Source organism: Kitasatospora sp. NPDC023176 (genome assembly GCF_055560495.1).
In genome coordinates, this window is sequence record NZ_JBVHIP010000001.1 from 612,276 (window position 1) to 668,460 (window position 56,185).

Sequence of the window (56,185 nt, forward strand, 5' to 3'; positions counted from 1 at the left end):
CATATCCGAACCCCGAGTGGCTGACTGGACTGCAGACGTCTCCACTTCCGCTCCGTCGTGGCGCCGCCGCCGAGCAGGCTCCGCCCCCAACCCGCCGCCCCGGCCCCACCGCCCCGAATGCGGTGCTACACCGGGTCGGCGGCGATCCCGCGGTAGGCGGCGCGCAGTTCGGCGAGCAGCGGGTGGCCGGGGTCGAAGGCGGTGCCGTCGACGGCGGCCAGCGGGCGCAGCCCGACGCCCGCGTTCACCGCGAAGGCCGCGTCGAAGCGCCCCGACTCGGCGGCGTGGACCGGCTCGCGGGACTGCGGGCCGCCGTACGCGCCGGCCAGCAGCGCCGCGGTGACGCCGGGCAGGCTGGGGCCCTCCGGCCACACCAGGCGGCGCCCGGTAAGGAAGCCGACGTTCCAGGTCGCGCCCTCCAGCACCAGGCCATCGTCGTCGGTGAGCAACACGTCGTCGTACCCCGCGAGTTGGGCTGCGCGGCGGTGGTGGACCAGCCCGAACAGGCCGACGTGCTTCACCTCCGGCAGCTCCCGCCGGTGGGCGACCGTCCGGACCCTCAGCGGGGCGGGCTCGGCGCTCCCGGCCGGGCGGGTGGTCACCAGCAGGACGGGGGCGGCCGGGGCGGCGGGGCGTTCCAGGCCGAGCGCGGGGGCATAGCCGGTGACCCGGACGATCACCGGCGCGCCGTCGGCCGGCAGCACCGCGCGGATCCGCTCCCGGACCACCGCCCGGTCCGGCTCGACGCCGAACAGCGCCCGGCCGTCCCGTACCAGCCGGTCCAGGTGCAGCGCCAGACCGCGGACGCCGCCCGCCTCGACCCGCAGGGTGGTGAAGTGCCCGTAGTTGAGCAGCCCCAGGGCGGCGAGCCGCGCCGGGTCGGCGGGCGCGCCGTCAATCTCGATCTCAGCCATTCCCCGAGTCTGCCAGCAGCGGGGACACCCGCGGAGTCGACTCCGGCAACGTCGACTCCGGCAACGTCGACTCCGGCGGCGTTGACTCCGGCAGCGCCACCGGGCGCCGCGGACCGGCCGCCGGGCGGCCCACCGTCCGGGCGGCCCGCTCGAACTCCTCGATCCTGACCGCCAGTCCCTCAGGCTCCCCCGCCTCCGCCCAGCGCCACGCCTCCGCCCACCACTGCGGGCCGCGCACCAGCGGACGGCCCGCCAGGGCCAGGTACAGCGCCAGCGTCGAACGGGCGTACTCGTGCACCCAGCCGTCGCAGCCCCGGTAGTGCGCCGTCTCGTCCAGCCGCAGCCAGCGGCCCTCCTGCCCGGCGGCCAGTATCGGCACCCAGCCGCACTGCCGGTCGGCGACCAGCAGGAGCAGCCGCCCGTCCTCCTCCCGCACCCGGTGGAGCGGCAGTTGGGGCATCCGGGCGAACGACAGCGAACGCTTCCAGCCCACCACCCACAGCCCGCGGCGCAGGTAGTAGCGGACGGCCGACTGCCACGCCCAGTGCGCCTCCAGCCGGAAGCCCGGCAGGCCCTCGGCGGTGGCCGCCGCGTACACCTCGTCCAGCGCCCCGGCGGCCAGCCCGCGCCCGCGCGCCCCGGGCCGGACGTAGAGGGAGGAGACGGCGAGCTGGCTCGGGCCCTTGGTCCAGTTGTCCACCGCGACCGTCCCGACGACGGCGCCCGACTCGTCCCGGATCCAGTACCGGCGCCGGTACAGTTCCCCGCCCGGCCACTCCCGGCCGCTCTCCCCCAGCCGCTCCCGCCAGTCGCGCTCGGCACCCGGATCCAGCGCGTCCGGATCCACCACCTCGCCCAGCTCGCCCTCCACCAGGGACGCCAAGTCCCAGAGGGCGAACCGCCGTTCCTCCCCCTCGACGGCCGCCCGCAACCGCACCCCCGCCGCCAACCGGTCCTGCGCCCGCTCGACCGCCGCATCCCACGACCTCACCACGGGGCCACCCTAGCGGCCCTCCGGGCACGACCCGTAATCCACCGGACACCGAACGTCAGGCCGGTAACCGAACGTCAGACCGGCCGGCGGGAAGGCGGCCGGTCATCCCCCCGCTCCGCCCCGTCCCGGAGAGCCCACCGGCCGGCGTTCGCTCGGGGCGGCCGCGGACGGGGTCCCGGGCGGGGTCCCGGGCGGGCGGGTCAGGGCGACGGCGGCGATGACCAGGATGCCGCCGGCCAGGGCGTTCCAGCCGACGGGTTCGGCGAGGAGGGCGGCGCCCAGGGCGGTGGACCACAGCGGCATGACGTAGGTGACGGCCGAGGCGACGGCGGTGCCGGCGGCGCGGACCAGGCCGAGGTTGAGCAGGTAGGCGAAGCCGGTGCCGAGGGCGCCGAGCACCAGCAGGGCGGCGGCGGCCGGGCCGCCCGGCCAGTGCGGGGCGCCGCCGGCGGCCGGGGCGATCAGGGCCAACTCGGCGGTGGCGCAGGTGATCTGGAGCGCGGAGAGGGTGGTGACGGTCTCCGGGCGGCCGGACAGGAAGCGGCGCAGGTAGGCGAAGCCCGCGCCGTAGCAGCAGGCGGCGGCCAGGCAGGCGAGGGCGCCGGCCAGCGCACCCGGGCCGAGGCCGCGCCAGACCCCGAGCACGGTGAGCACGCCGACGAAGCCGAGCGCGAGGCCCGCGAGCCGGCGGGCGCCCGGGCGGCGCTCCTGGGGGACGGTCAGCACCGCGAACAGCAGGGTGAACAGCGGGGTGGTCGCGTTCATCACCCCGGCGAGCACCGAGCTGATCCTGGTCTCGCCGAACGAGAACAGGGTGAACGGCACGGTGTTGAGCAGCACCGCGACCACCGCCGAGTGCCCCCACAGCGCCCGGTCCCTCGGGGCCCGGCCGCCGCGCAGCAGCAGGACGGCCCACAGCGTGGTGGCGCCCAGCAGGCTGCGCCACAGCGCCACCCAGACCGGCGGCACCCCCGCGTCGACCGCCACCTTGATCAGGGCGAAGCTGGCGCCCCAGATCGCCGACAGTGCCACGAAGCCCGGCCACCAGCGCCGCACCCCGACCACCTCCCTCTCCGTCCGGTGTCGTTGGACAGAGGGTGGCCCGGCGGCGGACCATGAGTCCAACAAGTGGTGGTGCGGAGAGGATGAGGAAGTCTCATGACCCAGGACGTCAACCTGGCCCAGCTCAGGGCCCTGGTCGCGGTCGCCGACACCGGCGGCTTCGGCGCGGCCGCCGACGAACTGGGCATCAGCCAGTCCGCCGTCTCGCACGCCGTCGCCGCACTGGAGCGCTCGCTCGGCGCGCCCGTGCTGCGGCGTGGCACCCCATGCCGCCCCACCCCGCTCGGCGAGCAGGTCCTGCCGCACGCCCGGACCGCCGTCGCCTCCGCCGCCGCCGTGCGCACCATCGCCACCCGGCACTCCGGCGGCCCCACCGGCACGGTGCGGCTGGCCGCCCCGACCACCGTCTGCCAGGCGCTGCTGCCCGGACTGCTGCGGGCCTGGAAGGAGGCGTACCCGCAGGTCACCGTGCGGGTCTTCGAGGGCGAGGACGCCGAGCTGCCCACCTGGCTGGAGGCCGGCACGGTGGACGCCGCCGTCCTGGTCGACGCCGGCCCGCTGCCGCCCGGGGCGGTCGCGCTCGGCGCCGACTCCATGCACGCGCTGCTGCGCCGCGACCATCCGCTCGCCGGCCAGGAGGCCGTCCACGTGGGCGAGTTGGCGGACGACGACTTCCTGCTCTCCGAGGGCGGCTGCGAACGCCACGTCCGCGAGGCCTACCGGCGGGCCGGCACCCGCTTCGCCCCCAGGCACCGCATCCGCGACCTCAACACGCTGATCGGCATGGTGCACGCGGGTGTCGGGGTCTCGGTGATGCCGGCGCTGGCGCTGACCATGCTGCCGCCGGACTGCGCCCTGGTACCGATCCGGCCGGCCGTGCACCGCACGCTGACGCTCACCGGGCCCACCGGCCGGCCCTGGTCCCCGGCGGTCGCCGGACTGCTCGCGGGGGTGGGGGTGACCGTCCCGGTCTGACGGCCCCGACCCCTCCGCCTCCCGAGCCGCCCGGCCGCGCACCGCCGGGCGGCTTGACCTTTTTGGGGTTGACCGCCATTCCCCGACAGGTCTATACCAGTGATGACCTTCGGCAACTACCCGCCGCCGCCGGTCCATTCGGCCGTCCCGCCACCCCCACACCCGGCGCGACCAGGCCCGCCGCCCCCACCGCCGTTTCCTGGAAAGGCTTCCGATGGAGCGCGCTCTTCCCCCACAGCACCGCACCACCGCACCGGACTCCCGCAGATCCCGCGCCGCCCTCGCCGTGGCCGGCGTGCTCGGCCTGGTCGCCGGCGGCTTCGCCGCACTGGCCGGCACCGGCGCGGCCTCCGCCTCCACCACCACCGGCGCCGACACCGGCACCGGCCTGGGCAGCAACTGGTACGCCTCCGCGCCGTACCTGATGCCCGAGGACAACAGCCCGCCGGACGCCGCCGCCGTGATGGACGCGACCGGCCAGAAGGCCTTCCAGCTGGCCTTCATCCTCGCCCAGGGCAACAGCTGTTCGCCCGCCTGGGGCGGCACCTCCCCGATCGGCTCGGACACCGCCATGCCCGGCGTCATCCAGACCATCCGCGGCAAGGGCGGGGACGTCTCGGTGTCGGTCGGCGGGTACGGCGGCACCAAGCTGGGCCAGGTCTGCGGCACCCCGGAGGCGACCGCCGCCGGCTACCAGCAGGTGATCACCAAGTACGGCCTCAAGGCGATCGACTTCGACCTGGAGGAGCCGGAGTACGAGAACACCGCCGCCATCCACAACGAGATCGGCGCGGCCCGCATCCTCCAGCAGAACAACCCCGGCCTGTACATCTCGATCACCACCGCCGGGACCAACGCCGGCACCGGCTGGTTCGGCACCCAGATGCTGGGCGAGGCCAAGTCGCAGGGCTTCACGCCGAACAACTACTCGATCATGCCGTTCGACGGCGGCTTCAACGGCTCCGCCGCGCAGACCGACGCACTGGTGAAGTTCAACCAGATCCTCCAGACCACCTTCGGCTGGAACGAGGCCACCGCGTACGCCCACGAGGGCGTGTCGATGATGAACGGCCGCACCGACGCCGCCGAGTACTTCCGCCAGGCCGACTTCCAGAGCGTGCTGGACTTCGCCACCGCGCACGGCCTGGCCCGCTACACCTTCTGGTCGGTCAACCGGGACCGCCAGTGCGCGGGCAACGTCGACCCGGGCCTGTCCGGCTCCTGCTCCAGCGTGGCGCAGGGGGACTGGGACTTCACCAAGTACACGGTGAAGTTCGCCGGGGCGACCCCGCCCACCACCCCGCCGACCACGCCCCCGACCACCCCGCCGACCGGCAGCCCGACCGGCAACCCGGGGACGTGCACCGCACCGGCGTGGAGCGCGAGCACCACGTACACCGCGGGCGCCAAGGTCTCGTACAACGGGCACGCCTACCACGCCAAGTGGTGGACGCTGAACGAGGTGCCGAGCGCCAGCGGCCAGTGGGGCGTCTGGGGCGACGACGGCCCCTGCTGACCCGCAGGACGGCACGACACGGGGCGGGCGTCCACGACGCCCGCCCCGCGCGGGTTCCCGGCGCGGGGCCAACCCCCGACCCGCGCCGCTCAGTTGCCCGCGAACCGCTCCCGCAGCCCGGCCAGCACCCGGGCCGCCTCGTCCAGCCCGGCCGCCTCGCAGCGGGCGATCCCGGCGGTCAGCCGGGTCACCGCCGCCCGGGGGCGGTCGAGGTCGCCCTCGATCAGCGCGGCCAGCCGGACGGCCTCCGCCCGCAGCGACTCCGGCTGCGCCGAGCCGGCCGGCTCCCCGGTCCGCTCGTACACCGCGATCGCCCGCTCCACCTCGGCGAGCGCCTCCTCGTGCCGGTCCGCGACGGCCAGGCAGCGGGCCCGCTCGTAGTGCGAACCGCCGCGCAGGTACCAGCCGTTGTACTCCTGGCCGAGCCGTTCGGCGGTTTCGCCGAGGGCGTCCGCATCGGCCAGCAGGGCGAGCGCGGCGTCCAACTGCTCAGCACCGCGGTTGCACATCATCAGCTGGGCCAGCTCCCGCATGGTGGCGGCCAGTTGGTCCACCTGCGGGGCCTTGCCGTGCGCCTCCCGGGCCCGCCCGAGGGCGGCCTCGGCGGCGTCCCAGCGGTCCGCCCGGGCGAGGGCCAGGGTGGCCTCGCAGGCGACCATGGTGTGGGTCTGCTGGTCCTCCCAGTCGGCGACCAGCTCGGCCAGCCGCAGGTACTCCTCGGCCGCGTCCCGGTGCTCCTCCAGGTCGACCAGGCCCCGGGCGAGGTCCAGCCGGGCCTGGGCGAGCATCCGGACGTCCAGTTCGGCGGCGGCCGCGGCGTCCAGCACCGACTCCAGCACGGCCACCGCGTCGGCCGCCCGGCCGGTGCCGCGCAGCACGTCGGCCAGTTGCAGCCGCACCTGGGCCGCCTCCTCGACGGCCTCGGCGCCCTGCCGGTCGTAGCGCGCGGCGGCCTCCGAGAGCGCCCGCACCGCCCCGCCGAGGTCGTCGGTCCGCAGGCTCGCGTGCCCGAGCATCATGTACGTCGGCGCGTACGGGTAGCCGTCCTCGCCCCAGCGCACGGCCTCGGCCAGCGCCCGGTGGAACACCTCGACGGCCTGGCCGGCCTCGCCCTGCTGCAGCAGCACCTGACCGAGCAGGCCGAGCACCCGCGGGGTGTGCCAGGGCAGTTCGGCGGCATCCAACTGGGCCAGCACCTCACGCAGTTCGGTGACGGCCTCGGTGAACCGCCCCTGCCGGGCGGCGACGTCGGCGGTGTACTGGCGGGAGGTCGCGGACCGGCGGGCGGAGCCGAGTTCGACGGCGGTGCCCCGGTAGGCGCCGACGGCCGCCTCGAAGCGCTCGGCCGTCCCGGCGGCGGGTTCGGGCAGTTCCTCGACCAGGTCGTGGTGGGCGGCGTAGGCGCGCGCCTGGAGGACGATCAGGTAGTCGTCGTCGGGCATCGCGCCGTCGGCGCGCAGCTCCTCGGCCCGGGCCAGTGCGGCGTCCAGCGCCGTCCAGTCGGACACCACGCCCTCGACGTCGCCGAGTTCGACGATCAGCGCCCGGGTGCGGGCCATCAGTGCCGGGCCGGGCAGCCCGGCCCGTTCGTACAGCTCCGCGGCCTCCAGCAGGCCCGCCGTGCCCTCGGCGTAGTCGTCGCGCTGGACGGCCTCATGGGCGCGCTGTTCGGCGAGTTCGGCGCTCAGCAACTCGGGGCCGCCGAGGTCGGTACCCGCCGGGAGGACGAAGCCCTCGGCGCCGACCCGTTCGGCGATCCGCTTCCACAGCCGGTCGGCGTCCGGGTGGCCGAGGACCTCCAGTTCGCGGGCCCGCAGCACCAGCGCGGTGAAGTCCTCCGGCTCGGCCTCGACGGCGCGCCGCGGCGCCGGGGCGACGGCGGGGGCCGTCGCGGCCAGCTCGGGCGCGACGGCGGCCCGCACGCCCAGGGCCAGCGGCTCGGCCAGCAGCGGTGCCACCGCCAGCCGGGCGCGGCGGGCGGCGCCGACCGCGTCGGTGCCGTTGCGGGCGTCGAAGCGGGCGGCCAGCGCGTCGGCCTCGCCGCGCAGGTGGGCGAGCAGGGTGTCGACCGTCCAGGCGGTGCCGGCCGGGCCGCTGACCGCGAGTCCGCCGTGGCCGGCCGCGGCCAGGGCGGCGACCAGCACCTCGACGCCGGTCAGGAACTCCAGCCGGGCCGCGGGCTCGCCGGTCACCGTGAACAACTCGCGGTTCTCGGCGAGCAGTTCCAGGCCGCGCGGCTCGTTGCCGGACAGCGCGCAGAACTCGATGTGCCGGCCGATCGCCGCCAGCATCGCGGCCTTGCCGCGGGCGTAGCGGTAGCCGGTCAGGTGTGCGGAGCGGGCCTCGTCGGTGCGGCCCCGGCGCAGCAGCGGCAGCAGGGCGGTGGCCTGGCTGAGGTAGGGCTCCTGCTCGCAGCCGGAGCGGCCGTCCAGCACCGGGGCGAGGATCTCCAGGGCGCGGGCGTCGTCCCCGGCGGCGACGAAGTGCTGGGCCCGGGCGCGGGTCTCGCAGGCGTGGCAGTCGCTGAGTTCGGTGCGCGGGCGGGCCGCCCACAGCTCGTAGGCGTCCTGGACGTCGACGCCGGTCTGCGCGGCCAGGTGGTAGCGCTGGGCGTAGTACGGCTGGAGGTCGTAGCCGGCCGCGCGGTAGCGGTCGCGCAGTTCGGTGTGCCAGCGCCGGATGGCGGCCAGCGGGACGTCGGGGGTGTCCAGGAGTGCGGTGGCCACCCACTTGAAGCGCCAGAACACCTGGTTCCGGGCCCAGTCGCCGAAGCCGTCCCGGTCCTGGTCCCAGAGCTTGAGCACCCGGGCGAAGACCACCGGGCTCTTGCTGCGCTCGCCGTCGTACTCGTAGGCCTCCATGAGTTCGAGCAGGGCCATCGCGCGGACCCCGGTGTCCTCGAACTGCTCGGCGGCGTCGACGAGTTCCTCGGCCGTGACGGTGCGGGTACGGCCGTAGGGGCGGGCGTCGTTCTCGCGCAGCGCGGCCATCACCGCGTCGGGGGTGTCCAGCATCACGCCTCCTTCGGGCCGTGGTGATCCGGGCCGGCCGCCTCGTGGCCGAGCATGGCGTGGTCGAGCAGGCTGATGAACGAACGGTTCAGCAGCGCGGATTCGCTGGCCTTGAGCGGGCGGCGGGTCATCAGCACGGCCTGCCCGTACAGCGCCTCGACGGCGGTGACGGTCAGGTCCCGGTCGGTGACGGTGGCGGCGCGGCGCACCAGCGGGTTGAGGTGGTTCAGCACCAGCTGGGCGCGGGGCACCTCGGCGCGCAGCGAGCCCAGAATGTCCGCCCACAACCCGTCGGCCTCGTCGGCGAGTTGGGCCCGGGTGCGCTCGTGCCGGGCCTCCCGGTTGTCGAGCAGCAGGGCGGGCGCGTTGGTCGGGTGGAAGCTGCGCAGGGCGACGTCGCAGTCGAACCGGCCGACCACCTCGCGGGCGATCGCCAGGAAGGCGCCGGCCGCCAGCTCGGCCGCCGGGTCGACGGTGTCCAGGTGCGCGGTGACGGTGCCCGGGTCGAGGTCGGCGACCGAGACGCCGGGGCGGATCTCGGGCAGCCGGTGCACCAGGTCCCGGTCGTAGGTGTAGCCACCGTTGACGACGCCGAGCCCGGCCGCGCCGGCGATCGGGGCGACCTGCCGGAACTCCTCGACCGTACGGGTCACCAGCACCACCGGGTGGCTGCGGGCGAACTCGTCCAGGGTGACATTGCCGTCGGTGGTCTCGAAGGGCAGCCAGGGCAGCATCATCCGCAGCAACTCGTCGTCGTAGCGGGCGAGTTCCTTGACGGCCAGGTGGTGCACGGAGAGGAAGCGGTGCAGCAGCGCCGGGTCGCTCGCGGACAGGCCGGTGAGCCAGTCGCGGATCCGGGCGCCGAGCGCGTCGCGGACAGCGGCCAGCGTCTCGTCGGCGTACAGGCCCTCGCGCGAGGCGGTGGGGCGCAGCCCGTCGGTGTCCACCACGCAGCGGACGAAGAACGCCCAGTCCGGCAGCAGTTCGTCGGCCTGGTCGGAGAGCAGCATCCCCTTGAGGTGCACCCGGTGGCCGTGCCGGCGCGAGGGCGGCGCGGCGTCGGGCAGGACGTAGGCGACGCCGCGCAGGCCGACCAGCGGGAGGTCCAGCTCGATGGTGTCGAGCGGGACGAAGTCGAAGGTGGCGCGGCAGTACTCGGCGAGCGCGTCGCGCCGGGCGAGCGGGGAACCGTGCCGCTCGGCCCACGGCGCGGTGCGGTTGACCTGGTGCGCGGTGCCGTTGGCGTCGACCACGGTGACGTCGTGGCGCAGCAGGCTGCCGAAGTCCCGGGCGAGCGAGAGCACCCGGGCGGAGCGGGTCCACTCGGCGGCGTCGGCGCGCGGGGCGAGGGTGACGGTGGTGCCGGGCTCGGGCTTGGCCGAGGCCGGCAGGGTGCGGATGGTGTAGCTGCCGTCCGACAGGCCGCGCCACTCGATCACCGGCGCGTCCGCACTGCCCGCGTGCCGGGTGACCACGGTGATCTCGTCGGCGACCACGAAGCAGGCGAGCAGGCCGATGCCGAACTGGCCGATGAAGTCGCCGCGGGCCTTGGCCAGGCCGTCCCCGTCCAGGCGGCCGTCGGCGTCGCGCTTGGAGCTGCGGCCGATGGTGGCGAGGAAGGTGTGGACGTCCTGCTCGGTCAGGCCGATGCCGGTGTCGGTGACGGACAGCTCGTCGTCGGCCCGGACGGTGATGGCGGCCGGCGCCTCGGGGTCGAGGGCGCGGCGGGCGGAGATCGCGTCCACCGCGTTCTGCAGCAGCTCGCGCAGGTAGACCCGCGGGCTGGAGTAGAGGTGGTGGGAGAGCAGGTCCACCAGGCCGCGCAGGTCCACCTGGAAGGTGTGCGCACTCGTCGGGTTGTCGGTTGGGGACACCGGAGGCTCTTTCGGTCGCGGAAGTGGGTGTCGGGGTTCTGGGGCCGGGGCGGCGTCAGTACCCGGCGCAGCGGTCGCGGTGGGCGCGGAAGGCCTTGACCGGATCGCCGGACAGGTAGTGCCACGGCGACTCGGTGACCAGGCCGTCCAGCGCGTCGAACAGCAGCCGGGCGGTCTTCGGCTGATCGGCCAGCGAGAAGGCCATCGCGAAGCTGTTGAAGCTCCCCTGCCAGCCGCGGACCGGTACGAAGTCCGGGTGCAGGACGGAGCGGAACGCCGCCTCCTGCAGCTCGGCCACCACCGCGGGGCTGGTCAGGTAGGCGTGGTCCTCGCCGTCCGGAAGGTCCAGCCAGCGCTCCAGGTGGGCGAGCGCCACCAGCTCGCCGAGCGGGCTGCCCTCGGGGGCGGCCAGCATCGAGGAGCGGGCGAACTCGTGCATGGCCTCGTGCGAGCCGCCCCACTTGGCGCACAGCTGCTGCAACCGCTGGCGGTGCGAGCCGACGTGCCCGGGGACACGGCGCACCGCGGCCTCGAAGCGGGCGGTGGCGACGTCCGGGCCGAGCGAGGCGCCGCGCGCGCTGATCTGCAGGAAGTACCAGGGGGCGAGCCAGGACGGCTCCCGCTCGGCGACCTCCAGCAACTGCTCCTCGGCGACGTCCAGCCGCTGGTGGAACAGCTTCCACTGCTCCTCGGTGACGTGCTGGGCCCGGGCGCCGCTGCGTGCCTCCCAGGCCCAGGTGACGTGCCGGGCGCCGGACAGCAGCAGCGGCAGCGCGTCGTCCGGGGCGTCCGCGACCGCGCGGGCCGTCCACTCCTCGGCCCCGGCGACGTCGGCGACGGCCGTGGCGAGGAAGGCCAGCTCACCGCCGTCCGCGGCGGCCAGCGCCGGGCGCAACGCCGTCCAGTCCCCCGCGGCGGCCTGGGCCAGCACCAGCCGGAGGGACTCGTCGCCGAAGGCCGGATCGAGCCTCGGCGCGGCACCCTGGGCGGCGGGCGCCTCGGCGGCCCGTCTGCCGAACCCGAACCCGAACCGGCCGGCCCGGTCCTGCGCGCCCTCCCCGCCCGTCCGGCGTCGGAACAGCGGCATGTGTGGCCCCCTCGAACGTCATCGGCATCAATCGCATGGCCGCACAGTGGCCACCCCAGAGGAGTACATATCACGCCCGGCCGACAACCGTTTCCCCAGCCCAGCGCCGTCCCGGGCCGGTGGGTCCGCCACCCGGGACGGGTGACATCTTGCTGCCTGACAGTTTTCTGACACCGCGCAGGTGGCCGCCCGGGCCGACGATCGGTCAGGCTGTCTCCCGTGCACGCCATTCGCTTCCACCTCCGCGCCCCGGAGCACCCCGCCGGCCCCCCGACGGCCCCGCACCCACCCTCCCCGGAGGCCGTCCGGGACGGGCTGGCGCGCGGGCTGCCCGCCCCGGCACGGATCGAGCACGCCCGGATCCTGGTCGGGCCGGCCGCGGTGGACGGCGTGGCCTTCGTCCTCGCCGACGGCCTGCTCGCCGCCGAGGCCGCCCTCACCGCCGCCTGCGCCGCCCTCACCGACCAGGCCGGCCTGCTGCCCGGCTGGCGGGTGCCGCACTGCGCGCTGGACACCCTGCTGGCCCTGGGGCTGCACGAGCTGCCGGCCTTCCCGTAAGCCCCGTCAGGCCGCGCCGAGCCCGGCGTCCGGCACCTTGCCGGCCTGCGCCTGCTCGATCCGGTTCACCAGCATCACGGCGAACCGCCGGGCCGCCGCCGGATCCACCGGCCCGCCCTCGGTGGTCACACTCGCCACCACGGTGCCCGAGCGCACCACGATGCTCACCCCGTCGCCATCGGCCAGCGGCCCCACGAACGCCTGGCTCTCGCTGCCCAGCGCCGGAGCCTCGACCTTCTTGAACGGCCCGACCGGATAGGACGCGTACGTCTCCTTCGCCCGGCTCCTCGCGGCGTCCCGGCTGGGCAGCGTCTCCACCAGGAACCGGGTGACCAGGTCACCCGAGGAGAACCGCACCGACCCACTGAGCGGCTTGCCGGCACAAGGAGCCGCCGCCGTACAGGTGACGCTGTGGTCGGCCGTGTCGACCTTCCGCTTCTCCTCCTGCCACCCGGCCATCGCCCTGGCGTCCGGCAACACCTGCCCGACCACCTTGTCGTCCAGCAACGCCGTCTCCAGATCCGCACTGGGCACCGCGGCCACCGGCGGCGCCGCACTGCCCGTGACACCCGCACCCCCCGCGGGCACGGACGCCGCAGCCGACCCCGCCGGGGAAGCGGCCCCGGCGGCCGACGCAGCCGCCGTACCACCCGCCGTCGCACCCCCCGTCACCGCCGAACTCGACGCCCCCACACCCCCCTTGGCATCCTCCGACCCACCCGACGAACACCCCGCCAGCACACCCGCCAGCACCCCGACCGCCACCACGACGGTGAACCGCCGACCACCCATCCCCATGCGCCCACTCCCTTACGCCTGTCCGTGACCCCTCAAGATAGCGAGCACCCCGCATACGAACCGCCCCACCCCCTCCCCTCCCCCCCCACACCCCACACCCCTCCACCCACCTCCCCCACCCACCCACCCCCTCCTCACCAGGCGAGAGGGACGCGCTGCGGGAGGGGGCGGTGGAGGGGGTGGGTGCGGAGAGGGGCGTGACGGGTGATTTTCAGACTGCCAACGGCGCCCAGCCCCCCACCCACAGAGTCGGCAGTCGGAAAATCACCCAGCCCCCGGAGCGCCCACCCCCGGAACCGCCCCCGGCCCCCCACCCTCCCGAAAGCCCACCCCCACGAACACACCCCCGCGCAGCGGAAAACGCCGGTGGGGCGGCGACCAAAAAGGTCACCGCCCCACCGGGAACAGCCCCACCGGGAACAGCCCAACCGAAGGATCAGACCGCCGGCACCGGAAACGTCGGGTACTCGACGCCCGAGATGTACTGCACGACCCGCACCACCTGGCACGAGTAGCCGAACTCGTTGTCGTACCACAGGTAGAGGATCGCGTTGTCACCGTCGACCTTGGTCGCACCGGCGTCCACGATCGACGCGTGCCGCGACCCGATGAAGTCACTCGACACCGCGTCCGGCGAGTCCGTGAAGTCGATCTGGCGCTTCAGCGGCGAGGTCAGCGAGATGTTCCGCAGGTAGTCGAGGACCTCCTCGCGGTTGGTCTCGCGCTTCAGCTGCAGGTTGAGGATCGCGATGGAGACGTCCGGCACCGGCACCCGGATCGAGCTGCCGGTGATCTTCGCCTTGAGGTCCGGCAGGGCCTTGGCGACGGCCGAGGCGGCACCGGTCTCGGTGATCACCATGTTCAGCGGCGCCGAGCGGCCGCGACGGTCGGCCTTGTGGTAGTTGTCCAGCAGGTTCTGGTCGTTGGTGAACGAGTGGACGGTCTCCACGTGACCGCGCACCACGCCGTACTCGTCCTCCATCGCCTTCAGCGGCGGGACGATCGCGTTGGTGGTGCAGGAGGCGCAGGAGATGATCTGCTCGTCCGGCTTGATCATGTCGTGGTTGACGCCGTGCACGATGTTCGGCACGTCGCCCTTGCCCGGGGCGGTCAGCACGACCTTGGCGATGCCGGGGCGCAGGTGCTTGGACAGGCCCTCGCGGTCGCGCCACTTGCCGGTGTTGTCGATCAGGATCGCGTCCTTGATCCCGTACTCCGTGTAGTCGACCTTGGTCGGGTCGTCGGAGTAGATCACCGCGATCTCGTTGCCGTTGACGACGAGCTTGCTGTTCGCCTCGTCGACGGTGATGGTGCCCTGGAACTGGCCGTGGATCGAGTCCCGGCGCAGCAGCGAGGCGCGCTTGACCAGGTCGTCGTCGCCACCACCGCGCACGACGACGGCCTTCAGCCGCAGGCCGTTGCCGGAGGCCTTCTCGATCAGCAGACGGGCGACCAGCCGGCCGATGCGGCCGAACCCGTACAGCACGACGTCCTGCGCGGACCGGCGCTCCAGCTTGTTCTCACCGGTGGCGCCGGCGACGGCCTGGGCGGTGAACTCCGCCACCGACAGGCCGTGGTCGTCCGCCCGGTAGGCCGAGGCGAGCATCGCGAGGTCGATCTGCGAGGGGCCGAGGTCCAGGGTGGTCAGCGCCTGCAGGAACGGCATGGTCTCGGTGACCGAGAGCTCCTCGCCGGCTATCTGCCGGGCGAAGCGGTGCGTCTTGAGGATGCTGACCACCGACTTGTTCACCAGGGAACGGCTGTGGAGCAGGACGGTGACGTCCTTCTCCCGGTGCAGCCGCCCGATGATCGGGATCATCGACTCCGCGATCTCCTCGCGGTTCTTCCAGTCCGTGAACACGTCGTCGTTGACAGTCACAAGTCCATCTTTCGAGCTGAGGGTGTTGCGCACATGGTAGCTTCGCCCGCCCGCGCCCCGGCGGCCGGTCCCTCCCCCACCGCTCCGGCCCGAGCCTCCCACCTGCGTTTTCCCTCACCGCCCCGAGCCCAAAGGTGATCACCGCCACCCCCGAGCCCCCCGCCGCCCCGGCCGGAGCGGCAGCCGTCCGCACCCGGCGCGAGTGATCATCGGGGCCAGTACAGTGAGCCCACCGGACCGAGGCGTGAGGGGGCCCGCGTGGCGACGCTGGGGATGCACCGGGACTTCCTGATGGAGTTCGCGGCGCTGGAGAAGTCGGTGCAGCGGCGGGTCTTCGAGACCTTCGAGAAGTTCACCGGGGCGACCCACGCCGGCACCCACCTGGAGAAGCTCACCAACCAGCGGGACCCGCGGATCCGGACCATACGGATCACCGACTTCTGGCGCGGGGTCGTCCTCAAGGCCGACCGGGGCGACGGCTACCTGCTGCTGAAGGTGCTCCCCCACGACAAGGCCAACGACTGGGCCGTCAAGCACCGGGCCTCGGTCAACGCCGCCACCCAGGGCGTCGAGATCCGCAACGACGTCGCCCTGGAACGCGCCTCCGCGTCACTGCGGGCCCTGGGCTCCGACGAACCCGAGCGGCTCTTCGCCGACCGCTCGGACAAGGTCCTGCGCAGCCTGGGCATCGACGAGGAGATCCTGCCGATCATCCGGCTGCTGCCCGACGAGGCGCACCTGGAGGCGCTTCACCGGGTCCTGCCGGAGCAGCAGTTCGACGTGCTGATCGGGCTCGCCAGCGGGATGGAGCCGGCCGAGATCGACCGCGAGATCGTCCAGGCGTACGCGCGGGCGGCGGCCCCGGTGAGCACCGCGCGGCCCGGGGACGAACTGGTCTCGGCGATGGCCCACGCGCGCGGCCGGGTCGCCCTGGTGTCCGGGCCGGAGGAACTGCAGGAGATCCTGGAGCGCCCGTTCGACTCCTGGCGGATCTTCCTGCACCCGGCGCAGTACCGGGTCGCCTACCGGGGCTCGTACAACGGGCCGGCCCGGGTCACCGGCGGCCCCGGGACGGGCAAGACGGTGGTGGCCCTGCACCGGGCCTACCACCTGGCCCGCCGGCTGCCGCCGGACGCCCCGGACGGGTCGGTGCTGCTCACCACCTTCACCACGGACCTCGCCGCGGAGCTGGAACGCTGCCTGACCCTCCTCGTCACGGACCAGCGGATCAGGGCGAAGGTCCGGGTGGTCACCGTGGACGCGCTGGCGAACGAGGTGCTGCGCCGGGCGCGCCGCGGCGCCCCACTGAAGGTCGTCTCCAACCAGCGTGCGGTGCTGGCTCGTTGGGGCCGGACCGCACGCCGGATCGGCGTCGACTTCACCGATGTCTTCCTGGACCAGGAGTGGCGCCAGGTCGTCCTGGCCCAGGCGATCGAGAGCCCCGAGCAGTACCTGAAGGCCCCGCGGTCCGGCCGGGGCACCGCACTGGGCCCCCTGCAACGGGCCCAGCTCTGGCGCGCGGTGGCCGCGTTCGAGGAGGACCTGCGGCAGGCCGGGGAGGTCACGTTCCTCCAGGTCTGCGCGCGGGCCGCGCGGGCCCTCGACGAGAAGGACGACCGCCCGTTCCGGCACGTGGTCGTCGACGAGTCGCAGGACCTGCACCCGGCGCAGTGGCGCTTCCTGCGCGCGCTGGTCGCGCCCGGACCGGACGACCTGTTCCTGGCCGGCGACCCCCACCAGCGGATCTACGGGCGCCAGGTCTCGCTGCGCTCGCTCGGGATCCAGGTGGTCGGACGGTCCGCCCGGCTGCGGATCAACTACCGGACCACCCAGGAGATCCTCAGCTGGTCCGCGTCGCTGCTCACCGGTGAACGCCCGGACGACCCGGACGGCGGCGAGGACTCCCTGGTCGGCTACCACTCGACCCTGCACGGCGCCCACCCCGAGGCGCGCGGCCACGCCGACCGGGACGCGGAGATCCGGGCCCTCGTCGCCCGCGTCGCGGAGTGGACCGCCGCCGGGATCGGCCCGGAGGACATCGGAGTCGCCGCCCGCACCGCCCAGTTCGGCCGCGACATCGCCAAAGCCCTGGAGCGGTCCGGGACTTCGGCCTATCTGCTGGGCGACGTGCCCTCCCCCGGGGTGCGGATCGGCACCATGCACCGGATGAAGGGCCTGGAGTTCCGCTGCGTCGCCGTGGTCGGCGTCAGCGACGGCCTGGTGCCCATGCGCGCCGCGCTCACCCCGGAGTCCACCGACCCGCAACAGCACCGCGAGGACCTCAGCGGCGAGCTCAACCTGCTCTTCGTGGCCTGCACCCGGGCCCGGGAGGCCCTCGCCGTGTCCTGGCACGGCACCCCCAGTCCCTTCCTCGAACCCGTCGTCCCGGCGGCGCTGCCGGGGCGGGTCTGAGGATTCCCCCGGAGGATTCCCGCCGAGGATTTGCCGGGGGTTCGGCGGGGTGGGGTAATGAGAGGCGACCGGTGTGTGGGCGTTCCCTCAGAGACCCGGGAGCTTGCGATGAGCGGTGGGCCGGAACCGATCAGTACCGAGGGGCTGCGTGCCGTGCGGGAGGAGCTGGCGCAGCTGCGGGTGGAGCGGGGGGAGGTGGCCGCGACGCTCAGCGGGGAGGAACCGGTGGGTGACCGGGCGGATGCGGCGGACGAGTTGCAGCGGGCGTCGGAGGTGGCCCGGCTGGACCGGCGGATCGCCGAGCTGGAGGAACGGCTGCGGGAGGCCGAGCGGGCCGGGGCGCCGTCCACGGACGTGATCGGGGTGGGTTCGACCGTCACCGTGCGGTTCGCGGACGGCGAGGAGGAGGTCGTCGAGATCTCCGAGGTGGCCGAGGAACGGGAGCTGACCCTGGTGACGTACGACAGTCCGCTCGGGAAGGCGCTGTTGGGCCGGCACGCCGGGGAGACGGTGAACTACGAGACGCCGGGCGGCGCGACGAGCGCGGAGGTGCTGGCGGTCGGCGGCACGGCGTAGCCGGGCGGCAGCCCTGCCACCACCCGGCCGAGGCGCGCGGCGGGGCCAGGAGGGAGGATGCATCCGTACCGACCTGGCCGACCCCGAGGAGCCGACGACCATGGGCCGAGTGACCGTACCGCGCAGGGTGCTGCGGCTGCGCGGGGGTGTGCCCTCGCACCGACCCGACACCCTGGCCGCCGAGGAGCCGATGGAGATCCGGGTCGGCGGCCGTGCGCTGACGGTGACCATGCGCACCCCGGGCAGCGACTTCGACCTCGCGGCCGGCTTCCTGGTCAGCGAGGGCGTGCTGCACGCCGCCGACCACCTGGCCGGGATCCGCTACTGCGCCGGGGCCACCGCCGACGGCGGCAACACCTACAACGTGGTCGACGTGGCGCTCGCCGCCGGGGTGCCGGCCCCGGACGCCTCGCTGGAACGTAACTTCTACACCACCTCCTCCTGCGGCCTGTGCGGCAAGGCCAGCCTGGACGCGGTGCGCACCACCGCGCCGTGGAGCGTCGCCGGGGACGGCCTGCGGGTCACCCCCGGGCTGCTCTCCGCGCTGCCCGACCGGCTGCGGGCCGCCCAGAAGGTCTTCGACAGCACCGGCGGCCTGCACGCGGCCGGGCTGTTCGACGCCGCCGGGCGGCTGCTCTGCCTGCGCGAGGACGTGGGCCGGCACAACGCGGTGGACAAGGTGGTGGGCCACGCGCTGCGCGATGGCCTGCTGCCGGCCCGCGGCACGGTGCTGATGGTCAGCGGCCGGGCCTCCTTCGAGCTGGTCCAGAAGGCCGTGATGGCCGGCATCCCGATGCTGGCCGCGGTCTCCGCGCCGTCCTCGCTGGCGGTGGACCTGGCCGAGGAGAGCGGGCTGACCCTGGTCGGCTTCCTGCGCGGCGACTCGATGAACGTCTACACCCGTACGGACCGGATCGACACCGCCCGGCCCGACGCCCAGCCCGACGCCCAGGCGGGCGCCCAGGCCCCGGCCGCTCGACGCGCGGGGCCCGACGGCCCGGCGTAGCGTCGACCCGGACGCCGAAGTCCGGGGGGACCAGCCGCCGCACGGAAGGCCAGTGCCGTGACCACCTCCGACGACGAAGCGACCGCCACCCCGCAGGAGCCGGCGGAGGCGGGCCCCTCCCCCGCCGGGCCGCCGCGGTTCGCGCCCTACCGCCACCCCGCCGCCGGCTGGGGCGCCGCGAAGAGCGTCACCCGCTTCCTGGCGCGCGAGGGCGCGTACCTGGACGGGCCGCGGGCCGTCATGCGGATGAACGACCGAGAACGGCGGCTTCGACTGCCCGGGGTGCGCCTGGCCGGACGACACCAAGGGCCCAGCACGCCCGGGACGGTTCCACCCGCTCGGTGCACGGCTACCTGGCCGTCCCGTACGACATCCCGCGCGGCTGCGCGGCCGGGTACATGCCGGAACTGAACGTGCTGTGCGCGATCGGGGACTTCAGCACCCAGAGCGACCAGCCGATCATGAAGCACCTGAAGGTGACCGTGACGAAGGGTCAGTCGGAGGGTCAGTCGGAGGGTTAGTCGGAGGGCTGGGGCGTCCAGCGGTGCAGGCCCTTGCGGTCGTAGTAGCGGGTCATCCCGAAGCCGAAGGCCAGGGCGAGCACCACCCCGACGGCGATCATGGTCCAGCCGCGGGCCAGTCCGGCGTCCGAGCGCGCGTCGAAGAAGAGGATCGCCCGGATGCCGTCGCTGAGCTGCCGCATCGGTTCGAAGACGCCCAGGAAGCGGTAGAAGCCGGGCACCGCCTGCAGCGGGACGGTCGCCCCGGAGGACGGCAGGGCCAGCGCGATGAAGACGAACATGGACACCAGCTGTCCGATCCCGCCGAACGCGGCGTTGATCGCCTGCACCCCGAGGCCGACGGCGAGGCTGGCGCAGTAGGCGAACACCCACAGCAGGGCCTGGTGCGGGGCGTCCATGCCGAGGACGCCGGCCGTGCAGAGCAGCACCAGGGAGGTGGTGACCAGCATCATCCCGGCGGTCATCACCATCTTGAGCAGCAGGGTCTGGGTGCGGCTGATCGGGACGGTCGGGCGCCGGGTGTGCCAGGGGCCGATCTCGCTGTCGCTGTAGCCGAGCGCGCCGTCGACGCCGTTGTGGATGATGTTGCCGCCGATGAAGCCGGTCAGCACGGCGAGCAGGGTGAAGTAGAAGGCGCTCAGGCCGAGTCCGCTGTGGCTGCCGATCGGGTGGCCGACCTGGGTGGTGACGGCGAACGGGTCGGCGAGCAGCAGCCGGGCGGTGGCTCCGGTGTCCGGGCCCCGGGCGCCCGAGGCCGGTACGGCGGCCAGCAGTTGCTTTCCGGCCGCGGCCGAGGCCTGGTGGGCGGCGTTCTGGGCGATCTGCGCGGCGATCGAGGAGCCGAGGCTGCCCAGTCCGGGATTGGTGAGGACGGTGAGGGTGGGCCGCTCGGTGGCCCCGCCGGTGGTGAGCCGGGTGACGCTCGCGGTGAAGTCGGCGGGGACGAGCAGCACGCCGTAGACCTTGCCGGAGGCGAGCAGGTCGCGGGCGCCGGCGTCGTCGGTCTGCCGCCAGTGGACGGTGTCGCCCGGGGTGCCGGCGATCACCGCGCGGGTGAGCTGGGTGCCGAGGTTGACCGGCTGGCCGGGCGGTGGCGGGGCCTGGTCGGCGTTGACCAGGGCGATCGGCAGCCGGTGCAGGTGTCCCATCGGGTTGACGATGCCGCCCAGGTAGAGCAGCGAGAGCAGCACGGCCACCAGGGCGCACAGGATGCTCGGGAAGAGCCAGAGCCTGGGGTTCCGGACGAGGGTCAACGCCCTGGCCTGCCGGGGAGCCCCCTGGGAGCCTTCGGTCGCCATGCCACCCCTCGGGTTCGGGCACGGGCGGACGCCGTGCGCTACTGGGACGGCGGACGCCGCGCCGCTGCCGGTACGGCGGGAAGTCGTTCCGTGGTCACATCCCGGTCAAACCCGCGTCACCCGGGTGGGCGTCACACGGAGAGAAAGGTAAAGGTTCTACCAAGTACGCAAGTAACGCTCTTCGCCGGGGCTATGCTTCTCGAGGTTTGAAGAAGGCACCTCGTTCGGTGAGGCTTCTTCACGGACACAGGCCACTGATCCGACGACGTCGAGAGACGCCCAGGGTTAGGACAGATCTTCCCGACCTAAGGGTTGATCCGAAGTGGCTTCCGGCCCAACGGGGTTGGACACGCCGTGGAGTGCCAAAGCTCTGACGAGTTGGGGTGAACCGGTGGCCGCGTTTCCGCGCGCCGGCTTGCTCCTTGCCGCGTCGATGACACGCACCACGGGGTGCGTCGACCGGGAGGAGGCGAGAGACATGGATTGCAGTAGTCCGGGCCACAGTAGCCCCTACCCCCGCTTGTCCTCGTACACCTCCGACACGCGGTAACAACCTTCCCTGCGCGTATATCTGACGGCGCATCGGCACACAGCACCAGCAGCACGCACGCGGCTCCGCCGTGCCCGCGGTCCGTCCGCCCGGGCCGACGCCGCCGCGCGCCGACGCGTCGTGCCCGCACGCAGGGGAAATTGCTGCCGCGCGTCCCAACCACCCCGCTTGCCAGGGGTACCCGGGAGGAACGCCATGACCACCAACTCGACTCTCGACTCCACGATCCCCGCACCGCGCTCCGCCGTGCTGGACGACGCCCACGTGGGCGACATCAAAGGTGCGCTCGGCACCATCAAGCTCGATGACAACGCACCACGCCAGGGGCTGAGCGCGAGACTCAAGACCCTGCTGGCGATCGTCGGCCCCGGCCTGATCGTGATGGTCGGCGACAACGACGCCGGCGCCTTCTCCACCTACGGCCAGGCCGGCCAGAACTACGGCACCCAGCTGCTGTGGACGCTGGCCCTGCTGATCCCGGTGCTGTACGTCAACCAGGAGATGGTGCTGCGCCTGGGCGCCGTCACCGGCGTGGGCCACGCCCGGCTGATCCTGGAGCGGTTCGGCAGGTTCTGGGGCGCCTTCAGCGTCATCGACCTGTTCCTGCTCAACGCCCTCACCCTGGTCACCGAGTTCATCGGCGTGACACTCGCGGCCGGATACCTCGGCCTGCCGAAGGTCGCGTCCGTGGTGCTGGCGGCGGCGGTCATCATCGCCTCGGCCTTCACCGGTTCCTTCCAGCGCTTCGAGCGGGTCGCCATCACGCTGTGCGTCGGCTCGCTGCTGCTGGTGCCGATCTACTTCATGGTCCACCCGAAGACCTCGCAGATGGCCCACGACTTCGTGGTCCCGCAGATGCCGGGCGCCCCGGGTGAGCTCGCCACCGTCATGCTGCTGATCGTCTCCATCGTCGGCACCACCGTCGCCCCGTGGCAGCTGTTCTTCCAGCAGTCGTACGTCATCGACAAGCGGATCACCCCGCGTTTCATGAAGTACGAGAAGGCCGACCTGTGGATCGGCATCGCCATCGTGATCATCGGCGCCTCCGCCCTGATGGGCCTGTGCGCCGCCGCGTTCACGGGCACCGACGGCTTCGGCCAGTTCACCGACGCGGGCGCCATCGCCAAGGGCCTGGAGGACAAGGCCGGTCACGTGGTCGGCGTGCTGTTCGCCATCGCGCTGCTGGACGCCTCGATCATCGGCGCCTTCGCGGTCTCCCTCTCCACCGCCTACGCCATCGGCGACGTCTTCGGCATCAAGCACTCGCTGCACCGCGGGGTCAAGGGCGCCAAGGGCTTCTACGGCATCTACGCCGGCGTGGTCGTGGTGGCCGCCGCCATCACCCTGCTGTCCACCGACTACGCCCAGGGGCTGATGACCCAGTTCGTCCAGGTGCTGGCCGGGGTGCTGCTGCCCTCCGCCACCGTCTTCCTGCTGCTGCTCTGCAACGACAAGGCCGTGCTCGGCCCCTGGCGCAACGGTCCCAAGACCAACGCCTTCACCTCCGCGGTGGTCGGCATCCTGGTGATGCTGTCGCTGATCCTGACCGCCGCCGTGGTGTGGCCGGACATCAGCTCGGACGCACTGCTCCGGATCATGGCCGGCTGCGGCGTGGCCGGCGTCCTGGTCGCCGGGTACTTCTTCACCTTCGGCCGCAAGGGCACCAAGGAGGACCCGATCGACCGCACCGGCCGGGAGAACTGGCGGATGCCCCCGCTGGAGACCCTGGAGAAGCCGGTCATGTCCGCCGCCCGCAAGATCGGCATGGGCGCCCTGCGTACCTACCTGCTGATCGCGATGATCATGGTCATCATCAAGGTCGTCCAGACCGCCCTGAACCACTGACGCCGAACCGCTGACCGGCGGCCGGGGGCGGCACCGCGCACGACCGCCCGCCGCCCCCGGCCCGCCCCGGAACCCTCGACCGCCCCGCACCCCGGGGAAGGAAGGAAGTACGGCCATGCGCACCACCCCGTTCCACCGCTGCCCGAGCGTCCGCCTCGCCCTCCACGACGGCGTCGAGCGCGCCTACCGCCTCGACGATCCCGGCAGCTGCCCCCACTCGGGCACCCGCAACACCCCGGCCTCCGCGTACGAGCCCCGCGTCCACCTGGCCTACCTGCTGGCCCGCCAGGGCCACCGCCCGGACTGGCTCGCCCGCTTCGCGGACCTCCCGCCGGCCGCCGCGCACCGGCTCGCCCACGCCGCCGCCCGTCACCGGGACGCCGCCGCGAGCGGCGCATCCGCCGCGACCGCCGCCTGATCTTTTGCCAGTTCCCGCACCGATCGGTGCAGTTGTTCCCATTCATTGCCTTGTCACGGAGGTGACCAGCCATGTCCATCGTTGCCGCGTTCCAGCCCGCCCTTCCCTCCTCCGACCCCGGCCGACTGCGCGCCGCCCTCGCCGCGGTGGGCCGACGGCTGGCCACCAGCCCGCTCGACAACACCGTCCTGCGCGCCGTCGGCACCCCGGCCACGACCCTGCCGAGCAGCCGTCCGACCCGACTGCGGGCCAGCTGGCACTCCGTCACCGGCCCCGACGGCGCCGCCCGGCTGGAAGCCTCCTGGCACCCGGGCCACTGACCGGCCGACCTCTCCCCTCCTCCCACCACCTCGACCCGACGAAGGAGCTTCCGCCATGGCCGTGCGCTACCGCAGGCTCGACGCCATCTTCTCGGACCACACCGCCGCCGCCCCCGGCCTGCGGCCCGTCCCCGCCACACCGCCCGCCCCCAGCCCGGACCCCGGCCTGGTGGTCGACTCCGAGCAGCGCACCGTCATCGTCGACGGCCAGCAACTCGACCTGCCGTACCTGGAGTTCGATCTGCTCGCGCACCTGGTCGGCAACCCGCTGCGGGTGCACTCGCGCCGCCAGCTGATGGAGTCCGTCTGGGGCCGGCCGGACACCGGCGACACCCGCACCATCGCCACCCACATCGCCCGGCTCCGCCGCAAGCTCGGCCCCGGCCACCGGGAGGCGATCGCCACCGTCCGGCAGATCGGCTACAAGTACGACCCCCGGCTGGTCCGGGCGGCCTGAGGCCCGCGCCGCCGCAGCACGACCGACACCACCGAAGGAGGACACCGCATGACCAGAACCGCCCTGTTCCCCTGGACGAGCCGAGGTACGGCGCTCTGCGTCGTCATGCTCCTCCTGGCCCTCCAGGTCGCCGCCCTCGGCGTCGCCCCCGCCCCGCTGCGGCTCTTCCTCTCCGGCGTGCTCATCGGCGCCTCGGCCGTCGGACTGCTGCTCGCCCTGCTGCTGGCCCGCAGCCGGCAGCGGGCGGGCCGGCCGGCCGCCGACCGGGCCGCCGCCGTCGCGGTCGCCGCCGGGGACGACGACGCCCAGTGGTTCAGCGCCCGCTCGCTGGAGGGCTTCCCGATGGAGCAGGTCCGCCCGCTCCTGCTCGCCCCGGGCGCCCCCGGCCTCAACCGGCTCTACACCGCCTGGGTGTTCGCCACCCACGGGCACGACCCCCAGTGGATCGCCCACCACCTGGACCTGCCCACCCCGACCGCCCGGCTGCTGGTCACCGCGGCCCGGCAGCACCCCACCGACACCCCAGCTGACAGGAGGCCGCAGTGATCACGGCCCTCGACCACGTCCAGCTCTCCGCGCCCCCCGGCAGCGAGGCCCTGCTGCGCGCCTTCTACGGCGACGTCCTGCAGATGGCCGAGATCCCCAAGCCCCGGCCGCTCACCGGCCGCGGCGGCTGCTGGTTCGCCGCCGACGGCGGCCGGGTCCGGCTCTACCTCGGCATCGAGGAACGCTTCCGCCCCAGCACCAAGGCCCACCCCGGCATGGCGGTCTGCGAGATCGAGGACTTCGCCGACCGGCTCGCCGAACTCGGCGCCCAGGTCGTCTGGGACGACACCCTCCCGCCCCGCCGCCGCTTCTACACCACCGACCCGGTCGGCAACCTGCTGGAGTTCGTCGAGGCCGCCGAGCAGCCGGCGGCCTGAACGACAGCCTCGCCACCGTTCAACGGGCCTTTGCGCCCACGCTTGCGGGGGCGCGAGGAAACTCCCGCGTAGCGGGACAGGGAAGACCAACCGCGTCAAGATGGCATGACGTCTCCGTGGGCGATCACGGGTCACAAATACTGCTGCTAGTGTGTGAGCCATGACGGCCACTCATGTGAAGCGGGCCTTCAAGTTCCGCTTCTACCCGACCGATGCGCAGGCGGCTGAACTGTCTCGCACGTTCGGGTGTGTGCGACTCGTCTACAACAAGGCGCTGGCTGCCCGCACCGAGGCGTGGACGATGCGCCAGGAACGGGTGAACTACAACGCCACGTCGGCGATGCTGACGGAGTGGAAAACGACCGAGGAGCTGGCGTTCCTCTCCAAGGTGTCCTCCGTACCGCTCCAGCAGGCCCTGCGGCACTTGCAGGGGGCGTTCTCCAACTTCTGGCAGAAGCGGGCGAAGTACCCCCGGTTCAAGTCGAAGAAGAGGTCCCGCGATTCGGCCGAGTACACCACGTCCGCGTTCCGCTACCGGGACGGCCGGCTCACGCTGGCCAAGATGGCGGAGCCGCTTGACATCGTGTGGTCGAGGCCGCTACCCGAAGAGCAGTCACCGTCCACGGTGACCGTGAGCCGGGATCCGGCCGGACGGTGGTTCGTCTCGATGCTGTGCGACGACCCCTGTGTCAAGCCCCTGCCGGCCGTGGAGGCGGCGGTGGGGATCGACGCCGGGATCACCAGCCTGGTGACCCTCTCCACCGGAGAGAAGATCACCAACCCGAAGCACGAGCGCCGCGACCGCGAGCGTCTGGCCAAGGCGCAGCGGATACTTGCCCGCAAGGCCAAGGGATCCGCCAACCGGGAGAAGGCCCGGGTCAAGGTCGCTCGTGTGCATGCACAGATCGCCGACCGTCGCCGGGACTTCCTGCACAAGCTCACCACCCGACTCGTCCGCGAAAACCAAGTGGTCGTGATCGAGGACCTGACCGTTCGCAGCATGCTCAAGAACCGCAAGCTGTCCCGGGCCATCTCGGACGCTTCGTGGACCGAGCTGCGGACCATGCTGGAGTACAAATCCCAGTGGTACGGACGCGACCTGGTGACCATCGACCGATGGTTCCCCAGTTCCAAGCTGTGCTCAGCCTGCGGAACCATCCGCGACAAGATGCCCCTGAACGTCCGCGAGTGGACGTGCGACTGCGGTGCAGTCCACGACCGGGACGTGAACGCGGCACGCAACATCCTGGCCGCCGGACTGGCGGTTGCAGCCTGTGGAGACGGTGTAAGACCTCAACGGAGCACTCCGGGCGGGCGGTCGTCGGTGAAGCAGGAAGTAGTCCCACCGCAGCGCACACACGCAGCGGCTCAGCCGCGAGGCTGAGGGGAATCCCCTCCACCAGGAGGGGGGAAGTCAATTGCGTACGGACCTCGGCAGGGAGCAGACTGCCCGGGTTTGCGCCGGAGGTCCCCGTCCATGCCCTTTCCGAAGTCCGCCCCGGGCCAGCCCCGGGGCCCGCTGCCGTCCCGGACGGCGAGCCGCCCGGCCCGGTCGGCCTGGGTGGACGTGGTCGTGGCGGCCGCCGTCCTGGTCCTGCTCTACCTCGCGCTGCGGGTCGGGCAGGGCACCACCGTGCGGTTCTCCACCGCCCGTGACGCCGCCGTGGACACCGACCCGGCCCGGCTGCCGTACGACGCGGCGCGCTCGCTGCTGCGGATGTTCGCCGCGCTGGTCGTCTCGGTCGGCTTCACCTTCGGCTACGCCTACGCCGCCGCCCGCAGCCGCCGGCTGGAACGGGTGCTGATCCCCGCGCTGGACATCCTCCAGTCGGTGCCGGTGCTCGCCTTCCTGACCGTCGCGGTGACCGGATTCCTCGCGCTGTTCCCCGGCTCGATGCTCGGCCTGGAGTGCGCGGCCGTCTTCGCCATCTTCACGTCCCAGGCGTGGAACATGACCTTCGGCTTCTACCACTCGCTGGTCTCGCTGCCGCGCGAACTCGACGAGCTGTCGCGCTCCTTCCGGTTCAGCCGGTGGATGCGCTTCTGGAAGGTCGAACTGCCCTCCGGCATGATCGGCCTGGTCTGGAACGGCATGCTCAGCTTCGGCGGCGGCTGGTTCTTCCTGGTCGCCTCCGAGGCGATCAGCGTCGACAACCAGCGCTACGCCCTGCCCGGGGTCGGCTCCTACGCGGGCGCCGCGATCGCCGCCGGGGACCTCGGCCGGGTCGGCTGGGCGATCGCCACCATGGCCGTGCTGGTCGTCGGGGTGAACTTCCTGTTCTGGCGGCCGCTCACCGCCTGGGCCGAACGCTTCAAGAACGAGCAGTCCGAGGCCACCGAGCTACAGCGCTCCGTCGTCCTCGACCTGCTGCGCCGCTCGCACCTGCCCGCGCTGCTCGGCCGGGCGCTGCGGCCGCTCGGCCGGGCCCTGAACCGGGCCGGGGGGCTGTTCGGCACCGACGACCGGCCGCTCGCCGTCAGCCCCGCCCGGCAGCGCGCCGGGGACCTCCTGTTCGCCGCGGTCGCCGGCGGCATCGTGCTGTGGGGCCTGGTCGACCTCGGCCGCTACCTCGCCGACGCCACCGGCCTCGGCGTGTTCGGCGAACCGCTGCTGCTCGGCCTCGCCACCCTCACCCGGGTGGTCGTGCTGGTCGCGGTGGCCACCGTCGTCTGGGTGCCGGTCGGGGTGCTGATCGGCTTCTCCCCCCGGCTGACCAGGACCGCCCAGCCGCTGGTCCAGATCCTCGCCAGCTTCCCCGCCAACTTCCTGTTCCCGCTGGTGGTCTGGCTGCTGCTGCGCACCGGGCTGTCGATCGACCTCGGCGGTGTCCTGCTGATGGCCCTCGGCGCCCAGTGGTACCTCCTGTTCAACGCCATCGCCGGTGCCATGGCCATCCCCAGCGATCTGCGCGAGGCCATGGACGACCTCGGCGTGCGCGGTTGGCAGCGCTGGCGGCGGCTGATCATTCCGGGGATCTTCCCGGCGTACGTCACCGGCGGCATCACCGCCTCCGGCGGCGCCTGGAACGCCTCCATCGTCTCCGAGGTGGTCACCTTCGGCGGCACCACCCTCACCGCCACCGGCCTCGGCGCGTACATCGCCCGCGCCACCGAACGCGGCGACTACCCGCACCTGCTGGCCGGAGTCGCGGTGATGAGCCTGTACGTCGTCGCCCTCAACCGCCTGCTCTGGCGCCGGCTGTACCGGCTGGCCGAGCGCCGCTACTCGCTCCAATGAGGTTCCCGCCGATGCGCTTCCCGTTCTTCCGCCCCGCCCCGGCCGTCGCCCCGCCGACCGCGGCGGACGGCGAGGTCCTGCTGGAGACCGCCGGCCTCACCAAGTCCTACGCCGGGGCCGACGGCGAACTGCCGGTGCTCTCCGGGATCGACCTCACCGTCCGGGCCGGCGAGATCGTCGCCCTGCTCGGCCGCTCCGGCTCCGGCAAGTCCACCCTGCTGCGCTGCCTGGCCGGCCTGCTCCCGCCCAGCTCCGGCACCGTCCGCTACCGCGGTACCCCGCTCACCGGCGCCAACCCCGGCAGCGCGCTGGTCTTCCAGACCTTCGCCCTGCTGCCCTGGCTGACTGTCCGGCAGAACGTCGAACTCGGCCTGGAGGCCCGCGGGGTGCCGCCGCGCGAACGCGCCCGGTCCGCCGACCAGGCCATCGACCTGATCGGCCTGGCCGGCTTCGAGAACGCCTACCCCAAGGAGCTCTCCGGCGGCATGCGCCAACGCGTCGGCTTCGCAAGGGCGTTGGTGGTCGAACCGGACGTGCTGATGATGGACGAACCGTTCTCCGCGCTGGACGTGCTCACCGCCGAGAACCTGCGCGGCGAACTCATGGAACTGTGGGACTCCGGCCAGTTCCCCACCCGCGCCGTCGTGCTGGTCACCCACAACATCGAGGAGGCGGTGCTGATGGCGGACCGCGTGGTGGTCCTCGGCTCCCGCCCGTACGGCACCATCCGGGAGACCGTCGACGTCGCCCTGGAACGCCCGCGCGACCGCGACTGCGCCGAGTTCGACGAACTGGTCGACCGGGTCTACCGGATCATGACCGGCCGCCCCAAGGACACCCGTGCCGCCGTCCGCCCGGACGCCGACCGCACCGACCCGGACCACGCTGCCCCGGACCACGCCGACCCGGACCGCGCCGAGCGCCGCACCCTCGCCAACACCCTGCTCCCCCAGGTCGACGCGCTCGACCTGCTCGGCTTCGCCGAGATCCACGGCGACGACCTCCTGCTCACCGAGGACGGCACCGCCTTCGCCCGCGCCGACGTCCAGGACTCCCGCGCCCTCTTCGCGGGCGCCGCGCTGGACGCCCCCCTGGTCAGGCTGATCGTCAACAGCCTGGGTGGCGAGGCCGGCGCCACCGTCCGGGCCGGGTTCCTCCGCGACCTGCTGGCCCACCACTACACCAGCGAGCAGGTCGACCGGCAGCTGGAGACCGCGACGGACTGGGGCCGCTACGCCGGCCTGTTCGGCTACGACGCGGCCCGGCAGGAGTACCGCGCGGACGAGGCCTGACGGATGGACAATGCTGCAACACTCCGGCACTCCGGCACTCCGGCACTCCGCCACCGACGAGACGGACGAGACCGACGAGACGGACGAATCGTTCCGCCGCGCACGGGTGATCCGCGACGGTGGTGGCGCGGACGGCTGGTAGGGGCCCCGGCTCAGCCCGCCTGGCCGGTCGCCGGGCGGCGGCGCGCCCCCCGGACGGCGCGGGCGGCCCGGGTGAAGGGCTGCTCCGCCGGCTCGGCGGCCGGGGCCGCGCCGCCGTCGCCGCCGCCGTCACCGCCCCGGGGCGGCAGGTCGTTGGCGATCACGGCGGCCTCGGTCAGCAGGCCGCGCACCTCGGTGGCGCGGTAGAAGATCCGGGTGCCCTCCCGGCGGGCCACCACCAGGCCGGCCGCCCGGAGCTTGGCCAGGTGCTGGGAGGTGGCCGCCACATGGGCGCCCAGCAGCTCGGCCAGCTCGCTGACCGGCAGCTCCCGGCGGCTCAGCGCCCACAGCAGCCGGTACCGCGACGGGTCGGCCACCGCCTTCAGCACCGCCACCGCCCGCTCCGCCGCGTCGGTATCCCAGGCCTCGTCCTTCGCAGCACCCATACCGCGATCGTACCGACGCCCGCCCGGCCACCCGGAGCCGGGAAGCGGGCCGCGACGCCGCGCCCGGGTGCGCACGGGACGTCGGCCGGTCCGACGTCCTACGCCGGGCGCGTCCCGTCCAAGTACGCCAGCACCGCCAGCACCCGGCGGTTGTCGTCGTCCGAGGCACCCAGGCTCAGCTTGGCGAAGATGCTGGAGGTGTGCTTGCTGACCGCGCCCTCGCTGAAGTGCAGGCGCTGGGCGATCGCCGCGTTGGAGCGGCCCTCGGCCATCATCGCGAGGACGTCCCGTTCGCGCGGGGTGAGCATCGCGAGCGGCTCGTCATAGGCGTTGCGGGCGAGCAGCCGGGTGATGACCTGGGGGTCCATGACGGTGCCGCCGGCCGCGACGGTGTGGACGGCGTCCACGAACTGGTCGGCCTTGGAGACCCGGTCCTTGAGCAGGTAGCCGACGCCGCCCGCACCGTCGGCGATCAGCTCCCGGGCGTAGAGCTGCTCGACGTGCTGGGAGAGCACCAGCACCGGCAGGCCGGGCTGCTCCCGGCGGGCGGCCAGCGCGACCTGCAGCCCCTCGTCGGAGTACGTCGGCGGCAGCCGTACGTCCACCACCGCGATGTCCGGGCGGTGTTCGGCGAGGGCGGCGGCCAGTTCCGGGCCGCTCTCCACGGCGGCGACGATGTCGTGTCCGTGGGCGCTCAGCAGGAGTTCCAGTCCGTCCCTCAGCAGGACGAGGTCCTCGGCGAGGACAACACGCACGGCAGCTCCATGATCAGCCTGGTCGGGCCCCCCGGGGGGCTGGTCAGCGCGAGCGTACCGTCGAACACCGCCAGCCTGCGCTGAATACCCCGCAGGCCACTGCCCCCGGCCGGGTCCGCGCCGCCCCGGCCGTCGTCCGCCACCTCCGCGCGCAGCAGCCCGGCGGCGTGGCTGAGCTCCACCGTGGCGTGCCGGGCGTCGCCGTGCTTCACCGCGTTGGTGAGCGCCTCGCTGACCGCGAAGTACACCGCCGACTCCACCGGCGCCTCGGCCCGGCCCGGCAGTTCGGCCCGCACCTCGACCTTCAGCGGCACGTCCAGCGCCAGCGCCCGGATCCCCTCGGCCAGGCCGCGCTCGGCGAGCACCGGCGGGTGGATGCCGCGCACCAGGTCGCGCAGTTCCTGCAAGGCCTGGGTGACGTTCTCCTGCGCGTCCGTCACCACCTGCTTGGCCTTCGCCGGGTCGCCGTCGATCAGCGCCACCACCGCGCCGAGCCGCAGACTGACCGCGACCAGCCGGGCCTGCGCGCCGTCGTGCAGGTCCCGTTCGATCCGGCGCAGTTCGGCGGCCTGGGCCTCGGTGGCGTCCAGCCGGATCTCGGTGAGCTGCTCCACCCGCCGGGCCAGCCGGGACTTCTCGGTCGGGCCGAGCAGGGAGCGGGTCCACCGGCCGTGCAGGCGCAGCGCGGGCCCGGCGAGGGCGAGACCGGCCGGCACCAGGACCAGGCCGATGAGCGGGCCGAGCAGCCCGGGCAGCGGCACCAGGCCGTAGCCCGGGCCGGGTTCGGGCAGTACGGGCTGCGCCAGCCCGTACAGGCCGTAGCCGGACAGCAGGACGGGCCCGGCCGCGATGCCGCCGCCGACCAGCGGGTCGACCAGGACCCAGCCGGCGTCCCGCCAGGTCGCCCGGTCGTCCCACAGCCAGCGGAACTTGAGCGCGAAGCCCGCGAACCAGCGGTTCTTGTGGTAGTCGTGGCCGGTCCAGAACCAGCCGTGCAGGGTGCGCTCCAGCGCTGGACGCGGCGCGTACGGCACCGGTACGGGCACCTGCGACCAGTGGCCGGCGGCCCACCGGGCGGCCCCGGCCATCGAGCGGACCACCCCGGTCACCGCCGGGAACAGCGGGACCATCCCGAGGCAGCCCCAGAGCAGGAACGAGGCCAGGTAGAGCACGGCCAGCACCGCGCCGGCCGGAATGAGCAGCGTGAAGACGGCCAGGCGCCCGAGCGCCCGGGCGGCGCTGCGCAGCGCCTCGGCGCCTCGGGACTGCGGGGTGCTCACGGGACCTCCGGTCGGGTCTGATGCGGGACGATCATGATGGCAGCCGGGCAACGGGCCCCGCTCAGCGGCTCGTGATCGAATCTAGGGACGGCGGGGCGACGGCGGAATCCGGCTGCACCCCGGCCCGGGGTGGGGCTGGACCCACCCCCGTCCTCCGGGTCCGTCGCTCAGCACCGCACGACGTTCTCCCGCTCCATGGCCAGGTCGAGAGGTTCCTCGGCTTGCTCGCCGTCCCGGGTGACGGCCACCTGGTATCGGCCCTGGAGCTTCCTCGGGATGGCAACGGTGCAGACGGTGTGGAGCACGCCGTCGACGGGGATCGGGAATCCCGCCGGAACGGTGCGGACGCCGGGGGCCGGTCCGCGATTCCGGCCGCACCACCCACTGTGATCAACCCGCCCCTCCGAGTAAGGTCCAGCCACGGCCGGGCGTCCCGGCCGGTGACGCCCCCTCCGGACCGAGGAGTGTGACCGTGCCCGACCAGGACCGGCAGCCAGGCCAGTTCGAGCACCTCCGGCCGCGGATGAGGGCCCTCGCGTACCCGCTGCTGGGCTCGCACGCGGAGGCCGGGGAGGCCGTGCGGGAGGTGTGGGTCAGGCTCGGGCGGATCAACCCGGAGGAGGTGGCGGACCTGGCGGCGTGGCTGACCACGGTGACCGCCCGGGTCTGCCTGAGCCGGCTGGAATCCCGCGCCGTGGGGGCGCGGGGGCGGCTGCCGGACGTGGTGGTGGAGCCGGCGGACGCGGCGACGGGCGGGTCGGTCGGGCTCGCGCTGCTGGTGGCGCTGGACGCACTGGGCGCGGCGGAGCGGGTCGCCCTGGTGCTGCACGACGTGTTCCGCCTGCACGTCGACCAGATCGCGACCGCCCTCGACCGGACCACCGCGGACACCCGCAAGCTCGCCGAGCAGGCCCGCCGTCGGACGCAGGAGGCCCGGGAGGCGGACGCCGACGGCAGCCCGGCCGTCCGCCGCCGGGTGGTCGACGCCTTCGGTACGGCGGTGCGGGACGGCGACCCGGCGGCGCTGGCCGCCGTCCTGGAGCCGGCGGCCGAGCTGCGCGCGGACGGCGGGCGCCCGCTCCCCGCCGCCACGGCCCTGCTGCGCGGCGCCCATCAGGTGGCGGAGCGCGCCGTGACGCTCCGCCAGGGCGGGCCGGTGTTCACCCCGGTGCTGGTCAACGGCACTGCGGGCGCTCTGCTCACCCGGGACGGCGGGCCGGTCGCGGTGCTGGGCTTCGCCGTCCGGGCCGGCCGGATCAGCCGGGTGCACGTCCTGCTGGATCCGGACCGGCTGGCCTCGATCGACGCCGACGGGCTCACCTCCTAGGCCGGGCAGGGCCTGGGTGTCGAACCCACCTCACCGCGCTGTCGCCGGCGGGCGGCGGGCAGTGGGCAGCGGGCAGCCCGCGGTGTCCAGCCGATGGCGTCGGGCCTCGTCGATCGGGGCGGCGGTCCGTTCGTCGACGCCGGTATCGAAGGTCATCGCAGCCACGCGCAGCACACTGACAGACGGTCCGTCAACTCCCGGGCGGAGCAGCGGAATCCGGCCTCGCCACCTGGGCCGCGCCGACCTAGCGCGGCGCCGCCCGCCGGGCCGCCGCGAGCACGAGCCCCGCGCAGCCGCTGCCGAGCAGGGCGCCGGCCAGGACGTCGCCCGGGTAGTGGACGCCGGTGTGGACGCGGGAGTAGCCGACGGCGCAGGCGAGCACTCCGAGCGGGGCGGCGGTGGCGGGCAGGAGGGTGCCGACGGTGGTGGCCAGGGCGAAGGCCGAGGCGGTGTGGCCGGAGGGGAAGGAGGCCGAGACCGGCATCGGCACCTGCCGGTCCAGCACGACCCGGGCGGCCTCGCGGTCCGGGCGGGGGCGGCGGACGAGCTGTTTGCCGAGGATGTTGGCGGTGAGGGAGGCGAGGGCGACGGAGGCCGCCCCGGCCAGTCCGGCGCGGCGGTACCGGCCGGGGGCGAGGGCGAGCGCCGCCGCGATGGACAGGTTGATCTTCGAGTGGTCGGCGGCCCGGGAGAGCGTCCGCAGAGCCGAGTCGAGGGCGGGGGTGGGGGTGGCGGCGACGGCGGCGTAGACGGCGCCGTCGAGGGCGGCGAGGTCGCGCAGGACGGGGCCGGTCACGGACGCCCACCGGTGTGCGAGTCCACCCGGGCGAGGGCCAGGCGGGTGACGTCGCGCCAGTCCAGCCGGTGGGAGCGGGCCTGCTGGTCCGGGTCCGCGCCGGGGCGTTCGCGCGGGACGCGGACCCGCAGGGCCCGGTGGTCCAGGGTGCAGACGACCGGGGTGGGCAGGGTCAGGGCCTCGCCGTCGACGGCGACGGGGATCTCCGGGGCGTCGGCGTCGACGGTGACCCGGCGGGCCGACAGCAGGGTCAGCCCGGCGGCCCGTTCGCCGAGCAGGGCGAGTTCGGCGGCCTGGGCGGCGCCGTCGACGCGGATGCCGAGGACGCCCAGGACGCCCTTGTCCAGACGGGGGCGGCGGCCGAGATCGACCGGGTCGGGGGCGGCGTACGGGTTGTTGCTGATGAGCAGGGCCTGCGGGGCGTCGATGCGGTGGTCGTCGGCCCGGACGGTGAGGCGGCTGCCGGCGTCGCCGACCAGCAGGTCGGGCAGGGTGTCCAGGGCGGTGGCGGTCTTGGCGTCACGGTACTGGGGGCTCTGCACGATCTCGGCGTAGGCGCCGAAGGAGACGGTGTTGACGAAGGTCCGGTCGCCGACCCGGCCCAGGTCGACGGTGAGTTCGACGCCGTCGCGCAGGGCGTCGAGGCAGGTGGCGGGGTCGTCGCGGTCGAGGCCGAGGTCCATCGCGAAGTGGTTGCGGGTGCCGGCCGAGACGACCAGGAACGGCAGGCCGTGCTCGGCAGCGACGGCCGCGACCAGGGCCTGGGTGCCGTCGCCGCCGGCCACGCCGAGCAGGTCGGCGCCCTCGGCGATCGCCCGGCGGGCGAGTTCGGCGACGTCCTGCGGCGCGGACGGGTCGAGCAGCACCACCCGGGCGCCCAGTTCCTCGGCGCGCCGGACCAGGTCGAAGCGTTCGACCTTCCCGCCGCCGGACTTCGGGTTCATGATCAGGACGGGCTGTCGCGGCGGCGGGATCTCCCGCACCGGCATCGGCCGTGGTGGCCGGGCGGCGCGCAGCGCGGCGCGGGCGCAGGCGAGTGCGGCGAGCCACAGGGCCAGGGCGGTCACCACGAGCAGCAGCACCTCGGCGTTGAGGGCGAGCACCAGGGCGGCGATCGGCGCGCCGAGGGCCAGGACGATGCCGAGCAGGCGCGGAAGGCCCCGGTGGGTGATCGCCCACCAGGCGCCGACGGCCGCCACCGCCAGCCCGACGAATTCGGCGAGCAGCACCAGCAGCCCGTGCGGGCCGGTGAACGCGAGCGCCACGACGGCGGCCACCGCGCACAACAGGGCGATCCGTGCCAGTCGGCGCGGCCCGCGCCCGTCCACCGCTCGTTCCATCGACCCGCCCTCGTCCATTCGGCCGCACCGGTTCGATCCGGTGCGGTTCGCTTCGGTTCGTTCGGTCACCGTAACCCGGAGCGGCCGTCGGGGGCACGACGAACGACGAAGCGCCGACGCCGTCGAGTGGCGGAGGCGCCCCACGGGGCGGGCCCAGGAGGCGGGCCCGACAGGCCCGGATGACATTCCTCTCCCGCCTCCCTGACGGGAGGTCGGACGGCAGGTCGGCATCAGCATCCATAGACAGCTTAGAACTCTGTTTCTCATCAGGACTTCCTCAGGAATCCCGACTTCCGGCCAACCGATCGCCTTGACGCCCGCCTCGGCGAACCTATAGCGTCCCCTGTCACAAATAAGAGCTCTGATACTGAACAGTGCCCTTGCTTTACATCGAACGCGTCGACACCTGCCCGTCGACAGCGCCGGCACCACCGACACCTTCGACATCGGAGTCCTCGACCCATGAAGAGCTACCCACGCACCACGCTCGCCGCGGTGTGCATCGCCGGCGGGCTGCTCCCCGCCTCGCTCACCGGCGCCTCGGTGGCCCTGCCGAAGATCGCCACCGACCTGGGCGCCGGCCTCGGACCGCTCCAGTGGGTGGTCAACGGCTACAACCTGACCTTCGCCAGCTTCATGCTCGCCTGCGGCGCCATCGCCGACCTGGTCGGCCGCCGCCGGATGCTGGGCATCGGCATCACGCTCTTCGGCCTCTGCTCCCTGGTCAGCGGCCTCAGCGGCAACATCCACCTGCTGGACGGCGCCCGCCTGCTGGCCGGCGCGGCCGCCGCCGCGGTGCTCACCGCCGGCAGCGCCGTGCTCGCCACCACCTTCTCCGGCCCCGCCCAGGCCAAGGCCTTCGGCATCCTCGGCTCATCCTTCGGCGTCGGGCTCGCCCTCGGCCCCTCCACCTCCGGCCTACTGGTCTCCTCCTTCGGCTGGCGCTCGGTCTTCCTCCTGCACGCGGCAATCGACCTGGCCCTGCTGCTGGCCCTGCCGCGCATCGCCGAGTCCCGTGACCCCGGCGCCCGCGGCGTCGACTGGGGCGGCACCGTCACCTTCACCACCAGCCTCGCGCTGGTCACCCTCGCCATGGTCGAGGGCCCCCAGCAGGGCTGGACCAGCCCCGTCGTGCTCGGCCTGCTGGCCGGCTTCGTGCTGCTGCTCGCGCTCTTCGTGCTGGTTGAACTGCGCCAGGAGCGCCCGATGTTCGACATGACCCTGTTCACCCAGGGCCGCTTCGTCGCGATCTGCCTCGTCCCCGTCGCGCTGGCCTTCGGCTTCGTCTGCCTGCTGGTCTTCCTGCCCTCCTACTTCATCGGCGCCAACCGCTTCACCAGCTCCGAGGCCGGCGCCGTGATGCTGCCGCTCACCGCCCCCGTGCTGGTCTTCCCGATCATCGCCGGGCGCCTCGCCGGGCGCCTCGCCCAGCGGATCTCGGTCCGCACCCTGCTGGCCGTCAGCCTGCTGCTGGTCGCCGGCGGCTCCGCCTGGCTCACCACCATCCACCCCGGCATCGGCGTGGCCGGCCTGATCGGCCCGTTCCTGATCATCGGCACCGGCGTCGGCATCTCCTTCGGCCTGCTGGACGGCGCCGCGATCGGTTCCGTCCCGCCGGAGCGCGCCGGCATGGCCGCGGGCATGTTCAACACCATGCGTCTGGCCAGTGAGGCCATCGCCATCGCCGGCCTGGGCTCGGTACTGGTCAGCCTGGTCAGCTCCGACGTCTCCGAGAACCTCGACTCCTACGGCAGCGGCTTCACCGGCAACCCGGACGGGCTGGCCGCCAAGGTCGCCCAGGGCGACCTCGCCGACCCGGAGTCCGGCGTCGCCGCGGCCGGCCGCGAGGCCTTCCACACCTTCCTCGCCGACGGCTACACCGACGCGCTGCGCACCGTGCTGTGGATCCTGGCCGGCGTCGCCGCGCTCAGCGCCCCGCTGATCGCCGTGATGCTCCGCGACCGCCAGGCCGCCGGGTCGGCCGCGGTGACTGCCCCGGAGGCCGAGGAGGCTGAGGGGGCACCCGAGCCGGTCGGCGCCGGTCGCTGACACCCGACGCGACCAGCCGGACCCGAGCGACCGGTCCGGGAAGGCGCGGTGAACCCGCCGCCCCGCCCGGACCGCTCCACTTCCGGACACCTCCCGTACCGCCCACGCACCACCCCCCACCAGCCCTGAAGCCCGAAGCCCGAAGGTCGAGGTGGTCCACCGCGTCCTCGACCACGGCATCGCCCTGCTCGACAACCGCCGACGTCTACGGCCCTTTCACCAACGAGGAGTTGCTGGCCGCGCCCTGGCCGACCGCCGCGAGCGCGCCGTCCTGGCCACCAAGGTCGGGCTGGCCCTGGAGCCGGACCGGCCGATGTACCGCAACGGCAGGCCCGAACACATCCACGCCGCGATCCGCGCCTCGCCCAAGCGCCTCGGCACCGACCACGTCGACCTGTACACCTGCACCGGGTCCACCCGGACGTCCCGCTGGTCGAGTCCTGGGGTGCGATGGCCGAGTTGGTCGAGGCCGGCCCGGTCCGCGGCATCGGCCTGACCGAGGTCGCGCGCACGTCTTCACCGCGTGGCTGACCAAGGAGGGGCGGACGCCGGCCGTCCGGGGGGAGGCAGCCGAAGACACCGCCGAACAACGGCTGGTCAGTTCGCTCCCGGCGGAGGAGGTGGTGGTGTTCCGCTCGCTGCTACGGCCGCGCCGTGGCGGGGGTGACCGCTCCGGACGCCGACCCGGTCGGCTCGACTCAGTTCGTGCGTAGCGACTGATCAGCCCACTGATGTACCGTAAAGTCCGAATAATCCGCAGCGGGGGCAGCCAGGGATGCGATCACTGTGACCGAGAACAGTTCCAACCAGCCGAACTCAGCACCGCTCGACTTCCACGACCGCCTGGGCCATGCCATCAAGCGGGCCGAGCAGGCGCTGATCGGTGAGAAGACCCGCGCGCTGCGCACCGTCGACCTGACGGTGCCGCAGTACGTCACCCTGCTCGTGCTCCAGCAGTCGACCGGGATGTCCGGAGCCCAGCTGGCCCGGGAGTGCATGGTCACGCCGCAGACCATGACGACGATCCTGACCAACCTGGAGAACAAGGGCCTCATCACCCGTGAGACGTCGAGCGTGCACCAGAAGGTGCTGGTGGCCAAGCTCACCCGCTCCGGCCGCGCGCTGGCGAAGAAGGCCGACGTCCTGGCCCGCGGGGTGGAGCAGCGGCTCGCCGACGCGTTCGACGACGGCGAGCAGGCCCAGCTGCGCGAGCTGCTGGAGCGCTCGGCGGCGGCGCTGCGCAAGACCGACTGAGCCGCACGGCACCGACACGGCACCGGGCGGAAGGCCGCCCCCTGGACGCCCGATCACCACCCGGGGCGCCGAGGGGGCGGCCTTTCCCGCATCCGGGCCCGGATCACCCTCCGACCCCGGCCATCCCATGCTGCGGACACAGCCGGAGAACTCACCTATTACGCAGTATTGCGATACTGACCAAGACATTGACCTGAGTCAGGCCTCTGATACTGTATCGATCACGGCAGGCGGCGCAGGAGCACGCGTCGTCCGTCGGAATCCCCGGCACCGGGTCACACCTGCCCGCGACCGCCCTCGACACCACCCTGGTCGGCTCCCGGGCCGGCGTGACCGCCGAGTGGATCCACCGCGAGACCGGCATCAGCGAACGGCGCTACGTTCGCCGAGAGCGAGGCCACCCACGGCTCCCCCGGCTCGGCCGCGCCGCCCTGGGAGGCCGCCTACCTCCCGGCCGTCGGACACCTCGGGCTGAGCGGCATCGAGGTCCTCGACCACGGCGCCCGCACCGGCCACCTGGGCGCCGGCGACGTCACCGCCGGCTGACCGTCCGTCGGAACACCGTCCGCCGTCCGCCCGTCCGTCCGAACGCCGTCCGCCCGGCGACCGTCGAGCGAGCGACCAGCCACCGATCGACCCACCCGAGGAACCCGATGTCCCACGCCCCCGCCGCCCTCACCCCCGGCACCGTCCTGGTGCTGGTGGACCTCCAGCAGTGGATCGTCAGCCGCCCGGTCGCCCCGCTCCCCGGCGCCGCCGTGGTCCGCTCCGCCGCCCGGCTGAAGTCCGCCTTCGAGGCCGCCGGCCTGCCCGTCGTGCTGGTCCGCTACGCCCGCATGGACGGCAGCGACGGCGGCCCCGACTCCGCCTTCAACCGCTTCGCCCCCGAGGTCGCCGCCCGCCCCGGCAACGAGGTCGTCACCAAGTACGGCATCGACGCCTTCGCCGGCACCGACCTCGCCGACCGCCTCACCCGCCTCGGCGCCACCAGCCTCGTCATCGCCGGCATCGCCACCGAGTACGGCGTCGGCGAAACCGTCCGCACCGCCGTCTCCCTCGGCTACCCCACCACCGTCGTCGAGGACGCCGTCGCCGCCCTCTCCCTCCAGGGCCACACCGCCGCCCTCGACACCTTCCACCGCCTCGGCGCCACCCTCACCCACACCGACCCCCTCCTCACCCCTGCGGCCTGACGGCCCGTCGGCCCCCGCCCTGGTTGCCCAGGCGGGGGCTCCGCGCGTTCCGGGCGCGGGACGGCGCGGGGTGAGCGGTCCGGCCGCACGCTCCCTGCGCTCAACCCGCCGCGGCGGGGACCGGAGCGGACACCGGGGCGGCGGCGGCCTGGCGGGTCTCGCGCAGGGTCAGCAGGCCGGTGACGACCATTCCGACCGCGGTCAGGCCGTGGACGCCGAACGCGGCGCCGGTGGAGCCGTGGTGGGCGAGCACGGTGGTCATGTCGCCGAACGGGATGAAGGACCCGACCAGCAGGGCCCAGGCCAGGGCGCGGCGCTGACCGGTCAGCAGCAGGGCGCTCAGGATCAGGCCGTCCCCGACGTCGCGGACGCCCTTCAGGACCAGGAAGCCGCCGCCGTCGCCGGAGGGCCGGCTCGGCAGGCCGAAGCCCGGCGCGATGGTCTCGGGGGTCACGATGAAGGACACCCCGAAGTAGAAGATGAAGAGGACGCCCGCGGTGGTCAGGGCGGTGTTGACGGTCTTGAGCGACATCGGTGTCTCCTTGCGAGGGTCCGAGCCGACGGGCTCAGACGAGGGCGGTGACCAGCAGGGCGAAGGCGGCGATGATGACGGCGACGCGGACGTAGTGGTAGCGGTCCCAGCGGTCGCTCTGCTCCTTCCAGTCGGCGGGCCGGTTCTCCGGAGTCCAGGTCTTGCTGCGGTTGTTGATCGGGACGAGCAGCAGGACGGACATGATCACGCTGACGATCAGCAGCACCGCGGCGGTGAGAACGAGACCGGTGCCGTGGTGGTGCCATCCGGCGGCGGCCCAGATGCCGGCGAGGACGAGCGAGGAGATGTACCAGACCGGCATCACCGCGCCGAGCATCCGGCCGCCGTGGGCACGGGCGAGCTGGCCGCTGTCCTCGGGAAGTGCGCCGAAGATCCGGTTCATGACGAAGGCGACGGAGAACTCCACCCCCACCATCACCCCGACGACCACGGTCGTGAACACCTCGAGTGCGCTGAGCATGATGACCCCTCCGGACATCTAGTGCCGCTAGCTGACGAGGCAATGCTAGTACTGCTGCCGCTCCACTGTCTAGCAGTGCTAGGATCGGGTCATGTCGGTACAGGAACGAAAGCAACGCGAACGGGCGGAACGCGAACGCCTCATCGTCGCCACCGCCCGCGAACTCGCCGAGCAGCAGGGCTGGGACGCCGTCACCACCCGCCGGCTCGCCGACCTCCTGGTGGACCGGCTCGCCGTACTCTGACCCGTCACCCCGCCGGAGCGACGGAGCAAGGCCCGTACGGCCGGGCCGAGTTGGCGCCGGGACGACCGCCACCGAGGGCAATGGCCGGGCAGGCGGCGAGGACCTCTCGGATCAGAGGTGTCGGATCAGAGGTGGGGGGCGGTTGGGGCGTCGCCGAGGCGGGGGTCGCCGATGGCGCCGAGAAGGGCTTCGGCGTGGGCGGGGTCGGCCCGGGCGGAGGGCCTGGGGAGGGCCGCCGGGATCACCCGGGCCTCGACGCCCTACTCCCGGCCCCGGGGCGCGGCCCGGCCGTCGCGGTAGTGCAGGACGAAGGTGGTGCCGTCGCCGATGGCGCGGCGCCGGAGGTAGAGGACGGGGCGGCCGTCCGGGGCGCAGTTGACGCCCTCGCGGACCAGCAGCGGGGTGCCGGCCGGGACGTCGAGCCGCTCGGCGTCCGCGATGTCCGCCGCGATCGCGCTGAAGCCCCGCCAGTCGACCTCGAGCTCGACGCCGATCGCCCGGGTGACGGCCTCGGTCACGTCCCGGGACGGCCCGGGGTCGGCCAGCTCCGCCGCGGCCGGGCCCAGCAGTTCGGTGGCGGTCCAGTAGCTGCTGACCACCCAGGGCCGGCGGTCGATCCGGGCCAGCGCGTCGATTCTGGTCAACTCTTCAACCGTACAGTCGAGTTGGGCGGCAGCGAGCTGGTCCGCCGGGGTGCTCGGGGCGGCGGTGAGCGCGAGCACCCGCTCCTCCGCGCCGCGCAGCGCGGTCGGCGGCAGGCCGGCGCTCCGGTTGCCCACGTCGATCCTGGCGCTGGCCGGGTCCACCGTGACGTCGACGGTGTGCCGCAGCACCGGGCGGCGGACGAAGGTGCCCACACCGCGGCGGATCTCGATCGCGCCGGCCCGGGCCAGCTCGGCGACGGCCTGACGGACCGTCAGCCGATTGGCGCCGAACTCGGCCGCGAACTCGTTCTCGCTCGGCAGCCGGGTGTCGGGGGCGTACTGACCGGTGTCGATGCGGTCCTGGATCCGGCGGGCGATCTGGAGGTACAGCGGTCCGCTGCTTCGACGTGTGGGCACGAATCGATCCTAAACGCCCACCACCACGACCCTGCCCGCACCCGCGGGGGCGGATGCGGGCAGGGGTTCGGGGTGCGGGCAGGAGGCGGGTGCGGGCGGGGGAACGGGCGGACGCGCCGGGTCAGTGGCGGCCGAGCAGCAGTTCGCGGTGGGTGGTGAACTCGGTGTTCGCCCGGTCGTAGTCCTCGGGGCGGCCGATGTCCATCCAGTAGCCGTCGAACTGGTAGGTGGCCGGGTGGGTGCCCCGCTCCAGCAGGTCCAGGACGAGTTCGTCGAAGCCGAGCGGCAGGCCGGGCAGGTAGCCCTCCAGGGTCGTGCGGCTGAGGCCGTAGACGCCCATGGACACCTGGTAGGCCAGGCTGGGCTTCTCCCGGAAGCCGGTGACGTGCCCGTCGTCCGTGGTGGTGAGCACGCCGAAGTCGATGTTCACCTGGCGGTTGTGGGTGGCGATGGTCAGCGGGGCGCCGGCCGTCCGGTGCCGCTCCAGGACGGCGGCGTAGTCCAGCGAGGTCAGGATGTCGCCGTTCATCACCAGGAAGTGCTCGGGGAGGCGGTCCCGCATCATCACCAGCGGGCCGAGGGTGCCCAACGGGCTGTCCTCGACCGCGTACTCGACCTCCAGTCCCCACTGGGTGCCGTCGCCGACGTAGGCGCGGATGATGTGGCCGAGGTGGCCGATCGCGAGGGTGACCTTGGTGAAGCCGGCCGCCGCGAGCTGGCGCATCACGATCTCCAGGATCGCGTGCTGGTCGCCGATCGGGACCAGCGGCTTGGGCAGCGCGGTGGTGTAGGGCCGCAGCCGGACGCCCTTGCCGCCGGCCATGATGAAAGCGTGCATGATCAAGTCCTTCCGGTGGGGTGGTGCGGTTCGTGCCGAGTGGTGGAGGTCAGGCGCGGGTGCCTAAGGTGAGCGGGAACGTGCTGTCAAGTTCCAGGTGATGAGGTCGTGTTGTTCCCCTACATCGGCTCCGGCCCGTACTGCTTCTCCAACTCGCTCGCCATGGCGCTGGGCCCGGGTGCGCCCGGTGCGCCGGTGCTGGAGGTGCTGACCGGGTCACCGTTCGGCTTCCAGCTGATCGACGGGGTGCTGCCGTTCTTCGACCCCTTCGGCTGGGACCCGGAGCAGGGCCTGGACGCGGCGATCGGACTGCTGGGCTGGGAGTGCCTGCGCAGCGCCGGCGACGACCCCGACGAGGCCGAGCGGCGGCTGCGCGCGGCCGTCGCCGGGGGGCCGGTGCTGGCGGGGCCGCTGGACATGGGCCTGCTGCTCCAGCAGCCCGGCTCCGGCGAGGCGATCGGCGCCGACCACTACGTGCTGGTGGTGGCGGTCGACGGGGACACCGTGGTCTTCCACGACCCGCACGGCCACCCCTGGGCGACCCTGCCGGTACCGGCCTTCCTGGCCGCCTGGCAGGCGGAGAAGATCGACTACGTGGAGCAGCCGTTCGTGCTGCGCACCGGCTTCACCCGCGTCCGGGAGACCACCGAGGCGCAGGCCCTGCGGGCCTCGCTGCCGCGCGCCGTGGAGCTGCTGAGCGGCCGGAGCACCGGTGCCGCCGACATGCCGCCCGGCTCGCTCGGCACCGCGGCCGGTCTGGAGCGGCTGGCCGAGCAGGTGGCCGAGGGCCTGGACCCGGACATCCGGCAGGTGATGGAGAAGTTCGCCGTCCGGGCCGGTGCCCGCCGGCTGTCGGACGCCTCGACCGCCCTGGCCGGGATCGGCTTCCGGAACGCGGCCGAGGTGCTGGGCCGGCAGGCCCGGATCGTCGGCGGGCTCCAGTACCCGCTGGTCGTCCAGGACGACGACGCCGTGATCGCGGGCGTGCGCGCGCTCGCGCCGACGTACGGGGAGCTGCGGGCCGTCCTGGTCGCGGAACTCGCCGAGCACGACGGCCGACCCGCCGCCGAGGTCGCGGCGGGCTGAGCCGGCCGGCCGGCGCGGCGGACCGGCCGGTGGCCGGTCCGCCGCGCGGACCGGGTCAGTCCCCCGCATCGAGCCGGCCCTCCAGCCGGCGCAGTTCGGCCTCCGGGGGCAACGGTGCGCCTTCCGGCAGGTCCGCGAGGATCCGCAGCGCGGCGCAGGCCGGGCCGGCGACCCGGCGGCCGCCGTCCCGCAGGTCGAAGGCGGAGTGGTGCAGCGGGCAGCGGAGCAGCATCCGGTCGGCGTCCAGGTGCCCGTAGCGCATCAGGCCCTTGCGGTGCGGGCAGGCGGCGTCGGTGATCAGCCGCCGGCCGCCGGCCTCGACCAGGATCAGCCGCTCGCTGACCTGCTGGACCCTCGGCTCCTGGGCGGTCTCGGCAACGGTCTCGGCAACGGCCTCGGCAACGGTCTCGGTCATGCGCGTCCCGCCTCCCGGGCCAGGGCGATCGCCGTCTCCGTCGCGTCGCCGACGATGGCGCTGGTCAGCTCGACGCCCGCCCACACCTTGGCGAGGTCCAGTCCGCCGGCCGCCTGGGTCTCCCGGATCGCCACCCGCATCTGCTTGCTGTGGTAGGTGTCGATGTAGAGGTGCTCGGTGTAGTACCTGCCCGACTTCAGGCCGAGCCGCCGGGCGGCCTGGGCGAAACTGCGGAACCCGTACAGCACGCTGGCCTCGAAGTAGGCGTAGCCGCCGAGGAAGTACTCGGGCGTCTCGGCCCGCGAGGCCAGCCAGTGGAACATGTTGACGTAGGCGTGGGCCTGCGCACTGGAGCCGGCCCGGTACGCCTCCACCTCGGTGGGCAGGTCCAGTTCGCGCAGCAGCTCGCGGTACAGCTCGGAGTGCGCCTGGTCGTCGTTGCCGCAGCCGAGTTCGTCCACCATCACGCGGAAGACGGCCATGCCGGCCTTGTACGGCAGCCGCGGCACCACCGGCAGCAGGTTGAGCGACTCGGTGAGCCCGTCCATCGCGAACTCGCTGACCACCACGCGGAACTGGTCGAGCGTCGCCTCCTCGGCGAGGAAGCGGTGGCCGTCGGAGGCCGCCGTGCCCTCCCGCGCCAGGAAGGCGGACAGCTCCCGCAGGAGTTCGGAGTGGGAGGCGAACTCCGGGGCGGTGCGGCGGTGGCCCTCGGCGATCGCCCCGATCCAGCGGTCCTCCATCCCGACCATCTCCCGGTACCCCTCCGCCGTCGGGACGGAGGTGTAGAGGTCGTACAGGCGCTTCTGGTCGATCACCGTGCAGGGTGTCCAGTGGTCGGTCGGTACCGTGCTCATGCGGTGCTCCAGGTCGGCTCGGGGCGAAAGTGACCGGTCGGCGGGGCGTCGCCGGTTGGTAGGGTGACGCCGTTGATCGAGTGGCCGGCCGTCCTCCCGCCCACCGGGGGCTGCGGGACGCGGGCCGGAACGGGGTGGTCATGGTCGTGCCGCGGCATCCGAAGGTGGACAACTCCGACCCGTGGCTCCGGCGTTACCCGGTCGAGGACGCCCGGGTGCGGCTGGTGTGCTTCCCGCACGCGGGCGGCACGGCGACCAGCTACCTCGGTTGGCCGCAGCTGCTGCCGCCCGGCGTCGAGATGCTGGCCGTGCAGTACCCGGGGCGGCAGAACCGGATCGCCGAGCCCTGTGTCGAGTCCCTGCCGGAGCTGGCCGCCGGGGCGGCCCGGGCCCTGAAGGCCCACACCGGGCTGCCGCTGGTGCTGTTCGGGCACAGCATGGGTTCGGCGGTCGCCTACGAGGCCGCCCGCAACCTCCGCGACGACGGACAGCCGGTGGCCCGACTGCTGGTCTCCGGCCGCGGCGCACCGCACGTGGGCTACGGCGACCGCCGCCGGCCCGGCCTGGACGACGCCTCGCTGATCGCCGTGGTCCGGATGCTGTCCGGCAGCGACGCCGACTTCTACGAGCACCCGGACATGCGGGAGTTGCTGATGCCCTCGCTGCGCGCCGACTACACCATGCTGGACCGCTACCGGCCGGACGCGCCCACCGACCCGCTGGACGTGCCGGTCACCGCGTTCGGCGGCGAGCAGGACCCGGCCTGCCCGGTGGCCGAGCTGGACAGCTGGGCCGAGGTCACGACCGCCGGCCACGAGGTGCTGACGTACCCCGGCGGGCACTTCTACCTGCGCGAGCACGAGCGGGCGCTGGTCGCCGAGGTGACCCGCCGGCTGCCCGCCCCGGAGGGACGCGGCCCGGCCTGACCGCGGCGCGGGGCGGGTCATTCGGCACCCACCCGGTGCCCGGGGTCGGCCGCGGCCCGCTCCAGCAGGGCGAGGTAGTCGTCCGCGAGCCGCCGGGCGGCCTCCGGGCCGAGCCGGTTCAGGTCGTGCTCCAGCCGGCCGGTGAGGCCGCCCGCGCCGTCCTCGTCCAGCGCGAGGCTGAGGTCGAACTTCGCGGTGCCGGTGTCGCAGGGCACCACCGTGGTGACGGCGCCCGGCAGTTCGGGCCCCCGGGCGGGGGTGCTGCCGAAGGTGAACATCAGCTGGAAGAACAGGCTGTGCCCGCGCCCCCGGGCGGGGCGCAGCTCCTCCACGACCCGCTCGAAGGGCACGTCCTGGTGGGCCAGCGCCTCGCCCACCGTGCGGCGCACCCGGGTGAGCAGCTCGCGGAACGGGCGGTGCGGCTCCAGTTCGGTCCGCAGGCTCAGGGTGTTGACGAACATGCCGACCACGCCGTCCAGTTCGGGCCGGTCCCGGCCCGAGGTGAGGGTGCCGACGACCAGGTCGCGGGCGCCGGTGGCGCGGTGGACCTGCTGGTAGAAGGCGCTCAGCAGGACCATGAACAGGGTGGCCCGCTCGGCCCCGGCGAGCTCCCGCAGCCGGGCGGTGAGCGGGGCCGGCACGGCGAAGGTGTGCACCGCGCCGCGGCCGGGGGCCGGTGCCGACGCGTCCGGGGCGGCGGGCAGCCGGGTGGTCGCCGGGGCGCCGGCCAGTTGCTCGCGCCAGTACCCGAGCTGGGCGTCATGGCCCTGTTCGGCGGCCTGCCGGCGCTGCGCGCGGGCCCAGTCCCGGTAGTCCGGGGCGGGGGCCGGCAGTTCGGCCTCGGTACCGGCGAGCGCGGCCGCGTACAGCGGGCCGAGTTCGTCGAACAGGACCTCCATCGAGCGGCCGTCGAAGACGATGTGGTGCAGGACCAGGACCAGCAGGTGGTCCTCGGCGCCCCGGCGGACCAGGGTGGCCCGCAGCAGCGGGCCGCGGGTCAGGTCGAAGGGCTCGCGCACCAGCCGGGCGACGGCCTCGGCCGCCGCCTCCTCGCCGTGGCCGGTGAGGTCCAGCAGCGGCAGGTCGGGCCGGTACGGCTCCCGCGGCAGCTGCACCGGCAGGCCGTCCTCGGTGGCGAACACGGTGCGCAGGGCGCCGTGCCGGGCGACCAGGCCGGAGAGCGCGGTGTGCAGCGCGGTGGTGTCCAGCGGTCCGGCGATCCGCAGCACCACCGGCTCGTTGAACCGGGGGGAGCCGGGGGCGAGCTTGTGCAGCAGCCACATCTGCTGCTGGGCGTAGGAGGCCGGGGCCGCTCCCCCGTCGGTCTCCCCCGGTGTGGGGGCCGGGCCGTCCGCCGGGGTGGCGCGGTCGAGTTCGGCGGCGAGCGCGGCCACCGTGGGCGCCTGGAACAGGGTGCGCTGGCGGACGTCGGCGCCGAGCCGGGCGCGGCAGGCCGCGGCCAGCCGGACGGCGGTCAGCGAGTCGCCGCCGAGTTCGAAGAAGTCGTCGTCCACGGCGATCGGCGCCGTGCCGAGGACCTCCTCCCAGACCTCGGTCAGCTGGGCCTCCAGCGCGGTCCGCGGCGCGGTCGCGCCGGGGCCCGGCCGGCCGGAGCCGAGGTCGAGCGGCACGGTGCGCAGCGCGCGCCGGTCCACCTTGCCGTTGGCGTTCAGCGGCAGCGCGGGCAGCGCGGCGAACCGGGCGGGCACCAGGGCCGGGGGCAGCACCGCGCGCAGCCGGGCGCGCAGCGCCCGGACCTCCGGGTCGCCCGCCCACACCACGCAGGCGACCAGCTGCTCGGCGCCGTTGTCGTCGGGGCGGGCCAGGACGGCGCTGTCCAGGACGCCGGGGAACTGGCCGATGGCGTTCTCGACCTCGCCGGGCTCGACCCGGATGCCGCGGATGTTGAGCTGGTAGTCGATCCGGCCGAGGAACTCCAGGGCGCCGTCGGGGAGTCGGCGGGCCAGGTCGCGGGTCCGGTACATCCGGCCGCCGGGGCGGTCGGTGAAGGGGTCGGGCAGGAAGCGGTCGGCGGTCAGGGCGGGCAGTCCGAGGTAGCCGCGGGAGACACCGGGGCCGCCGAGGTACAGCTCGCCCGGCTCGCCGTCGGGCACCGGTTCCATCCGCTCGTCGAGGATGTGGGCGTGCGTCCCGGGCAGCGGGGTACCGATGGGCAGCCGGTCCCAGCCGCGGATCTCCTCGGCGCCGGCCGCGGTCTCGTGCAGCAGCTGGGAGACGGTGGCCTCGGTGGCGCCGTACTCCTGGACCAGCCGGACGCCGGTGGCGCACCAGTCGGCGACCTTGTCGACGGCGACGGGTTCGCTGCCGACGACCAGCAGCCGCAGTGCGGGCGGGGCCACCGGGCCCTGCCCGCGGTCGAGTTCGCGCAGCCACTCGTACCAGTAGGACGGGGTCAGCTGGAGCACCGAGACGCGTTCGCGTTCGACCAGGGCGAGCAGCCGGGCGCTGTCGGCGAGTTCCTCGGCCGGGTCCAGCACCAGGCAGGCACCGGCGGCCCAGGTGGACAGGACCTCCTCGGCCGCCACCGAGAAGCCGATGGAGGCGAACTGGAGGACCCGGTCGGCGCCGGTCAGCTCCAGCCGGCCGGCGATGCCGAGGGCCAGCGCGGCCAGCGCGGCCTGGCCCAGCGGGACGCCTTTGGGGCGGCCGGTGGAGCCGGAGGTGTAGGCGATCCAGCCGAGGTTCTCGGGGTGCACCCCGGCCTCGTCCAGCGGGCCCTCGGCGACATCCGCGGCCTCGTCCAGCGGGCCGTCGGCGACATCCGCGGCCTCGTCGACGAGCAGGACGCGGGCGGTGGGCCCGGGGAGCCGGCCGGCGAGGCCCGCGGTGGTGAGCAGGACGGGGGCGCCGACGTCGCCGAGGACGAAGGCGAGCCGCTCGGCCGGGTACCCCGGGTCCAGCGGCACGCAGGCGCCGCCCGCCTTGAGGACGGCGAGCAGGGCGACGGCCAGTTCCACCGAGCGGTGCAGGTGGAGGCCGACCGGGACGTCCGGTCCGACGCCGGCGCCGCGCAGCCGGTGGGCCAGCAGCCCGGCCCGCCGGTCCAGTTCCCGGTAGCTGAGCCGGGTGCCGCCGCAGTCCAGCGCGGGGGCGTCGGGCGTGCGGCGGACCCGTTCCGCCAGCAGGGCGGGGAGGGTGGCCGGCCCGTCGGCGGGGAGGAGGAGGGGGTTCACGGGACCAGGACCACCTTCATGGCGTGGCCGGCGTCGAAGAGCTTGAAGCCCTCCACGGCCTCGGCGAGGGGCAGTCGGTGGGAGATCAGGAAGGTGGGGTCGATGCGTCCGGTGCGGATCAGCCGCATCAGCCGGTCGCGGGAGCTGATCGGGTCCCCGACGGCGAACCGGAGGGTGAGTTCCTTGCCGAAGGCGAGGCCAGTGGGCATCGGCATGGCCTCCGAGGCGTGGGCGCCGACGGCGCAGACGGTGCCCAGCGGCCGGACGATCTCCAGCGCGCTGCGCAGCGAGGCGTCCACGCCGACGGCCTCCAGGACGACGTCGGCGCCGCGGCCCTCGGTCAGCGCGCGGACCTTCTCGGCGAGGTCGTCGCCGGTGGCCAGCGGCACCGCGCCCTGGGCGGCGGCGGTCGCCCGCCGGCTCTCGGCCGGGTCGATCGCCAGGACCTCGGCGGCGCCCATCAGTTGGGCCGCTTTGAGGGCCATCAGGCCGACCGGTCCGCAGCCGACCACGGCGACCACGTCGCCGGGCCGGATCCCGGCGCGTTCGGCGGCGGCGTAGCCGGTGGCGAGGATGTCCCCGACGAACAGGGCCTGTTCGTCGGTGACCTCGTCGGGGATCGCGGACAGCACGGTGTCGGCGAACGGGATCCGGACGTACTCGGCGTGGCCGCCGGCCACCGGGGTGGTGCCGACCACGGTGTCGTAGCCGAACAGGCCGACCTCGGCGCACTGGTAGTGCCAGCCGCGCTCGCAGTACCAGCAGCTGCCGCAGGCGATCACGTCGGAGGCGACCACCCGGTCGCCGGGGCGGAAGCCGCGCACCGCGGCGCCGACCCGCTCGACCACGCCGGTGAACTCGTGGCCGGTGACGGTGCCGGGGGTGAAGCCGGGTATCTCCCCGCGGTAGGGGTGCAGGTCGGTGCCGCAGACGGCGGAGCGGACCACCCGGACCAGCGCGTCGCCGGGGCCGGTCAGCGCGGGGACGGGCGCCTCGACGATCCGGACGTCGCGGGGGGCGTGCCATTGCAGGGTCTTCACGGGTGCGTTCCCCCCTGGGTCGCGGCGAGGAGCCCGGCCGCCGCGCCACCCATCAGGGAGGCGTGTTCGGCCGGGGTGAGTGCGGTGCCGTCGGGCCAGAGCGAGTCGTCGGTGGCGAGTTCGCGCATCCGGGTCACCGAGTCGGTCATGGTGCAGAAGGGGTGGTCGGTGCCCCACATCAGCCGGTCCAGCACGCCGAGGCCGCGGGCCCGGGCCAGGGCGGCGGCGACGGTGGGGGCCGGCCGGTACCAGCTGAAGATGGACAGGTCGGCGTACACCCTGGGATGACGGGCCATCATCTCCACGGCGGTGTCGGTCCAGGGCGTGCCGAGGTGGGCGAGGATCAGCCGCAGGCCGGGGAAGTCGGTGGCGACGCGGTCGAGCAGCCGGGGGTTGAAGAACCGGGGGTCGGCCTTCTTCGCCGGGGTGTAGCCGGTGTGGACCAGGACCGGGACGTCCAGTTCCTGGGCCGTCTCGTAGACGTCGTTCCAGAGCGGGTCGGCGGGGGACATCCGCAGGTAGCAGGGGGCGGTCTTGAGCCCGGCGAGCCCCAGTTCGGTGACGGCGTGGCGCAGTTCGGCGGCGGCGCCGGGGGTGCCGGCGTCGACCGAGGCGAAGCCGGTGAAGCGCTCGGGGTGGCGGGCGCAGATCGCGGCGACGAACTCGTTGGGGACCTTGAACCCCTCGATCCGCTGGACGTCGAAGGCGAGCAGGAAGGCCCGGTCCACGCCGGCCTCGTCCATGTGGGCGAGCAGCGCGGCCTCGGGCGCGGTCAGGGCCTCCGGCGGCATGCCGGTGGTGGCCATCATCTCCTCGGCGAAGGCGGCCGTGTAGTGCCGGTAGTACTCCCCCGCGTGGACGTGGGCGTCGATGATCACGCGTCGGCCTCCCGTCGCCGCGTCCAGCCGATCAGGTGCACGGCCTTGGGGCCGAGTTCCAGGGGTTCGGCCCCGGCGCCGTGGTGCAGCGTGGTGCGGACCGCGCGCGGGGCGTGGTTGACCACCAGGGCGCGCCGTTCGTCGCCGCGGCCCAGGACGGTCACCTCGACCTCGGGGCTGTCCACGGTGGGCCGCCCGACGAGTTCCCCGGCGAGGCCCTCGGCGGCGGCGACGTCCGCGTAGAGCCGGTGCCAGGGCTGCTCGTCCAGCCGGTGCGGGGCGTTGAGCTGCTGCTCGAACGGGGCGTTGAGGTGGTAGGCGACGCCGTCGCCGTGGCGGTTGCGGGTGAGCGCGGGCGAACCGTCGGGGAAGACGGCGAGCACGGTGGCGGTGGTCGCGGCGAGCACCGGCAGCTGGCCGGCCTCCCGGGCCAGCGGGTACCGGGTGCCCTGCCAGGTGAAGGAGTCGGCGTCCTCGGCCCGCAGGGTGAAGTCGGTGATCCGGACGCCGAACAGCTCCTCCCCGCCGAAGCCGTGCAGCAGGTCGCCGCCGGTGTAGAGCAGGACGCCGCCGGCCGCGACGTACTCGGCCAGGGCCCGCTGGCCGTCCAGGGTGATGTGCCGCACGGAGGGGCAGACCAGCATCCGGTGGCCGCCGGGCGCGCCGGGGGCGACCGGCGGGCCGGCCGTGAACTCGTACGGCAGGTGGGCGCGTTGCAGCAGCTGGGCGGCGTAGAAGCCGGCCGCCGCGGCGGAGCCGCCGGAGGCCAGGTAGCCGGCGTCGCCGTCCTCCCGGTGCTCGGGCAGGTGGACGCCGACGGGGGCGGGCAGCGGCCGGAACCCGGCCAGTTCGCCGGTCGCCCGGCCGGCGAACTCCCGGAAGGCCGCCATGGCCGGCTTGGGCGTGCCGTCGGCGCGCAGCAGGCCGACGAACCGCTCGTTGGGGCGCAGCGCGTACGGCTTGGCCTCGGTGGTGAAGTCCTGCCAGCACCAGACGATCACCCCGCAGGCGCCGGCGGCCAGCGCGCCGTGGGCGGCGGCCCGCAGGTAGTCCCGGGCGGTGTCCTCGTCGCAGCCGTAGCTGCCGAGTTCGTCGACCAGCACCGGCCGGTGCGCCCGGCCGCGGCGGACCAGGTAGGGCACCAGGGCGGTGGCCTTGGGGGCGGCGACCGACTCGATGTGGAACGGGGTCCACACCGGGAAGCCGTGCAGGCCCACCAGGTCGAGCGGGTCGGCGTGCTCGGGCCGGAAGGCGTGCGCGCCGGTGACGGCGGACGCCTCGTTGGCCTGGAGCACCAGGGCGCCGGGGTGGGCCTCCCGGACGGCCTCGGCGAGCAGGCCCCACCAGCGGCGGACCCCGTCGGGGCCCAGCGCGCCGGAGGCGGCCTGGTCGACGTGGATGACCTCGTCGCCGAGGTCGTAGGCGAGGACGTCGGCGACGCCGCCGAGGGCCTTGGCGACGTGCCGGACGAAGCCGAGCTGGCGCTCGGTCATCTCCGGGTCGTGCCAGAGGTCCCGGCCGGCCCGCCACGGCGGGTCGAAGCGCTGGCCGTTCATCCAGATGGTGAGCAGCGAGGGCAGGCACTGCAGCCCGTGCCGGGCGGCGAGCGCGCCGAACTCGCGCAGCCGCTCGGTGGCCACCGGGTCGTAGACGCCGGGCTCGGGTTCGAAGTCGGCCCAGAAGACGAAGAACCGGACGGTGTTGAAGCCGAGTTCGGCCATCCGGGCGAAGTCGGTGTCCAGCCGCTCGGCGTCCCAGTCCCGCCAGTAGTCGCAACCTGCGCTGGAGGGGTGGTAGTTGAAGCCCACGCTGAAGTACGGTTCGCCGTCGCGGCGGAAGCCGCCGTCGACGAGGGTGTAGCGGTGGGCGGTGGACGGGCTCACGCGCCGGCCCCGGAAGCGTCGGTCAGGGCGCCCCGGAGGGCGTGGACCACCAGGTCGGTGTCCTCGTCGGCCATGTCGACGTGCAGCGGCAGCGACAGTTGACGGTCCATCACTTCTTCGGTGACCGGGAGGTCGCCCTCGCGGTGGCCGAAGCGCTCCCGGTAGGCGGTGAACAGGTGGCTGGGCGGGTAGTGGACGCCGCTCTGGACGCCGGCCGCGCGCAGGGTGTCCTGGATCCGCCCGCGGGCGTCGCCGTCCGGCAGCAGCACCGCGTACAGGTGGTGGGCGGCGAACTCGACGGGCCGGTCGTGGAAGGGCAGGCCGAGGCCCTCGGTGCCGGCCAGGCCCTGCCGGTAGCGGGTGACGATCTCCTGGCGGCGCGCCTGGCGCTGCGGCAGGTCGGCGAGCTGGACCAGGCCGATCGCGCTGCCCAGCTCGGTGGGGCGGTAGTTGAGGCCGAAGGAGTCGACGTCGTAGAGCGAGGGGCCGCCGCGGTGGCGGTCCTGGGCGCTGACGGTGAGCGCGTGCGAGCGCAGCCGGCGGATCCGTTCGCGCACCTCGGGGTCGCGGGCGACGACCATGCCGCCCTCGCCGGTGGCGAGGTTCTTGGTGGCGAAGAAGCTGTAGCAGCCGATGTCGCCGACGGTGCCCAGCACGCCGTGCGCGGAGCGGGTCGCGGGGGCGTGCGCGGAGTCCTCGACGAGGGCGATGCCGTGCTTGCGGGCCAGGGCGGCGAGCGCGGGCAGGTCGGCCGCGTGGCCGCCGTAGTGCATGGCGACGATCGCCTTGGTCCGGGGGGTGATCCGGGCGGCGACGTCGGCGGGGTCGACGCAGAGGTCGTCGGGGCCGGTGATGTCGGCGAAGACCGGGGTGGCGCCGCACAGGGTGACCATGGCCGCCGCGGAGACGAAGCTCAGCGACGGCAGGACGACCTCGTCGCCGGGGCCCAGGCCGAGGGCGAGGAAGGCCAGGTGCAGGGCGGCCGTGCCGTTGCTGACCGCGACCGCGTCCTCGGCGCCCGCCGCGCGGGCGAAGGCCTCCTCGAACTCCCTGGTCACGGGCCCGTTGGACAGCCAGCCCGAGCGCAGCACCGCCGCCACGGCGTCGGCCTCGGCCTCGCCGAGCCGGGGCCGGTACAGGTTTACCTTCCAGTCGGACATCTCTTGCTCCACCATCCCCCCGCGCGCCTGTGGTGCGCGGTGTTCGTTCGGGTGCCGCGTGCGTGTGCATCGGGCACGGTGCGGTGGTGCCGGCGGTGGGCCGCTCGGCAGCACGCGCGGGTCGCCCCCTCGGTCCCGCGCTCGGCGGGGCCGGAAGGAAACGCCCTAAGGGGTGCCGGCCGGGCCGGCGGTGCGTGCGGTGAGCCGGTCGTAGACGGTCTGGTACCGGTCGGTCACCGCGTCCCAGCTGAGCTCCCGCTCGGTGCGGGTGCGGCCGGCCGCCCCGAGGGCCGCCGCCTCGGCGGGGTCGGCGAGCAGCCGGACCACCGACGCCGCGACGGCGTCCGGGTCGGGCTCGCAGAGCAGTCCGTCCACGCCGTGCCGGACGACCTCCTCGCCGCCGTCGAAGGTGACGGAGACGACGGGCTTGCCGTTGACCCAGGCCTCGACGAAGACCAGCGGGAAGATGTCCACGGTGGACGGCAGGCAGAACACGTCGCAGGCGGCGAGGGCGTCGGCCTTCTCGTCCTCCTCGACCATGCCGAGGTCGAGGATCCGCGGGTCGCGGTGGGCCGCGAACACCTCCGCGCAGTCCTCGTCCCAGTCCGGGCCCGCGAACACGAACCGGGCCTCGGGGTGGTCCGCCCACACCTTGCGGGCGGCCTGGAGCAGCAGGTGGTAGCCCTTGCTGCGCATCTTGCGGCCGAGGAAGAGCACCATCGGCCCGTCGATTCCGTGGCGGGCCCGGAAGGCCGCGCCGTCGGGCGTCGTGGTGGCGCTCAACTGCGGTCCCTGGCCGTTGAGGTGCAGGGCCGCCGGGTCGACGCCGGCCTCCAGGAACAGCCGCCGTTCCGCCTCGGTGAGCACGAAGACGGCGTCCGCCTGCCGGGCGACGTCCAGCACGGCCTCCCGGTCCTGCCACACCCCGGCCGCCGAGGCGGGTGTGAACACCAGCGGGACGTCCCACTCGCGGGCGAGCCGCAGCGCGGCCTGCGGGTAGTCCGGCCACACGCAGTCGAAGGCGTGCACCAGGTCGGGCCGTTCGGTGGGCGGGGCCGAGGCCGGCAGCACACCGACCCCGACTCCGGCGCCGGTCATCCAGCGGGCCGACTCCTCGTCCATGCTGCTGCAGTACAGCCCGACCCGGTGGCCGCGCCGGGCCAGCGACTCGGCGAGGTTCTGGGCCATCGCCTCGGCGCCGGCCCGGGCCGGGAAGTAGCCGCGGTGGACGATCCGCACGTGGGTCATGACCGCTGCTCGCGGGCGGCCCGGTCGCGGGCGTACCACTCGTAGGTGCGGCGGACGCCCTCGCGCAGGTCGGTCTTCGGCTCGTAGCCGGTGAGCGAGCGCAGCAGCGAGATGTCCGGGACGCGGCGCTCCGGGGAGAGCGGCGGAGCGGGGTGGACGTCCAGCGCGGGGTGGCGGTCGACGACGTCGAAGACCACCCGGGCGAGGTCGTCGATCCGGATCTCCTCGCGGTCGTTG

General features: G+C 73.9%; 51 protein-coding genes, 2 pseudogenes and 1 riboswitch (1 of these 54 running past the window's edge). Of the genes and pseudogenes, 25 read left to right on the top strand and 28 right to left on the bottom strand.

What is annotated here, in order from left to right; genetic code table 11:
* Positions 1–125 precede the first annotated feature (125 nt).
* The 3 genes from ACZ3YL_RS03010 to ACZ3YL_RS03020 all read right to left on the bottom strand — a co-directional run bounded on the left by ACZ3YL_RS03010 (position 126) and on the right by ACZ3YL_RS03020 (position 2,973).
* Positions 126–914, bottom strand: a complete 789-nt coding sequence (locus ACZ3YL_RS03010; protein ID WP_188309952.1) for an aminotransferase class IV — start codon at positions 912–914, stop codon at positions 126–128.
* Positions 907–1,908 (bottom strand): GNAT family N-acetyltransferase, encoded by a 1,002-nt coding sequence (locus ACZ3YL_RS03015; protein WP_465654973.1) that lies wholly within the window; start codon positions 1,906–1,908, stop codon positions 907–909. The genes ACZ3YL_RS03010 and ACZ3YL_RS03015 overlap by 8 nt, the downstream gene beginning before the upstream one ends.
* A 102-nt stretch (positions 1,909–2,010) precedes the next feature.
* Positions 2,011–2,973, bottom strand: a complete 963-nt coding sequence (locus ACZ3YL_RS03020) for a DMT family transporter (protein ID WP_465654975.1) — start codon at positions 2,971–2,973, stop codon at positions 2,011–2,013.
* A 93-nt stretch (positions 2,974–3,066) separates the two neighbouring features.
* Between ACZ3YL_RS03020 and ACZ3YL_RS03025 the strand changes: the two genes are divergently transcribed.
* Positions 3,067–3,945 carry a LysR family transcriptional regulator gene (locus ACZ3YL_RS03025; RefSeq protein WP_465654976.1) on the top strand — a complete coding sequence of 293 codons (879 nt, stop codon included), beginning with the start codon at positions 3,067–3,069 and terminating at the stop codon, positions 3,943–3,945.
* A 214-nt stretch (positions 3,946–4,159) separates the two neighbouring features.
* A complete protein-coding gene (locus tag ACZ3YL_RS03030) occupies positions 4,160–5,461 on the top strand; it encodes a carbohydrate-binding protein (protein WP_223243618.1) in 1,302 nt (433 codons plus the stop codon).
* A gap of 89 nt (positions 5,462–5,550) precedes the next feature.
* Here ACZ3YL_RS03030 and ACZ3YL_RS03035 read toward each other — a convergent pair whose 3' ends face one another.
* Genes ACZ3YL_RS03035 through ACZ3YL_RS03045 form a run of 3 tightly spaced genes read right to left on the bottom strand, consistent with a single transcriptional unit; the run spans position 5,551 to position 11,433 of the window.
* Positions 5,551–8,475: a hypothetical protein gene (locus ACZ3YL_RS03035; protein ID WP_465654978.1), complete on the bottom strand. Its 2,925-nt coding sequence runs from the start codon at positions 8,473–8,475 to the stop codon at positions 5,551–5,553.
* Positions 8,475–10,346 (bottom strand): HSP90 family protein, encoded by a 1,872-nt coding sequence (locus tag ACZ3YL_RS03040; RefSeq protein WP_188303859.1) that lies wholly within the window; start codon positions 10,344–10,346, stop codon positions 8,475–8,477. Before ACZ3YL_RS03040 ends, ACZ3YL_RS03035 begins: the two co-directional genes overlap by 1 nt.
* A 55-nt stretch (positions 10,347–10,401) precedes the next feature.
* Complete coding sequence (locus ACZ3YL_RS03045) at positions 10,402–11,433, bottom strand: hypothetical protein (protein ID WP_465654980.1); 1,032 nt, start codon at positions 11,431–11,433, stop codon at positions 10,402–10,404.
* 219 nt (positions 11,434–11,652) lie between these two features.
* Between ACZ3YL_RS03045 and ACZ3YL_RS03050 the strand changes: the two genes are divergently transcribed.
* Positions 11,653–11,991 carry a hypothetical protein gene (locus ACZ3YL_RS03050; RefSeq protein WP_188303860.1) on the top strand — a complete coding sequence of 113 codons (339 nt, stop codon included), beginning with the start codon at positions 11,653–11,655 and terminating at the stop codon, positions 11,989–11,991.
* A 6-nt stretch (positions 11,992–11,997) separates the two neighbouring features.
* On the opposite strand, the gene ACZ3YL_RS03055 is transcribed toward ACZ3YL_RS03050, so the two are convergent.
* Positions 11,998–12,525 carry a hypothetical protein gene (locus tag ACZ3YL_RS03055; protein ID WP_465654982.1) on the bottom strand — a complete coding sequence of 176 codons (528 nt, stop codon included), beginning with the start codon at positions 12,523–12,525 and terminating at the stop codon, positions 11,998–12,000.
* A gap of 700 nt (positions 12,526–13,225) precedes the next feature.
* A complete protein-coding gene (locus tag ACZ3YL_RS03060; RefSeq protein ID WP_188303862.1) occupies positions 13,226–14,668 on the bottom strand; it encodes a glyceraldehyde-3-phosphate dehydrogenase in 1,443 nt (480 codons plus the stop codon).
* 258 nt (positions 14,669–14,926) lie between these two features.
* Between ACZ3YL_RS03060 and ACZ3YL_RS03065 the strand changes: the two genes are divergently transcribed.
* The 4 genes and pseudogenes from ACZ3YL_RS03065 to ACZ3YL_RS03080 form a co-directional block, all read left to right on the top strand.
* Positions 14,927–17,080 carry a UvrD-helicase domain-containing protein gene (locus ACZ3YL_RS03065; RefSeq protein WP_188303863.1) on the top strand — a complete coding sequence of 718 codons (2,154 nt, stop codon included), beginning with the start codon at positions 14,927–14,929 and terminating at the stop codon, positions 17,078–17,080.
* Between the two features lie 108 nt (positions 17,081–17,188).
* Complete coding sequence (locus ACZ3YL_RS03070; protein ID WP_188303864.1) at positions 17,189–17,656, top strand: GreA/GreB family elongation factor; 468 nt, start codon at positions 17,189–17,191, stop codon at positions 17,654–17,656.
* A gap of 100 nt (positions 17,657–17,756) precedes the next feature.
* Positions 17,757–18,662 (top strand): formate dehydrogenase accessory sulfurtransferase FdhD, encoded by a 906-nt coding sequence (gene fdhD, locus ACZ3YL_RS03075; RefSeq protein ID WP_465654984.1) that lies wholly within the window; start codon positions 17,757–17,759, stop codon positions 18,660–18,662.
* A 317-nt stretch (positions 18,663–18,979) separates the two neighbouring features.
* A pseudogene (locus ACZ3YL_RS03080) lies at positions 18,980–19,183 on the top strand (hypothetical protein); the annotation flags it as partial.
* Here ACZ3YL_RS03080 and ACZ3YL_RS03085 read toward each other — a convergent pair.
* Complete coding sequence (locus ACZ3YL_RS03085) at positions 19,180–20,481, bottom strand: YhgE/Pip domain-containing protein (protein WP_188303866.1); 1,302 nt, start codon at positions 20,479–20,481, stop codon at positions 19,180–19,182. The pseudogene ACZ3YL_RS03080 and the gene ACZ3YL_RS03085 overlap by 4 nt on opposite strands.
* Before the next feature lie 212 nt (positions 20,482–20,693).
* A riboswitch (M-box (ykoK) riboswitch) is annotated at positions 20,694–20,871 on the top strand.
* Between the two features lie 355 nt (positions 20,872–21,226).
* Between ACZ3YL_RS03085 and ACZ3YL_RS03090 the strand changes: the two genes are divergently transcribed.
* From ACZ3YL_RS03090 to ACZ3YL_RS03135, 10 genes are all read left to right on the top strand, one after another.
* Positions 21,227–22,876 carry an NRAMP family divalent metal transporter gene (locus tag ACZ3YL_RS03090; RefSeq protein WP_465654986.1) on the top strand — a complete coding sequence of 550 codons (1,650 nt, stop codon included), beginning with the start codon at positions 21,227–21,229 and terminating at the stop codon, positions 22,874–22,876.
* A gap of 115 nt (positions 22,877–22,991) precedes the next feature.
* A complete protein-coding gene (locus tag ACZ3YL_RS03095) occupies positions 22,992–23,294 on the top strand; it encodes a hypothetical protein (RefSeq protein WP_188303868.1) in 303 nt (100 codons plus the stop codon).
* A gap of 71 nt (positions 23,295–23,365) precedes the next feature.
* Complete coding sequence (locus tag ACZ3YL_RS03100; RefSeq protein WP_350508419.1) at positions 23,366–23,614, top strand: hypothetical protein; 249 nt, start codon at positions 23,366–23,368, stop codon at positions 23,612–23,614.
* A 55-nt stretch (positions 23,615–23,669) separates the two neighbouring features.
* Positions 23,670–24,071, top strand: coding sequence for a winged helix-turn-helix domain-containing protein (locus ACZ3YL_RS03105; RefSeq protein WP_465654988.1), 402 nt, complete (start codon positions 23,670–23,672; stop codon positions 24,069–24,071).
* Between the two features lie 48 nt (positions 24,072–24,119).
* Positions 24,120–24,617, top strand: a complete 498-nt coding sequence (locus ACZ3YL_RS03110; RefSeq protein WP_188303871.1) for a hypothetical protein — start codon at positions 24,120–24,122, stop codon at positions 24,615–24,617.
* Positions 24,614–24,994 carry a VOC family protein gene (locus ACZ3YL_RS03115; RefSeq protein WP_465654991.1) on the top strand — a complete coding sequence of 127 codons (381 nt, stop codon included), beginning with the start codon at positions 24,614–24,616 and terminating at the stop codon, positions 24,992–24,994. Before ACZ3YL_RS03110 ends, ACZ3YL_RS03115 begins: the two co-directional genes overlap by 4 nt.
* 160 nt (positions 24,995–25,154) lie before the next feature.
* Entirely contained in the window at positions 25,155–26,378 is a 1,224-nt protein-coding gene (locus ACZ3YL_RS03120) for an RNA-guided endonuclease InsQ/TnpB family protein (protein WP_465654993.1), read from the top strand.
* A 93-nt stretch (positions 26,379–26,471) separates the two neighbouring features.
* Complete coding sequence (locus ACZ3YL_RS03125; RefSeq protein ID WP_188303873.1) at positions 26,472–28,232, top strand: ABC transporter permease; 1,761 nt, start codon at positions 26,472–26,474, stop codon at positions 28,230–28,232.
* Positions 28,233–28,243: 11 nt separating this feature from the next.
* Positions 28,244–29,524: an ABC transporter ATP-binding protein gene (locus tag ACZ3YL_RS03130; RefSeq protein ID WP_465654995.1), complete on the top strand. Its 1,281-nt coding sequence runs from the start codon at positions 28,244–28,246 to the stop codon at positions 29,522–29,524.
* Positions 29,525–29,534: 10 nt separating this feature from the next.
* Positions 29,535–29,666 carry a hypothetical protein gene (locus ACZ3YL_RS03135; protein ID WP_262985994.1) on the top strand — a complete coding sequence of 44 codons (132 nt, stop codon included), beginning with the start codon at positions 29,535–29,537 and terminating at the stop codon, positions 29,664–29,666.
* Between the two features lie 10 nt (positions 29,667–29,676).
* Here ACZ3YL_RS03135 and ACZ3YL_RS03140 read toward each other — a convergent pair whose 3' ends face one another.
* The 4 genes from ACZ3YL_RS03140 to ACZ3YL_RS03155 all read right to left on the bottom strand — a co-directional run bounded on the left by ACZ3YL_RS03140 (position 29,677) and on the right by ACZ3YL_RS03155 (position 32,451).
* Complete coding sequence (locus ACZ3YL_RS03140) at positions 29,677–30,111, bottom strand: ArsR/SmtB family transcription factor (protein WP_465654997.1); 435 nt, start codon at positions 30,109–30,111, stop codon at positions 29,677–29,679.
* 98 nt (positions 30,112–30,209) lie between these two features.
* The gene (locus ACZ3YL_RS03145; RefSeq protein ID WP_188307797.1) at positions 30,210–30,866 is read right to left on the bottom strand and encodes a response regulator; all 657 of its coding nucleotides are present in this window, start codon (positions 30,864–30,866) and stop codon (positions 30,210–30,212) included.
* Positions 30,830–32,146 (bottom strand): sensor histidine kinase, encoded by a 1,317-nt coding sequence (locus ACZ3YL_RS03150; protein WP_188307798.1) that lies wholly within the window; start codon positions 32,144–32,146, stop codon positions 30,830–30,832. The genes ACZ3YL_RS03145 and ACZ3YL_RS03150 overlap by 37 nt, the downstream gene beginning before the upstream one ends.
* 167 nt (positions 32,147–32,313) lie before the next feature.
* Positions 32,314–32,451, bottom strand: a complete 138-nt coding sequence (locus tag ACZ3YL_RS03155; protein WP_188307799.1) for a hypothetical protein — start codon at positions 32,449–32,451, stop codon at positions 32,314–32,316.
* Positions 32,452–32,618: 167 nt separating this feature from the next.
* On the opposite strand from ACZ3YL_RS03155, the gene ACZ3YL_RS03160 reads away from it, so the two are divergent.
* On the top strand, positions 32,619–33,473 hold the full coding sequence (locus ACZ3YL_RS03160) for a sigma factor (protein WP_465655000.1): 855 nt from the start codon (positions 32,619–32,621) through the stop codon (positions 33,471–33,473).
* Positions 33,474–33,717: 244 nt separating this feature from the next.
* Here ACZ3YL_RS03160 and ACZ3YL_RS03165 read toward each other — a convergent pair whose 3' ends face one another.
* Together ACZ3YL_RS03165 and ACZ3YL_RS03170 are read right to left on the bottom strand one after the other, a co-directional pair.
* Positions 33,718–34,329, bottom strand: coding sequence for a phosphatase PAP2 family protein (locus tag ACZ3YL_RS03165; protein ID WP_465655255.1), 612 nt, complete (start codon positions 34,327–34,329; stop codon positions 33,718–33,720).
* Positions 34,266–35,609, bottom strand: a complete 1,344-nt coding sequence (locus ACZ3YL_RS03170; RefSeq protein ID WP_465655002.1) for a diacylglycerol/lipid kinase family protein — start codon at positions 35,607–35,609, stop codon at positions 34,266–34,268. Before ACZ3YL_RS03170 ends, ACZ3YL_RS03165 begins: the two co-directional genes overlap by 64 nt.
* A 462-nt stretch (positions 35,610–36,071) precedes the next feature.
* Between ACZ3YL_RS03170 and ACZ3YL_RS03175 the strand changes: the two genes are divergently transcribed.
* The 4 genes from ACZ3YL_RS03175 (at position 36,072) to ACZ3YL_RS03190 (ending at position 40,105) form a co-directional block, all read left to right on the top strand.
* Positions 36,072–37,658, top strand: a complete 1,587-nt coding sequence (locus ACZ3YL_RS03175; RefSeq protein WP_465655004.1) for an MFS transporter — start codon at positions 36,072–36,074, stop codon at positions 37,656–37,658.
* A 151-nt stretch (positions 37,659–37,809) separates the two neighbouring features.
* On the top strand, positions 37,810–38,154 hold the full coding sequence (locus ACZ3YL_RS03180) for an aldo/keto reductase (RefSeq protein WP_465655006.1): 345 nt from the start codon (positions 37,810–37,812) through the stop codon (positions 38,152–38,154).
* Positions 38,155–38,444: 290 nt separating this feature from the next.
* The gene (locus tag ACZ3YL_RS03185) at positions 38,445–38,912 is read left to right on the top strand and encodes a MarR family winged helix-turn-helix transcriptional regulator (protein ID WP_188305165.1); all 468 of its coding nucleotides are present in this window, start codon (positions 38,445–38,447) and stop codon (positions 38,910–38,912) included.
* 653 nt (positions 38,913–39,565) lie between these two features.
* Entirely contained in the window at positions 39,566–40,105 is a 540-nt protein-coding gene (locus ACZ3YL_RS03190; RefSeq protein WP_465655008.1) for a cysteine hydrolase family protein, read from the top strand.
* A gap of 100 nt (positions 40,106–40,205) precedes the next feature.
* Here ACZ3YL_RS03190 and ACZ3YL_RS03195 read toward each other — a convergent pair whose 3' ends face one another.
* Positions 40,206–40,637 carry a DUF4267 domain-containing protein gene (locus ACZ3YL_RS03195; RefSeq protein ID WP_188305162.1) on the bottom strand — a complete coding sequence of 144 codons (432 nt, stop codon included), beginning with the start codon at positions 40,635–40,637 and terminating at the stop codon, positions 40,206–40,208.
* A 34-nt stretch (positions 40,638–40,671) separates the two neighbouring features.
* The gene (locus tag ACZ3YL_RS03200) at positions 40,672–41,118 is read right to left on the bottom strand and encodes an anthrone oxygenase family protein (protein ID WP_465655010.1); all 447 of its coding nucleotides are present in this window, start codon (positions 41,116–41,118) and stop codon (positions 40,672–40,674) included.
* Positions 41,119–41,209: 91 nt separating this feature from the next.
* Between ACZ3YL_RS03200 and ACZ3YL_RS03205 the strand changes: the two are divergent.
* A pseudogene (locus ACZ3YL_RS03205) lies at positions 41,210–41,332 on the top strand (TetR family transcriptional regulator); the annotation flags it as partial.
* A gap of 290 nt (positions 41,333–41,622) precedes the next feature.
* On the opposite strand, the gene ACZ3YL_RS03210 reads toward ACZ3YL_RS03205, so the two are convergent.
* Positions 41,623–42,423, bottom strand: coding sequence for a GntR family transcriptional regulator (locus ACZ3YL_RS03210; RefSeq protein ID WP_465655012.1), 801 nt, complete (start codon positions 42,421–42,423; stop codon positions 41,623–41,625).
* Positions 42,424–42,544: 121 nt separating this feature from the next.
* Positions 42,545–43,261 carry a sugar phosphate nucleotidyltransferase gene (locus ACZ3YL_RS03215; protein ID WP_188305159.1) on the bottom strand — a complete coding sequence of 239 codons (717 nt, stop codon included), beginning with the start codon at positions 43,259–43,261 and terminating at the stop codon, positions 42,545–42,547.
* Between the two features lie 111 nt (positions 43,262–43,372).
* Between ACZ3YL_RS03215 and ACZ3YL_RS03220 the strand changes: the two genes are divergently transcribed.
* On the top strand, positions 43,373–44,347 hold the full coding sequence (locus tag ACZ3YL_RS03220; RefSeq protein WP_188305169.1) for a hypothetical protein: 975 nt from the start codon (positions 43,373–43,375) through the stop codon (positions 44,345–44,347).
* Between the two features lie 55 nt (positions 44,348–44,402).
* Here ACZ3YL_RS03220 and ACZ3YL_RS03225 read toward each other — a convergent pair whose 3' ends face one another.
* Together ACZ3YL_RS03225 and ACZ3YL_RS03230 are read right to left on the bottom strand one after the other, a co-directional pair.
* On the bottom strand, positions 44,403–44,762 hold the full coding sequence (locus ACZ3YL_RS03225) for a Rieske 2Fe-2S domain-containing protein (protein ID WP_465655014.1): 360 nt from the start codon (positions 44,760–44,762) through the stop codon (positions 44,403–44,405).
* Complete coding sequence (locus ACZ3YL_RS03230; protein ID WP_465655016.1) at positions 44,759–45,619, bottom strand: iron-containing redox enzyme family protein; 861 nt, start codon at positions 45,617–45,619, stop codon at positions 44,759–44,761. The genes ACZ3YL_RS03225 and ACZ3YL_RS03230 overlap by 4 nt, the downstream gene beginning before the upstream one ends.
* A 140-nt stretch (positions 45,620–45,759) precedes the next feature.
* Here ACZ3YL_RS03230 and ACZ3YL_RS03235 point away from each other — a divergent pair, with 140 nt between their 5' ends.
* A complete protein-coding gene (locus ACZ3YL_RS03235; protein WP_465655017.1) occupies positions 45,760–46,545 on the top strand; it encodes a thioesterase II family protein in 786 nt (261 codons plus the stop codon).
* Between the two features lie 17 nt (positions 46,546–46,562).
* Here the strand turns inward: ACZ3YL_RS03235 and ACZ3YL_RS03240 are convergent, their stop codons facing one another.
* The 7 genes from ACZ3YL_RS03240 to ACZ3YL_RS03270 all read right to left on the bottom strand — a co-directional run.
* Complete coding sequence (locus ACZ3YL_RS03240) at positions 46,563–49,739, bottom strand: amino acid adenylation domain-containing protein (protein ID WP_465655019.1); 3,177 nt, start codon at positions 49,737–49,739, stop codon at positions 46,563–46,565.
* Positions 49,736–50,779, bottom strand: coding sequence for an alcohol dehydrogenase family protein (locus ACZ3YL_RS03245; RefSeq protein ID WP_465655021.1), 1,044 nt, complete (start codon positions 50,777–50,779; stop codon positions 49,736–49,738). The genes ACZ3YL_RS03240 and ACZ3YL_RS03245 overlap by 4 nt, the downstream gene beginning before the upstream one ends.
* The gene (locus tag ACZ3YL_RS03250; RefSeq protein ID WP_465655022.1) at positions 50,776–51,657 is read right to left on the bottom strand and encodes an amidohydrolase family protein; all 882 of its coding nucleotides are present in this window, start codon (positions 51,655–51,657) and stop codon (positions 50,776–50,778) included. Before ACZ3YL_RS03250 ends, ACZ3YL_RS03245 begins: the two co-directional genes overlap by 4 nt.
* A complete protein-coding gene (locus ACZ3YL_RS03255) occupies positions 51,654–53,540 on the bottom strand; it encodes a hypothetical protein (RefSeq protein WP_465655024.1) in 1,887 nt (628 codons plus the stop codon). Before ACZ3YL_RS03255 ends, ACZ3YL_RS03250 begins: the two co-directional genes overlap by 4 nt.
* Positions 53,537–54,700, bottom strand: coding sequence for a DegT/DnrJ/EryC1/StrS family aminotransferase (locus tag ACZ3YL_RS03260; protein ID WP_465655025.1), 1,164 nt, complete (start codon positions 54,698–54,700; stop codon positions 53,537–53,539). The genes ACZ3YL_RS03255 and ACZ3YL_RS03260 overlap by 4 nt, the downstream gene beginning before the upstream one ends.
* Before the next feature lie 165 nt (positions 54,701–54,865).
* The gene (locus tag ACZ3YL_RS03265) at positions 54,866–55,948 is read right to left on the bottom strand and encodes a glycosyltransferase family 4 protein (protein ID WP_465655027.1); all 1,083 of its coding nucleotides are present in this window, start codon (positions 55,946–55,948) and stop codon (positions 54,866–54,868) included.
* Positions 55,945–56,185, bottom strand: the end of a protein-coding gene (locus ACZ3YL_RS03270) for an NAD-dependent epimerase/dehydratase family protein (RefSeq protein WP_188309675.1). 740 nt of this gene lie beyond the right edge of the window; only the last 241 of its 981 coding nucleotides appear in the window; its start codon lies beyond the right edge, outside the window; its stop codon occupies positions 55,945–55,947. The genes ACZ3YL_RS03265 and ACZ3YL_RS03270 overlap by 4 nt, the downstream gene beginning before the upstream one ends.

Excerpts from the sequence above, each read along its gene's own strand:
- ACZ3YL_RS03260 (WP_465655025.1), bottom strand. The coding sequence starts at position 54,700 with ATGTCCGACTGGAAGGTAAACCTGTACCGGCCCCGGCTCGGCGAGGCC.
- ACZ3YL_RS03085 (WP_188303866.1), bottom strand. The coding sequence starts at position 20,481 with ATGGCGACCGAAGGCTCCCAGGGGGCTCCCCGGCAGGCCAGGGCGTTG.
- ACZ3YL_RS03070 (WP_188303864.1), top strand. The coding sequence starts at position 17,189 with ATGAGCGGTGGGCCGGAACCGATCAGTACCGAGGGGCTGCGTGCCGTG.
- ACZ3YL_RS03110 (WP_188303871.1), top strand. The coding sequence starts at position 24,120 with ATGACCAGAACCGCCCTGTTCCCCTGGACGAGCCGAGGTACGGCGCTC.
- ACZ3YL_RS03045 (WP_465654980.1), bottom strand. The coding sequence starts at position 11,433 with ATGCCGCTGTTCCGACGCCGGACGGGCGGGGAGGGCGCGCAGGACCGG.
- ACZ3YL_RS03195 (WP_188305162.1), bottom strand. The coding sequence starts at position 40,637 with ATGTCGCTCAAGACCGTCAACACCGCCCTGACCACCGCGGGCGTCCTC.
- ACZ3YL_RS03200 (WP_465655010.1), bottom strand. The coding sequence starts at position 41,118 with ATGCTCAGCGCACTCGAGGTGTTCACGACCGTGGTCGTCGGGGTGATG.
- ACZ3YL_RS03135 (WP_262985994.1), top strand. The coding sequence starts at position 29,535 with ATGCTGCAACACTCCGGCACTCCGGCACTCCGGCACTCCGCCACCGAC.
- ACZ3YL_RS03035 (WP_465654978.1), bottom strand. The coding sequence starts at position 8,475 with ATGCTGGACACCCCCGACGCGGTGATGGCCGCGCTGCGCGAGAACGAC.
- ACZ3YL_RS03170 (WP_465655002.1), bottom strand. The coding sequence starts at position 35,609 with ATGGAACGAGCGGTGGACGGGCGCGGGCCGCGCCGACTGGCACGGATC.
- ACZ3YL_RS03235 (WP_465655017.1), top strand. The coding sequence starts at position 45,760 with ATGGTCGTGCCGCGGCATCCGAAGGTGGACAACTCCGACCCGTGGCTC.
- ACZ3YL_RS03230 (WP_465655016.1), bottom strand. The coding sequence starts at position 45,619 with ATGAGCACGGTACCGACCGACCACTGGACACCCTGCACGGTGATCGAC.
- ACZ3YL_RS03190 (WP_465655008.1), top strand. The coding sequence starts at position 39,566 with ATGTCCCACGCCCCCGCCGCCCTCACCCCCGGCACCGTCCTGGTGCTG.
- ACZ3YL_RS03120 (WP_465654993.1), top strand. The coding sequence starts at position 25,155 with ATGACGGCCACTCATGTGAAGCGGGCCTTCAAGTTCCGCTTCTACCCG.
- ACZ3YL_RS03130 (WP_465654995.1), top strand. The coding sequence starts at position 28,244 with ATGCGCTTCCCGTTCTTCCGCCCCGCCCCGGCCGTCGCCCCGCCGACC.
- ACZ3YL_RS03090 (WP_465654986.1), top strand. The coding sequence starts at position 21,227 with ATGACCACCAACTCGACTCTCGACTCCACGATCCCCGCACCGCGCTCC.
- ACZ3YL_RS03265 (WP_465655027.1), bottom strand. The coding sequence starts at position 55,948 with ATGACCCACGTGCGGATCGTCCACCGCGGCTACTTCCCGGCCCGGGCC.
- ACZ3YL_RS03010 (WP_188309952.1), bottom strand. The coding sequence starts at position 914 with ATGGCTGAGATCGAGATTGACGGCGCGCCCGCCGACCCGGCGCGGCTC.
- fdhD (WP_465654984.1), top strand. The coding sequence starts at position 17,757 with ATGGGCCGAGTGACCGTACCGCGCAGGGTGCTGCGGCTGCGCGGGGGT.
- ACZ3YL_RS03175 (WP_465655004.1), top strand. The coding sequence starts at position 36,072 with ATGAAGAGCTACCCACGCACCACGCTCGCCGCGGTGTGCATCGCCGGC.
- ACZ3YL_RS03140 (WP_465654997.1), bottom strand. The coding sequence starts at position 30,111 with ATGGGTGCTGCGAAGGACGAGGCCTGGGATACCGACGCGGCGGAGCGG.
- ACZ3YL_RS03215 (WP_188305159.1), bottom strand. The coding sequence starts at position 43,261 with ATGCACGCTTTCATCATGGCCGGCGGCAAGGGCGTCCGGCTGCGGCCC.
- ACZ3YL_RS03025 (WP_465654976.1), top strand. The coding sequence starts at position 3,067 with ATGACCCAGGACGTCAACCTGGCCCAGCTCAGGGCCCTGGTCGCGGTC.
- ACZ3YL_RS03030 (WP_223243618.1), top strand. The coding sequence starts at position 4,160 with ATGGAGCGCGCTCTTCCCCCACAGCACCGCACCACCGCACCGGACTCC.
- ACZ3YL_RS03095 (WP_188303868.1), top strand. The coding sequence starts at position 22,992 with ATGCGCACCACCCCGTTCCACCGCTGCCCGAGCGTCCGCCTCGCCCTC.
- ACZ3YL_RS03125 (WP_188303873.1), top strand. The coding sequence starts at position 26,472 with ATGCCCTTTCCGAAGTCCGCCCCGGGCCAGCCCCGGGGCCCGCTGCCG.
- ACZ3YL_RS03105 (WP_465654988.1), top strand. The coding sequence starts at position 23,670 with ATGGCCGTGCGCTACCGCAGGCTCGACGCCATCTTCTCGGACCACACC.
- ACZ3YL_RS03100 (WP_350508419.1), top strand. The coding sequence starts at position 23,366 with ATGTCCATCGTTGCCGCGTTCCAGCCCGCCCTTCCCTCCTCCGACCCC.
- ACZ3YL_RS03225 (WP_465655014.1), bottom strand. The coding sequence starts at position 44,762 with ATGACCGAGACCGTTGCCGAGGCCGTTGCCGAGACCGTTGCCGAGACC.